This window comes from Pseudonocardia parietis (genome assembly GCF_017876315.1).
GTDB lineage: Bacteria > Actinomycetota > Actinomycetes > Mycobacteriales > Pseudonocardiaceae > Pseudonocardia > Pseudonocardia parietis.
Map to the genome: position 1 here is coordinate 171597 of NZ_JAGINU010000004.1, position 57671 is coordinate 229267.

Consider the following 57671-nt stretch of genomic DNA (forward strand, 5'->3'; position numbering starts at 1 on the left):
CTTCGCGGCCAACCCCGCCCCGATCACCGCGGCGGTGTCCGCACGACGGGCCAGCACCAGCACCGGCAGCAGCACGTGCGTGGCCGAGCAACCGGTGCATCGTGACCGCCGCGGGACCAGAGCCACCGCACCATCCGGGCCGCGGACCGCCCGGGCCCGCGCTCGGCCCCACCCGGTCAGCACGCCCGCGCATCCCGGACACGCCAACCCGCCCGAACGCAGGCGTTCCTCGACCCCGTCCGCGTCGATCTCTACCGTGAGCATCGCGCCTCCGAGCGCAACCACACGGCCCTCCCGCACGCTTCCGGCCAAGGACACCCGCGGGAGGGCCGTGGCCTATCCCCGACCCGAAGATCGTCACGGTGGCGGCGCCGACGAACCCGGTCAACACGACTCGCCCGCCACCATCCAGATCTGCACGCTCAACAGCGCCGACACCGAGCTACGTCGTCATCCTCAGTGGCGGCTGACACGTAGTAGGCATAGCGCCTATCCCAAGCCGCGTCTTCACCCGTATCAGCGGCCCGGCCGCCGTCACGACATGGTTCGAACCGCGTCCCGACACCGGCGTCATCTCCCGGCGCAGGGGTGAGTGAGTCCATGCTGATCCATCCGCGGTTCATCGTGCCTGTGGCTGTGCACGCGCACGTGACCGACCTGGCAGAGGTCGCCGGATGAGGCACGCACCCACTGACGTCCACCGGAGTCAGCGATGTAGAGGGCGGGCGAACTCTCGAGCGGCGCAGCGGTGACGATCTCGGTGTCGCCAGGCCACAGGGTTCGTCTGATCCGGACCGGGGTCGTCACGTGGAGTGACAGACGTGAGCGTAGCCAGATACTTCGCCAGGAACGCCCGGCCTGGATGTCGACGTCGCCGGCAAGCACGCTCGCGCGGACGGGCTCGGTGCTGTGGTTCCTCAAATGCAGCAGCGCCGTACCGTCCTCGTTGGGTGGTGCGGCCTGGAGGCCGATGCGTGCTGCCTGCGCTCGCCCACGGTCGACCGATCGCCGGTGGGCACGCAGGGCGTACATCAGCACACCTACAGCACCCGCAACACCCGCTGCCTGTGCACGGTCAGTGACGAACTTGAGCATGGTGGACCCCATTCGGCGGATCGTAGATGCTTGCACTGCGCAACTCGACCGGATGAGACCTGGAACTCCGTGAACGTTCAGCCAACTCGCCCCGAAAGGCGGCCACGTGCTCTTCGGCGGCGTCCGCCAGGAGTGCCTACTTCAGAGGAAACCAGGAGCGCTCATTGGCAGGCTATCCGCCCGCAGACACTCGAGGCGCCCCCTCCGGTAGCGAAAATGATGTGGAAGGTCGAGCGTCTGGTGAGCGCCGTTTCGGCACGATCTCGGCGACGATGATCCGTTCGGGGAATGAATCGACTACGCTGTGCAACTGTGCCGGCTTTGGGAGCGCGCGTGACCCTGATCGACCAGGCCCGACCCAAGCCGGGACTGGTGGGGGTGGTGGTTCGGCCGGACGCTGAGGATCTGGTCTACGCGCACGAGGTGTACACCGCGCATGGCGTCGGGCCGGAATTTGGCCAGGTGCTCGTGTGCTGGCGCCCGAACGAGCCCAGGCGAGGTACCTGGCACTGGCCTGACGATCTCCGCGTGTTATGCACGTCTGCAGGTAACTGGGCCAGAACCGAGTCGGGGAGATTGCAGGCCTCCCGTCGACCTCACGCCTGCCGCATCGATGATCAAGTGCGCTGAAGGGCTCCCAGCGCGCACAGGCCGACATTTGACAGGCCTACAATCTGAGCAGTCTCTCAATAGTGATCCCCAGCGGGAGGGTCGGTAATCCCGGGAAACGCTCGGAATGTAAGCAGCCGGTTACCGTGATCGTCTTCGGGGCCGCAAGGAGAACGAGCATAGTGTGAGCTATATCACACAAATGCTATGACCAGGCACAACCTTCGATCAACGGCTCCCTGACGGCCTAACTCGCTCACTCAGGGTTGCCAATTTGGCTCTTCGCTGTGCAACGATCGACGCTGTGCGGTACTCCTCACGGACTACAAGCGCTACTGCAAACGGCGTGCTGGCCTGGCGCGGTTGCGTCCGGGGTCAGGTCTGATCGCGGACCGTGGTGGCCCGGCTGCACGCGCGGGAGCACCCTTGACATCCATTCGAATCTTCCCTGGAGTCGACGCAACAGCCGTCAACACGAGAGAGTTCGACGGATGTAGTCAGAGAAACGAGGTTCCGATGCTTGAAGCAGTCGAGCAGCTGGGAGCTTGCGGTGCCTGAGACAGCGTGTGGTGAGCCTGAGTCGAAGGACCAGTATGTCGTGGTTGTATCCGACTTGCTCTCTGGTGAGCGCGACGCCTACGGGCCGCACGACCGAATGTCTGCTGATCACGCGGCTCGCTCTCTTGTGGAGAACTTGAGAGTCATCGGCGAGGCTGATCAGGTCACGATCGATGTGGCGCCTCTGATGACAGCAACTTTCGAGAAGCCCCCTCCGTGCGGAGGTGTCAGGATCGATGGTTCTCGGGTGGCGGATCAAAACTGATCCGGTCGGATTCGGTCAACGTTTCAGCCTGCACGGATCGTCCGGGGTCTCAGTCGCCGGAGCATTGTCTCGACACGCCTCTATGGGCGGTGATGTGTGGTCTGCTGACGCGGCCCGCCCGTTCAGAGAACAATTATTTCTGTACGCACGCCGGCAGAGGCTCCATCTGCACGCCGACAGGGATCGCGGACTGATGTGGTCGTCAGTTCCGTCGGTTGGCACGCACTAGGTCCGGCGGGGCGGTGGTAGTGCCGTGAGAACTCCGCGAGAGGACGGAAAGTATGGCTCAACTCACCGATACGTCATTGTCGGCGGCATCGGGGCCAAGCGGAGACGAATTTTCCGCCCGTGTGTCGCCGCCGGGTGGACCGGACGCCGTGGCGCAGGGCTGTAAATGCTCGATCCTGGCCAATGCCGACTACCGAGCCGGGGCGGCGGAGCAACCCCTGATCGACCCGATCTGTGCGGTTCATGCTGTCGCGGAGCGTGACGGGAACGACCCTGTGATGACGCCGACGCTCGGACCGCAACCTGTGTTGCAGAACGGCACCACACTCGACCCGCCTGTCACGAGACCGTCCCCCTGCCCGCGCAATCCCTCGGTCGCCGTCACCGGCGTTGGCTGAGGCGACAACCACGACGTCTCGAGCAGGGGCCAGTCACCGGGAGGACAGGCCGACTCTGCCAGTTAGTGAGCGGCAGACGGTAGGCGCCGCCATCGACCGACCGACCGACCGCGTCCGAGGAGGCGACCGCCGGCGCAATCGGCGCCTAGATTGACCCGCGAAGGCTCACGCGGTGGCTATCCCCATCCACCCCTTTCACGGACGCGACCGCGGGCTCGCGACCAGAAACGGGAGGACTGGCCAGGCTCAACCGGTCGTCCTTGTGGTGGCCCGGTGGATGAGCGAAGGAGCTGCTCCACCTTACTGAGCTGGCCGGGGCGGGGAGGGTCGGGGGACGCGCCCCGCCCCGGCTGCCGGCCTCTGATGAGGGCGATCGTCCCGGCCGGTCGCCACGTTCAGGACCGACGATCGGGCGGCGCGATCGTCGGGGAAAGTGGGGTTATCTCGCCCGCGGCGCGTGCGGTGAACGGGATGCAGCTGACCAGCCCTGCGGCTGCCCCGCCTCCAGCGTCGCCAGATCGGGATCGGCCCGCGGATCGGATCAGGTGCGCCCTTCCTGCTGGATCGGGAGCAGTTTGATGGTCGGCGCGGGTAGCCGGCCGCCCAGGATCTGCTGCCGCGAACCCCACTCGAGGGACCGCGGTCGGGAGACCTACGGGGTCACGCCGGTTCAGGGCCGTTGTCGCCCGGTGATCTCGTCTGCACCCCACGTGCTACGCCGCCGGCCGTGACCGTGTCGAGTCGCCGGGTCCGTACGGCCGCCGTACGGGCTCGGCGTGCCTCCATGTGGTGGGGAGGCGGCGACCATCGGTGATGTTGTCCGTCCCGTTCGCGTGAACTGTCCTTCTCTGTTTGCCGGTCGGTAACCGCGTTGCCCGGGTGGGGGCATGACGGCCGGAGAGCCTTCGTCTCGTCCGTGCTGAGCGCGCACACCGCGCGCGGCGGACCGGAGGTATTTCATGAGGTCGATTCATCATCGTGGCGTCGTCGCTCTGATCGGCGTCGCGCTGCTGGGGCTGACGGCCTGCGGGCAGAGTGCCGCCGACGGCGCGGGCGCCGGTGACACGCTCGTGTTCGCTGCCGTGCCGTCGGAGGAGTCGACGAGCCTGCAGCAGAGCTTCGAGCCGATCATCTCCATGCTGGAGCAGGAGACCGGGACGACGATCGAGTTCCAGAACGCCACGGACTACGCGGCCGTGGTGGAGGGCATGCGTGCCGGGCAGATCGACATGGCGATGTATGGGCCCTTCTCCTACGTGCTTGCCAAGGAGCAGGATCCGGACATCTCCGCGGTCGCCGCCGTGATCGACGAGCAGGGCGGCGAGCCCGGCTACGTGTCCTATGGGATCACCCGCCCGGACACCGGCATCACCGACCTGGCCGGGTTCGCAGGCCGCACCGTGTGCTTCGTTGATCCGAACTCGACCTCGGGCTACCTGTACCCCACGGCTGGGCTGATGGAGGCCGGTGTCGACGTGCGGAACGGCTTGAACCCGGTCTTCGCGGGTGGGCACGACGCGTCCGCGCTCGCGGTCGCCGGCGGCCAGTGCGACGCGGGGTTCGCCTTCGACGCGATCGTCGATTCCCAGCTCATCGGGTCCGGGCAGCTGCAGCCCGGGCAGTTGCAGACCGTGTGGCGCTCCGAGACGATCGCCGGCTCGCCGATCGCGCTGGCCTCCGGCATGGCGCCCGAGCTGCGCGACCGGATCGGTCGGGCGCTGGTCGAGCGGGGCAACGTCGACCGGCTCACCGCCGACGGGTTCTGCGCGTCGGCCGAGGACTGCGAGGTCGGCGAGGCGGGCAGCTGGGGCTATGCACCGGTGGACGACACGCTCTACGACGGTGTCCGGCGGGTCTGCGACGTGACCCGTGCCGAGTCCTGCACGAGCCTGGGCTGAGCGGCCCCGTGTTCAACCAACGGAGCTTCACCGCACCGATGTACGAGAAGGACGATCCCGTGCTGGAGATCAGCGGCCTCACCAAGCGCTTCGCCCCCGACGTCCATGCCCTCGACGACGTCTCGTTGACCGTCCGGCCGGGGGAGAACGTCGCTGTGCTCGGGCTGTCGGGATCGGGCAAGTCCACGCTGCTGCGGCACGTGAACGGCCTGCACCGGCCCACATCTGGCACGGTCCGGGTGCTGGGTACCGATGTCGGCACGGCGAGTTCGGACGAGCTGCGCAGGTTGCGGTCCCGCGTCGGGTTCGTGTTCCAGCAGTTCCACCTGGTCGGCAGTGTCTCGGTGCTGGAGAACGTGTGCACCGGGGCGCTCGGAGGGCTGCGCGGGCCGCGGCTCGGGCTGATCAGCTATCCGCGGCGGGTACGGCGGGCGGCGCTGGAGCAGCTCGACCGGGTCGGTCTGGCCGATCAGCGCTTCCAGCGTGCGGACACGCTCTCCGGCGGTCAGCAGCAGCGGGTCGCGGTGGCCCGGGCCCTGCTGCAACGCCCCCGGATCCTGCTCGCCGACGAGCCGGTCGCCTCGCTCGATCCCGAGTCGTCGGCGCAGGTCATGGCGCTCATCGCGGACGTGAGTCGGGAGGACGGGCTGACCGTGGTGTGCAGCCTGCATCAGGTCGAGGTCGCGCTGTCGTTCGGCGAGCGCATCGTCGGCCTGCGCTCGGGCCAGATCGTGCTGGACCAGCCCGCCGCCGCGACGGATCGCTGCGCGGCGATGGCGGTCTACGGCGGGATGGCTGAGGCGGCAGCGGTTCCGGTGGCGGCGGCGCGGTGACGGTCACCGAGCTGCGCCCGGACCCCGGCCCGGGGCCGACGGTGCCGCGCCCGAGCGGGCCCGGGGCCGCGGTGGTCCTGGTCCTGCTGGGCCTGCTCGCTGCGGCGGTGTGGGCGACCGCGGAGCTGCGGCTCAACGTGGCCACGCTCGTGGACAGCGTCGGCAACGCCGCCGATTTCCTGTCCCGCACTGTCCCGCTCGACTTCCCGCCGCTCGGCGAGGTGCTGGCGCTCAGTGCACAGACCCTGGCCATCGTCGTCTGCGCGACCCTGCTCGCGGTGCTGGTGAGCCTGCCGGTGGCGGTGCTGGCCGCGGCCAACACGACACCGGGACGGTCTGTGCGCTACGGCGCGCGCGCCGTGGTCGTGGTGGCCCGGGCCGTTCCGGATGTGGTGCTGGCCATCGTGTTCTTCCGGCTGTTCGGGCTCGGCGGGCTGGCCGGTGTGCTGGCGATGGGCCTGCACTCGGTGGGCATGGTCGGCAAGCTCTACGCCGACGCGATCGAGCAGATCGACGAGGGGCCGCGCACGGCGGTCCGGTCCACGGGGGCGCGACGCTGGCAGGAGCTGGTGTCCGGGGTGCTGCCCCAGGTTCTACCGGCCCTGGTCGCGACAGCGCTGCACCGCTTCGACATCAACCTGCGGATCTCGGTGCTGCTGGGCTTCGTCGGCGTCGGCGGCCTCGGCTTCGAGATCGCCACGGCGCTGCGCCGGCTGGACTACCAGCGCGGTATGGCCCTGGCGTTGATCGTGCTGGTCCTCTGTATCGGCGCGGAGTTGCTGTCCGGGGCGGTCCGCAGGGCCTTGCTCGGAGCCGGTGACGACGGCGCCCGGGCCCCGGGTCCGCTCGGCCGCCGGCTGGGCCGGGTCCGGGCCGAGCTGCGCCGCGAGCCCGGCGCCGGGACCGGGACCCGGCCGCGGATCCTCGCGCCGGATACGACGATCCCGCCCTGGTCCCCGCGCCGGCTGCGCGGCGCCGGGTACGCACTGCTGACCGGGGTGGTCGTGCTGGCGTCGCTGTGGGGCGCGGACCTCGCGCCGTGGCAGGCCTTTGCCGGATTGGCCGGGGCGGTGGACACGCTCGGCCTGTTCTGGCCACCGAGCGTCGGCGGCATCCTCCCCGAGCTGCTCGCCGAGCTGGTGGTCACCGTGCAGATCGCGCTCGCGGCGACGCTGATCGGCGCTGTCCTGGCACTGCCGGTCGGGTGCCTCGCCGCCCGCAACGTCGCGCCGGCCCGCTGGGTGTCGACCGCGTTCCGGTCCGTGGTCGTCCTGGTCCGTGGGTTGCCGGAGCTGGTCCTCGCGATCGTGTTCGTTGTGATCACCGGGCTCGGGCCGGTCGCGGGTGCCCTCGCGCTCTCGATCGGGGCGGTCGGGCTGCTCGGCAAGCTCGTGGCCGACTCGCTGGAGGAGACCGACGTGCGGGTACAGCAGGCGGTGCGCGCGGCCGGCGCGAGCAGGCTGCAGGTGTTCACCGCGGTCACGCTGCCGCAGGCGGCCCCGGCGTTCGTGGCGCATCTGCTCTACCAGCTCGACGTCAACATCCGTTCGGCGACGCTGCTCGGTGTCGTCGGCGCCGGCGGGATCGGCTTCTATCTGCTCAACGCCTCCCGGGTACTGGAGTACGGGGTGGTGACCACCGTGATGATGATGATCTTTGCCGTGGTGATGCTGGTCGAGCTGCTCGCGGTGTGGCTGCGCCGGCGGGTCGCTTGAGGCGTGTGCGCAGGGACCGCACAACCGGCTCGGTCGTTCATCGTCGTTTCCCTGCCGGTTACCTCTGGTGCGGTTGTCCGGACATGGCCGGTCGGCAGGGTCGTAGCCGTGACAGCGGGCAAGTACCTCAAGATCGCGGACGTGCTGGCGGCCGAGCTCGACGGGGTCGCTCCTGGGATGCGGGTGGTGGGGGAGTACGCCATCGGTCGCCGGTTCTCGGTGGGCCGTGCGGCGGCCCGCGCCGCGCTGCAGGAGCTCGAACGCCGGTTGATCGTGCGCCGCATCCAGGGTGTGGGCACGTTCGTGAATCGGCGGTTGGACTACACGGTCTCGCGTGATCGACGGCCGTCCTGGCACGAGACCGTCCTGGCCGCTGGCGGGGTGCCGCGCACGGTGATCCGCGACATCGACGTTGTTGCGCTGCCCGCGGGGCCGGCGGCGCTGCTCGGGCGGGCGGTGGGCAGCCCGTGCCACCACCTGGTGCGGCACTCCTACGCCGATGAGCTGCTCGCCGCGCGGGTGCACGAGTGGGTGCCGGTGGACGTCGTGGCGGATCTGGAGCCCGCCATCCGGGCCGGTGAGTCGCTGGATCTGGTGTTGCGCCAGGTCGCTCCGGCTGACCCGGAGCGGGTGTGGTGCCGGGTGAGCCTGGAGATCCCGCCCGCGGAGGTCTGTGCGGGGCTGCTGGTCGAGGCGAGCCGCCCGGTGTGGTTGATCGAGAGCTTGAGCCACGACCGACTGACCGGTCGGCCGTTGATGTGCAGCACGTCGTGGATGCGCGCCGACGCGGTCCGCGTGGTGGTCGAGATGGGCTCGGCCACCGCTAGTTCCCCGGAGGAGACCGATGTATCGCAGTCGTGAGGACAGGGCCGGGCTGCTTGCCCTGGCCACCTGCGAGGAGCTGGTCGGGTTGGCCGATGCCTGCCTGGCCGACGCGCCACCCCCACACCTGGTCCGCGGCCCGGAGATCGGCTGCATCGCCACCGAGGTGGTCGAGCCGGTGGCCGGTGACCGCTTCCTGCTCGGCGACGTGCTGGCCTGCCGGGCGGAGGTCGAGTTCGCCGGGGCACGGGGGTGGGCTGTGCGCCTCGGCGACGACCGGGCCGCTGTGCTCGCGGCCGCGATCTGCGACGCCGCCGCGCAAGCAGGCCACGACGCCGACGTCGCCGCGCTGTGCGAGCGGGTCGCGGCCCGCGAGGCCGCGGCCGAGGCCGCCGAGTGGGCCCGGCTCGCGCCCACGATCGTCGAGTTCGAGGAGTTGACGTGACCGCACCCCGCATGCTCGCCCCACAACCCCCGGAGACCGCGCAGCCGGTGTTCCGGGCCGTGCTCGATGCCCTGGCCCGCCCCGGCATCCTCACGCGGCTGCCCGCCGGCGGCGCGGTTCCCCCTGCCCTGCTGCCGGTGCTGGGGTTGGCTGATCTGGACACCCCGGTCGCGATCCTGTCCGACGAGGACTGGAGCGATCCGGTCGGCACCGCGACCGGCGCCCCGATCACCGGGCCCGCGCAGGCCCGGTTCGTGGCGGCGCTGCGGTCACCGGCGGCCGACGAGGTGGCCGGGTTCCCGGTCGGGAGCGCCGCGAGCCCGGAGGCCGGGGCGCTGGTGAGCCTGGCTGTACCGGAGCTGACCGGCGGCCCGCAGCGCACGCTGCGCGGTCCCGGCATCCCGCAGTGCCGCGCGGTCGCGCCGCGCGGTGTCGGCCCGCAGGTGTGGGCGGCCCGCGCGGGCGCGGCGTTCCCGGCGGGGTTCGACCTGCTGCTGGTGGACCCGGACGGGCGGGTCCTCGGCATTCCGCGCAGCACCCGGATCGAGGAGGACTGATGGGGTACTCGGGAGCCCGCGGCGGGCTGGAGGCCATCCTCGCCGCCGAACGACTGGTCCGCGAGGAGCGTGATCACGCACCGCAGGACCGAGTGTCGAGCGCGCAGATCATCGCGCGGTTCCGGCTCGCCGTCGACCGGATCCAGGGCGAGGCCGGTCTGTATGACGAGGCGACCGCGGCCGACGCCTTCCGGCAGGCCGAGGGCGACACTCTCGAGGCTGCGCACCTGGTTCGGGCACACCGCTCGACGTTGCCGCGCCTGGCGCGCAGCGTGGCGGTCGACCCGGACGAGATGGTGGTCCTGCGCCGCATCGTTCCCGCGCACCGGACCCCCGACGGCCCCCAGCTGCTGGGACGCACGACCGACTACACCGGCCGCATGCTGCGACGCGAGGACTCCGACGACCCGGATCCACCGCAGCCGGCGCCCGCCCCGGTCGCGGACCGGACCGCCGAGCAACGCCACCCGGCACGCTTCTCGGCCTTCCTGCGTTCGCTGGACCTGCTCGTCGAGCACGAGCGCGACGACGCCGAGCCGTTCGATGTGACCCGGCGCCCGGCGCGTCCGCCCGCCCCGCGCTCGGCGGTGCTCGCCTCGATGGCGCGCGCCGAGACCGGTGCGCTGGTCGGCATCTGGTACCGGTCGATCCTCGGCCCGGACGGCGACATCCACGAGGTCACCCTCGGCGAGGTGCGGCACGGCAGGCTTCCGCTGCGGGTGTCGCACCCCCACACCGGGCGTCCGGTGCGGATCGGCTCCTTCCGGGCGAGCGAGGCCGAGGCGATCGAGGACCTCGACGGGGCGGACGAGGACCGCACCCGCTTCGACATCGGCTACGGGCTGGTCTTCGGCCACAACGAACGCAAGGCGATCGCGATGGCGAACCTCGACATCGCCTGCCGCCGGTTCGGCCGCTCCGGCCCGCTGGAACAGCTGCTGCTGCTGACCACCGACGGGCTCGACTCGGCGGGCTTCCTCGAACACCTCAAGCTGCCGCACTACGTCACGTTCCGCTCGATGGTCGAGCGCAAGCGGGCGGTCCGCGCCTCGGGCGCGACCGTGCGTGACACCGAACCCGCAGGGAGGGACTGCCAGTGACCGCCACGACGACGACCAGGTCCGACAGCAGTACCGCCGAGCTCCTCGGCGGGATCGACGCCCTCGCCTCACCGGCCGGGATCATCGACGAGGGCGCCAAGCGCGAGATCCGCCGCGCGGCGCTGACCGCGATCTGCGTGCCCGGCTACCAGGTCCCGTTCGGCTCCCGGGAGATGCCGGTGGCCCGCGGCTGGGGCTCGGGCGGGCTGCAGGTGACGCTCGCGGTGATCGGCGTGCACGACACGGTCAAGGTGATCGACCAGGGCGATGACGACGGGGTCAACGCGACCAACCTGCGACGGCTGATCGGCGAGGGCACCGGGTGTGACGGCACCGCCGACACGCGGGAGGCGACCGTGGTCCAGAGCCGGCACCGGGTGCCCGAGCAGCCGATGGGCTCCGAGCAGCTGCTCGTGCTGCAGGTCCCGGTTCCCGAGCCGTTGCGCGGCGTGCAGCGCTCGGTCGTCGAGTGCGCGCGGATGCACGCCGAGGCCGACTACGCGGCGATGTGGGTGAGCCTCTATGAGGACGTCGTCCGCAACGGCGTGATCACGAAATCGACGGGCTACCCGGTTTTGGTCGACGGCCGCTACGTCCTCGCGACCACCCCGATCCCGCGCTGGGACGTCCCGCGGCTGCACCGCAGCGCGCACCCGATCCTGTTCGGAGCGGGGCGGGAGAAGCGCATCTATGCGATCCCGCCGGACACCGATGTCGCACCGCTGACCTTCGACGACATCGCGTTCGAGGTGGAGGGTGCTGTCGGGGCTCGCTGTGTGCGGTGCGGCTCGGACGACACGTTCCTGGTCGAGGCCGGTCGGGACCGCTTCGCGTGCAGTGACATCGAGTGGTGCTCGCGGGTGAGCGACGGCGATGCCGATACCGGCGCGCACCGGTCCGCGGCACCGCTGCACCTGCTGGCACAGCCCGCACGGCGACCCGGCACGGCGACGGCGACAGCGACAGCGACAGCGACAGCGACGATGCCCGCCCCCGAGCCCCGGGTGCTGCCGGACGGCGCCGACTGGACCCTGCTCGCCGAGGCCATCGGCAAGGTGCACGGCCCCGGTGGCGACGCGGCGGTGGCGGGCACCGGGCCGGAGCACGGCACCGCGCTGAGCCCGGCCACCGGTGCGGTCGTCGCGGCGTGGGACGTCGGCTTCGACGTCGCGCCGGGAGAGGCGGTCGGCCTGATCGGCGAGTCCGGCTCCGGGAAGTCGACCGTGCTGCGGTGCATCGTCGGCGACGAGGACGCGACCTCCGGACGACTGTTCCTGGCCGGTGTCGACGGTGGCCGCACCGACGTGCTGACCCTCGACGCCCCGACCCGCCGCCGGCTGCGGATCTCGACGCTGGGCATCGTCCACCAGGACCCGGCCACCGGACTCGCCATGGGCGTGTCGGCCGGGGGCAACATCGCCGAACGACTCACCGCGGCGGGGTGGCGCAGCTACGGCGCGATCCGGGCGCGGGCGGCGCAGCTGCTCGACCGCGTCGAGGTGCCGCTGTCGCGGATGGACGACCCGGTCCGCACCTTCTCCGGCGGGATGCGGCAGCGGGTGCAGATCGCCGCGGCGCTGGCCACCGACCCTGCCGTGCTTTTGCTGGACGAGCCCACCACCGGGCTGGACGCCTCGGTCGCCGCGGGCGTGCTCGACCTGCTGCGCGGCTTGCTGGCCGAACGCGACACCGCCGCGGTCGTGGTCAGCCACGACTTCGGCGTCGTCGAGACCCTGACCGACCGGACTCTGGTCATGCACCTGGGTCGGGTCGTCGAGCGGGGCCTGACCGACCAGCTGTTCCGCGACCCCCACCACCCTTACACCCAGCGGCTCGTCGCCGCGGCCCGGAGGTGACCGTGCGACCCGTACTCGAGATCCGCGACCTGACCAAGACGTTCACCCTGCACGCCGTCGGCCGGACGGTCACCTCCCTGCGGGGCGTCGACCTCGACGTGGCCGCGGGCGAACACGTCGCGCTGGCCGGGTCCAGCGGCGCGGGCAAATCCAGCCTGCTGCGCTGCGTGCACCGCAGCTACCTGCCCGACTCGGGCACCGTGGTCCTGCACACCGGTGACGGTCCGGTCGAGCTGACCACCCTTGATGACCGCGGCCTGGTCCGGCTGCGGGCGCGTGAGCTCGGCTATGTCTCCCAGTTCCTCGCCGCGCCACCGCGCACGGGGCCCTGGGCGCTCGTCGCGGCCGCGGCCCGGCGCCGCGGCCTGGACGCGGCCGATGCGGCCGACGCCGCGGCGTCGGCGTTGCGCCGCCTGGCCCTCGACGAGGCGTTGTGGGACGTCGACTGTGGTGTGTTGTCCGGTGGTGAGCGCCAGCGGGTGAACCTCGCCGCGGCCACGGTCGCACCCCCGAGGCTGCTGCTGCTCGACGAACCGGTGTCGGCGCTGGATCCGGTCAACCGGGAGCTCGCGCTGGACCTGGTCGCGTCGCTGTCCGGGCGCGGCGTCGCGGTCCTCGCGGTGTTCCACGACGCCGACGCGATGCGCCGGCTCGCCACCCGGGTGGTCGAGTTCGGTGGCGGCCGCGTGGTGCGCCAGGGTGCACCCGCCGAGGTCCTGGCGGGGGCGGCGTGAGTGCCGCGGCACCGGCCCGGACGGCCTGGCCCCTCGACCGGCCGCGCACCGATTACGTGCTGGGCCACGTGCGGGCGGTACTGCCCGACCGCGTCATCGACGATGCGTGGGTCGCCGTGCGCGACGGACGCATCGCCGAGGTCGGGTCGCAGCCGGGCGGGTGCGTGGCCGACGTCGACGGCGGTGGGCTCTATTGCCTGCCCGGCCTGGTGGATGTGCATTCCGACGGTCTGGAGCGCGAGCGGCTGCCCCGGCCCGGCGCCGAGCTGCCCTGGCCGTTCGCGATGCGGTCGTTCGAGGGCAAGCTGTGGGCTGCCGGGGTCACCACCGTCTTCCACGGGGCGTCGTTCGAGCAGGGCGCCTCGCCGGTCTCACCGCGCGCGATCGCGAGCACCCGGGAGCTGTGCCGGCAGGTGGAGGGCCGGGGGAGCGCTCCGGTCGACCACCGGATCCTGCACCGGCTCGATGTGCGGTGTCGCGACGGTCTGGCGGCGCTGCGGGAACGGCTCGCCGGGTTCACCGGCCCGGCACTGGTGTCGCACGAGGACCACACCCCGGGCCAGGGGCAGTACGCCGACCGGACCTACTACGAGCGCTACGTGTCCGGCACCCGCGGCCTGACCGACGCCGAGGCCCGGCTGCACGTCGACGACATGATCGCCCGGCGGGACACGATGCTGGACGTGCGTGCCGAAGCGTTCGACTTCCTCTCCGGTCGTGCCCGGACCGGGGCGGTGCGGCTGTTCGGTCATGATCCGGCCTCACCCGCCGAGATCGCGGCCCTGGCCGAGCGCGGCGGGGTGGTGGCGGAGTTCCCGACGACCGTGGCGGCGGCGCGCGCGGCCCGCGCATCCGCGATGCCGGTCGTGATGGGTGCGCCCAACGCGCTGCGCGGGACATCGCACGCCGGTAACGCCTCCGCCCGGGAGCTTGTCGGTCGCGGGCTGGTGACTGCCCTCGCCTCGGACTACCTGCCCTCCGGACTGCTCGCGGCCGCGTTCCTGCTCGCTTCCGAGGCATTGGTGGACCTGCCGGCCGCGGTACGGCTGGTGACCGCGGGTGGCGCGCAGGCCGCGGGTCTGGACGACCGCGGCATGCTCGCGCCGGGGCTGCGCGCCGACCTCGTGCTCGCCGAGGCGGGGCGGCCGTGGCCGACGGTGTGCGCGGTCATGCGGGCCGAGTCCCCACCGGCGCGGCGCGGCGCATCACCACTCGAGCCGACGCCGGGGCCGCGTTCGTGATCACGTGCTTGGCCTGGTCGTCGGCGCGACATCGTTGCGGAGTTAGCGGGCGGCAGCCAAGGCGGCGCTCAACAGCTCGGGCACCTCGTGCAGAGGGAGATGAGCTGTGCGGGACGGCGAGTGTGTGGCCGTCCCGCACAGCCGGCCCTCAGTCGGCGAGCTTGGTGATGGCCTGGGCCCACAGGAAGTACTTGTTGGTGCCCAGGTCGCGGACGGTCTTGATGTTGAAGGCGTCCTTGAGGTGCTGGGCGTCGCCCTCGGAGACGCTGTGGAGGGCGTCGACGGGGGCGTCGGCCAGCTCAGCGATGCTCTTGTCCCCGTAGGCCTTGTCGACCTTGCTCGCGATGTCGCCCACGTTGTCTCCTTCGAGTCGGTGCGGCCGATCCGGCCGCGTCGGTTGCGTGACGACCAACCCTGGCAGTGACGGGGCCTGGTGGCTGGCGGGACGCGCGGGGTGTCGGGTAAACGCAGTTGATCGTTTCGGCGAAGGGCTGGCCACGCACGACAGCCGTGGCCCCTCCAGGCTGTGGGCACCCCTACGGTTGCGGCCATGAACGCTCCCGAACCGGCTGGCTACAACGCGGACTTCCTCGGGGTGCCTGCGCCGATGCCCACCGCGCCCGGTGTGACGACTGTGGCGCTGGCCTACACCCACTTCTCCACGCTGCACCGCCCGGACCGTCGCCTCGCCGCGGCCACCGCGGTCGCGATCGACGGTGCGAGCCTGCGTGAGGTGGAGCGTTCTGATGACTGGCGGCTCGACGACCGGCTCCCGGCCGAGCAGCAGGCCGGCGAGGACATCTACGCCGACAACGACCTGGACCGCGGCCATTTGGTTCGGCGCCGGGATCCGGTGTGGGGCGAGCAGGCCGAAGCCGAGCGGGCGAATAGCGACACGTTCTTCTACACCAACGCCGCACCGCAGGCGTCGTCGTTCAACCAGGACCGCGAGCTCTGGCTCGGGCTCGAGGACTACCTGCTCGACAACGCCGGGGACCACGACCGCAAGCTCGTCGTGTTCACGGGCCCGGTCCTCGCCGACGATGACCCGCCCTACCGCGGCTTGGCGGTTCCCCGGCAGTTCTGGAAGATCGGCGGCTTCACCGTCGGTGGCGCATTGGGCACCACTGGCTATCTGCTCGATCAGACCCCGCAGCTCGGTGCCCTGCAACAGGAGGGCGAGCCGCCGCCGCTGGGGGAGTTTCGGACGTTCCAGGTCCCGGTCGCCCGGATCGGCGAGCTGACTGCCCTCGACCTCGGCCCGCTGGTTGCGGCCGACCGCATGCCCGTCCCCGCACCCGCGCCGGCTGCGCTCGTCGACCGCGCCGTGCGCCTGACGGCCTACGCCGACATCCGAGGTCTGTAGCGGCCCCCGGCGGCGCACCACGCGAAGTGAGAGTGGCGGCTCGGCGCCTCGGCCAGGGGTCGGAGCTCACCGTGGTCCGGGCGCGTCCGTGCGGGCAGGGGCACGGCGAGGACACGGCGCCGCTGCAGCTCCTCACGAGCAGGGGGCCGCCGGCGACCCTCGCACGCCGCGCGCCACACTTGTTCGGTGCTCTATGTGGGAGCCCGGGAAATCGCGGGTTCGGACGATCATGAAGGTTACGTTGCGGGCCGCTACCGCAACGGCACCTACAGCGACATCTGGACCGATGTCCGCCACGGCGTTGAAGGAACCTTCACCGCCTACGTACCGGCGTGCGAATGCGGATGGCTCGGAGCTGCCCATCAACCCGACGGCCGCGGGCTGGTAGCTGCACGCACGGAGTGGTTCCACCTCCACTTCCTGCCGTTCGCCACGACCGTCGGTGTCACGCACGTGCGCTTCGAGGACGTCCTCCAGCCGTAGGCGCAGGGATCGCGCGTCGACCGTCGCTTGCTGAACGCGCCACCGGTAATGGACACGCCGCACGGCCCGACGATCAACCAGCGCACGAACGGTGGCCATTCTCGAGGGGGGTACTCCACGCCGACGAGAGTGACCTGTACCGCTGCTCCGACATCCGCTGGGTCAGCCAGCAGCTGAGGGCGAGCGGGGCGACATGGTCCGGGTAGGCGACGGCCTCGAGGGCATACCGACGGCCTACCTGCTACCGGGCGAGTTGACCGGGCCGGCCCCGCTGCTCTCCGGTGGTCACTGGCCAGCACCGGGTGGCCCCTCCCGGCTATGCGGTGCGACGGCGAAACCGCTGCTGAACGCCCTGCTTGCTGGTCCCGTACAGCTGCCCGATATCGACCCACCGAACACCTTCCGCCCGGGCCTGTGCCACGAGTTCGGCTTCCAGCTGCTCGGCCACCTGCCGCAGCCGGCGACCTGCCGACACCCGAGCGGTCACCGTGTCCGCGGACTCAACCGCCTCCAGAGCAGCTCTGATCTGCGCACAGCTCGTCGCCCCACCCATGTTGTCAACGCCTCCTTGACCGCGATCCTGGTCAAGGTTACGTTGACCAAGGTGTAGCTCAGATTACGACCAGCCGAACCGGGGGTGATCATCCATGGCGAAGAAGAAGGACAAGAAGAAGGACAAGAAGGGCAAGAAGAAGAAGTGACCTAGCGGCTCGACACCCGAGCCCTGACGGCGCCGCGCCACCTGTGATCACAGCAGTGGGCGCGGCGCCGTCGCACCAAGCCCTGGTGTCGCAACCGGGCGCTCTGTCGCAACCTCAGGCGCTCGACGGTGAGCTCGATCCCGCCCTCCGCGCCGGAGCTTGTACCCGGTCGCCGGATCGAACTCGACCGAGAGCGAGGACGGTCGGTCAGAACGATCGCGGCGACCATGACGATCGGCCGAGCTCACGTGACTCACCGTGACAACGGGGGAGGGTTCGACCCTCGTTCTCCCCGTCGACACGCGCTGCTCGTCGATGCCGCGACCGATCGCACGTACGCTCGGGCGCGCCTCGCCCCGGAGGGCAGGTATGCGTCGCGTCCCTCCGGGGAGAGGTCCACTGCGGCTTTCAGCGAGTGCCGGGCCCGATGGCCGCTCATCGGTGGGCGCGCACCACATCCACCTCGTCGCCGAGCCAGCCGCTGGCGTCATCGGCGTGTTCGCCGCCGGCACTGCTGGGGGCACACCCCGAGGTTCGGTTCCCTGCGCTCGTGGCCGCCGCTGACGGTGCCGCAGCCGCAGGCCAACACGATCACGCAGAGCGGTACCGCGCACGATTGACGATCACTGAGATTCCGCATCTGATGATCACCCCGACAATTCGGTGCGCCGGCCCGGGGTAGTGGGTCTGGTTCGGCGACGGTCCGTCCGGGACGCTCCACCTGTCTTCCGGGCCGGCCGCAGCGCTGCGTGGTGCAACGGGGCTCCGCCTTCAGGCGGTTGTCGCCACGGCTGCCGAGGGACATGCTGGCCGGGTCCGGATGAACGCCGCAGTAGCAATGAGCACTGCGGGAGCACTGGATGAACGCTGAACAAGCTTCGGGTCGACACGCAGAGTGGGGTGTACGTCGTGGCGGGCAAGCAGCGGGCGGCAGAGGTTCACGCCGATGACCGGGAGACGCGTGCTGAACCCGCCGGCGCCACCGGTGGTGCGGACGAGGCTGCGGCACCGACCGAGGCCTGGGACGTTTCGGAGACCGGCACCGCCACGTCGACCGGAGAGGGACAGGCGGGCCCGTCCGCGGCGAGGCGGCTTGAGGGTCACCGCTGGGCGACCGTGGACCTGCCGTTCGTGACCGCGGAGTTCCGGGCACCGCAGATGCCGAGCCGGGGGGATCTCGACGCGGCTGCGCATGGGGCCTGGTCGATGCTGCCGTCGGGCAAGTCGATGTTGTTCCTCGGTGGGTTGGCCGCGACCGCCGTGGCCGGGGTGATCGAGTGGCCGGTGGCGGTGGCGATCGGTGTCGGGTCGGCCCTGGCCGGCCGGTCCACCGGAAGCTCGGGCTCATCCCAGGAGGCCACCACAGCGGCAGGGACTTCCGACACCGGCACCGGCACTGCCGCCTCCGGTCCCGCCTGACCCGGCCGACGCCTTGCGCGTATCTGTAGGCGTCGGTCTGGCGACGACGAGGCTCACGTGTGGCAACGTCTGATCGGGCTGGCCGGTGACACGGTCGGCACCGCGGTCGGTGCCGTGGCCGGAGTCGTCGAGTTCGTCTCCAGTGCGACCGCGGGTTCGGTGACGACGGCGCCGGGTCGGGTTCACGTCCCGATCGACGGCGTGCACCACGACGCGGACGCGGCGTCGCGGGCCGAAGAGCTGCTCGTCGCCCACGAGGCGGTGGTGCGGGCCGAGGTCAACGCCGCCCTGGGCGATGTCCTGATCGAGTTCGTTCCCGAGCTGATCACGATGGGCGAGGTGACCGAGCTCGTCCGGGCGGCCGAGCAGGCATGCGGGCTCGCGGCGGCCGCACCGCTGGCACGCCCGGAGCATCCCGGCGCGCCGGGTGGGGTGATGCAGGAGGCGGTCCTGCTCGGGCTTAACGTGGTGGGCCTGGCCTACACCGCGGTGGGGCGGGCGCTGCCGTTGGGACCGGCCGCGTTGGGGCTGTCGGTGCTCGCTCACGTCGATGCGGCCCCGGCGTTGCGCTCGCTGTTCACCCAGGTCGTGGGCGAGCCTGTGGCGGCCCCGCTGCTGGCTGGTGCGGCGGTGGTCGCCAACACCACGGGGCGCCGGCCGGTCGGGCTGCTCGTCGACGCCTGCCACCGGTATGCGCTGTACCAGGAAGCCCGGGCTCACCGCGTCACGTGGACGGCGTGGGAGGGCGAGCTCGCCCACCGGCCCGGGGCGTACCGCGCCGCGCCCGCGCCGGCATGTCCGCGGCCGGTTCCGCTCCCACCCGGGCCGGTGCAGAAGGTCGCGCACACGGCCACGGGGACCGCCCTCGCCGGCGCCGCACTCCTCACCGCGCTCGGGGTGCATCCGCTGGCCAACGCGGTGCTGGCCGCTGGCTTACCGAAGGCGGCACGGACCGGACAGGACGCCTACGCCGCCGGGCTCGGCCGCGGCGTCGCCGCGCGAGGAAGTCTGGTGCTCGATCGGTCGGCGCTGCGCCGCCTCGACCGGCTGGACACGGTGGTGCTCGATGCCGATGTGCTCCGTACCGGGCGACACGGGGTGGAGGAGGTCGTGCCGTTGGAGGGCGACTCCGGCCCGGCTGCGTCCGCGCTGGTCGAACGGGCACATGATCTGGTCGACAGGCGCCGGCCCGACCGGGCGCGGCGGCGGCAGGGATGGTCGGTCGAGCCGGTGGGCCGTGCGGCAACCGGGTGGATCGCCGAGTTGGCCGCGGAACTGGCGCATCGGGCGTCCACCGTGCTGTTGCTGCGGCGTGGGGACGACCCGGTCGCGCTCGTCGGTGTGTCCGAGATCCTCGATCCGTTCACCGAAGCCGTTGTGGCCGCAGCCGGACAGGTCGGGGTGGTGCTGGTGGGCGGGTCCGAGGACCTGGTGCCGCGCACCGACGCCGACGGCGCGGTCCCCGGCGGGGACGACCTCGCCGAGTCGGTGCGCGAGCTCCAGGCGACCGGCCACGTGGTCGCGGTGCTGAGCGAGCACCACGACGTCGCGCTCGCCGCCGCCGACCTCGGCATCGGCCTCGTCCCGCCCGGGGGCACCCCGGCCTGGACGGCGGACACGTTGATCCGCACCCTGAGCGAGGCCTGTCTGCTGCTGGAGGCGATCGAGCCAGCGCGCCGGGTCGGTCGCCGTGCCGCACAGCTCGCTGCCGCTGGGTCGGGGCTCGGTGTGCTGCTCGCCCTGCTCGGGCCTGCGGTCGGCGCCCCTGCGCGCGCCTCGGTCGCGGTGCACACCGCCGCGCTGTGCGCCTACGGCATCGGCACCTGGTCGGCGATCACGGTCGCCCGCCGGCCCGCACCGGTCGCGACCGACCGGATGCCCTGGCACGCCATGTCGTCGCGGGCGGTGCTCACCCAGCTCGACAGCGCCCGCAGCGGTCTGGCCGAACCGGAGGCCCGGCGCCGGCGAACGCCACCCCGGCACGACGACCACGACGAGATCGGACTTGTCCGGGCCTCGGCCGAGGAACTCGCCAACCCGATCACCACCGCGCTCACCGCCGGCGCCGGGGTGTCGGCGGCGACCGGCTCGGTACTTGATCCCTTGTCGATCGTGTTCGTGCTCGCGGTGAACGCCCTGATCGGCGGCGTGCAGCGGGTCAGCGCCCAGTCCGCGTTGCGCACTCTGCATCGGAGCAGCGCCACCCGGGTGCGTGTGCGGCGCGGCGAGCACGAGGTGGAACACACCGCCGACGAGCTCGTCGGCGGCGATGTGATCCGGCTGCAGGCCGGCGACGCCGTACCGGCGGACAGCCGGGTGCTGGCCGGTCACGGCCTGGAGATCGACGAGTCGTCGCTGACCGGCGAGTCGGTGCCGGCCTCGAAGTCGGCGCACGCCACGAGCGCACGCACCCTCGGCGACCGCCGCTCGATGCTCTACGAGGGCACCACCGTGGCCACCGGGCGCGCCGAGGCGGTGGTTGTCGCGACCGGGGAGCACACCGAAGCGGGCCGGACCCTGCGCGAGAGCGCCGGTCAGGCCCCGCCGACCGGTGTCGAGAGCAGGCTGCGCGAGCTGACCGCCCGGATCCTGCCCGTCTCGGTCGGGGCCGGCGTCGCCCTCGTCGCGATCGACCTGCTGCGAGGGCGCCCGGCCGGGGTCGCGCTGACGCGGGCGGTGAGCCTGGCCGTGGCCGCTGTCCCGGAAGGTCTGCCGTTCGTTGCGACGGTGGCTGAGCTCGCGGCCGCCCGCCGGCTCTCGGCCCGCGGAGCACTGGTCCGTAACCCGTCGACGATCGAAGCCCTCGGCCGGGTGAGCGTGCTGTGTTTCGACAAGACCGGCACCCTCACCGAGGGCCGGATCAGCCTGCGCCAGGTATCCGACGGGACCCGCAGCGCCACGGTCGACGAGCCACTCACCACCGATCTGCAGGGCATCGTCTCCACCGCGGTGCGGGCCAGCCCGTTCCGCGCGGACCGGCGGCACATCACTCATCAGACCGACCGTGCCGTCCTGCGGGGCGCCCGCGAGCTCGACATCAGCGCGGAGAACGGCCACGCGTTCGTCGAGGCGCTCGACGAGCTGCCGTTCGAATCTCACCGCGGCTACCACGCCACCTTGTGGCGGGGCCGCAGCGGCAACCGGATCAGCGTCAAGGGCGCCCCTGAAGTCATCCTGCCGCTGTGCACGACCCGCCGCACCGCGGATACGAGTTCACCCCTCGACGGTGACCGGGCCGCGATCGACGCCGAGGTCCACCGACTGGCCCGCCACGGCCACCGCGTGCTCGCCGTCGCGCAACGGCCCACGACCGGCAGCAGGCTCGGCGAGGCCGACGTCGCCGAGCTGGAGTTCCGTGGGCTGGTCGGGCTGGTCGACCCGGTCCGCCCGACCGCCGCGCAGGCGGTCGCCACCCTGCGCGCCGCCGGGGTCGCCATCGTGATGATCACCGGCGACCACCCCAGCACCGCCGAGTCGATCGCCGCCGAGCTCGACGTCCTCGACGGACGCACCGTCATGACCGGCGCCGAGATGGACGAGCTGACCGACGCCCAGCTCACCGACGCGCTCCCCCGTACCGCGGTCTTCGCCCGCGTCACCCCCGCGCAGAAGGCCCGCATCGTCGGCTTGCACCAGCAGAGCGGCCATCCCGTGGCCGTTACCGGTGACGGCACCAACGACGCCCCGGCGATTCGGCTGGCCGACGTGGGCATCGCGCTGGGAGCCCGTGCCACCCCGGCCGCTCGCGAGGCGGCGGATCTCGTGGTCACCGACGACCGCATCGAGACCATCACCGATGCCATCGTGGAGGGGCGCGGGATGTGGGCGTCGGTCCGCGATGCCCTGTCCATCCTGCTCGGCGGTAACCTCGGCGAGATCGCCTACACCCTGGGCACCGGGCTGTTCGGCCGCGACGCGACCCTCAACGCGCGGCAACTGCTCTTGATCAATCTGCTCACCGATGTGCTACCGGCGATGGCCGTCGCCGTCCGCCCGCCACCGGACTCCACCCCGGCCGAGCTGCTCGCCCACGGCCCGGAGGCTTCGCTGGGCGCCTCCCTGGACCGCGACATCCAGGTCCGCGCCGCCATCACCGCCACCGCCGCGGCAGCGGCCTGGATGGCGTCGCGCCCGCTGAGCACCTCCGCCCAGGCCAACACCAGCGGCCTGGTCGCGCTCGTCGGCAGCCAGCTCGCCCAGACCCTCGTCGTGCGGGGGCGCACCCCGCTGGTCGCCGCCGCCGTCGGCGGTTCGATCGTCCTGCTCGTCGTCGCCGTCCAGGTCCCCGGAGTCAGCGGGATCGTCGGTTCCACGCCGCTGCTTCCGCATCAGTGGGGCATCGCGCTCACCGCGGCAGCCGCCGCCGGAGGTGCCCAGCTCGTCGCCCAGCGCCGGCTCGGCGCCACCGGATGACCACTGACCAACGCTCGTCACTTTCTGGCAACCGGATGTGCAGCCGCCCGGCCCGTATCGCTCACCGGCGTCGGTGACGCTGTGTGTCGTCGATCGGAAGGTGGGCATGATGAACGAGTTCTTCGGTGCGGTACTGGTCGCGGTGGCGGCGGCCCTGCTGGAACGCCTGGCCGTCCACCTCATGCACTCCCTGCGGGGTGCGATGCGTCCCGCCATCGCCTGACCCGGGGCGAAGGCCACCGGCGCGCCCTGGCCTCCGACGCGGGCACAGCAAGGGGTGTGTCCGCGTTGTCGGGGACCCGCTCCTCGTCGGACGGTGGTTCCTGGCAGTGGTCGCCGCACCCTGAGCTTCGACGCGTCGAGAACGAGCTCACGCCACCGTGCGTGCTGCCGCCACGAAGGCCATCAGCTCGTCGAGCTTGTCGGTTCGCGCTGCCGTCGCCCGGTCGAGGACGTGGATCAGGCTGTCGTAGGCGTCGGTGTGGTCGTAGCGGGCGGTGTCGGCGATCTTCAGTGCCCACCGCCAGTAGCCGCGCATCGTGTCCGCGAGTGGCATCCGGAAGGTCGCGATCACGTCCCGGATCGGTTCGACGACGGCGTCCCCGTGGTGGCGCAGGTACCGGCTGACGACGTCGGCCATGAATGTGAAGTGGCGTGCCTCGTCCCGCGAGAGCCGGGTCAGGACATCGGTGAGCACCGGCTCGTCGATGGCAGCCCGGAGCTGCTGGTAGTAGATCTGGGTGGCCTTCTCCTGCACCAGTGCATAGGCGAAGAACTGCACCGGGTGCTCGTAGGGCAGCTCGAACCGTTGCGCCCCGACCTCGGCGAGGGATCCCCGTAGCGTGTCGCGGTCGGTAATGCCGGATGCCGCCTGGTAGCGGGCCAGTGCGCGGGCGTGGGTGTCCTCCTCCGAGGCCCAGCGCACGGTGAAGTGGTACAGCTCGCGGTTGTGGGCGAACACCTCCGGTTCCACGGTGTCATCGACTGGGAAATGCCGGTGATAGATGTCGAAGTAGCCGGGTAGGTGGTCCTCGATGACGGTCACGAACTCGACGGCCGAGCGCTGTCCTTCGGTGAGCCGGTCGGCGTCGGCGGCGTCCCAGGCGAAGGTGGTCTCCGCGTCCCAACGTCGCCCCGGGGTCGTCGCTGCGAGGTAGGTGTCCACGGCGGGTGCGAGCTGGGCGGCGGTCAGGAGTCGGTTCACCGCGCGTTCCGCAGCACGAGTGCGTAGTGCTTGGTGGTGTAGCCCCACCCGGCGTTGGACACGTCCAGGTAGTGCGTCAGCCGGGACGTGATCCCCGGTTCGATCGCGTCGAGCCGTGCAGCTGCGGCGCCTACGTTCTGCGCCCACTGTTCGATGGTGCGGTGGTAGTGCCTGGTCAGATCGAGGCTGGTCTCCACGGAGAAGCCGGCGTCTTCGGCGGCGGCGACCAGCTCGGAGAGGGGGCGCAGCTCGCCGTTGCCGAAGATGGTCTCCCGCACGAAGTCGGTTCCGTCTACCTGGTTGAACCGGGCGCGGATCGCCGCGTTACGAAAACAGGATTCCGAGACGTACATCCGGCCGCCGCGGCGCAGCAGGCTTCGGGCTTTGGCGAGCGCCGCGGGCAGGTCGGGCATGTGTATCACCGAGCCCAGCGCGGTGACGGCGTCGAGGTCGTGTGGCAGGTCCTGCGCGGTCTCGAAGGGGCTGGTGATCATCCGGACGCGGTTGGCCAGGCCGCGTCGGCGCGCCCGCTGCTCGACGAACTCCTGCTGGCGTGGGGCCGGGCTGATCCCGGTGACGGTGCAGCCTCGAACGTCGGCGAGGTGTAGGACCAGCGCACCCCATCCCGATCCGATGTCCAGCACCCGTGAGCGGTCGTCGGCGTGGATCATGTCGGCGACGAGGTTCATCTTCTGACGCTGGGCGAGGTCGAGGGTCTCCTCGCCGGTGGCGTACCAGCCGGAGCTGTACTTGCGGGTCTCGCCCAAGAACAGCCCGAACACCCGCGGGTCGAGGTCGTAGTGCTGGTTGGTCGGATGCTCGAGGACGGTCACAGCTTCAGCGCCTTCTGCAGCACACCGGCGATCTCGGCGATCGTGCTGACGCCGAAGACGTCCTCGTCTTCGAGCTGCACGTCGTACTCGCGCTCGATGCGCGCAATCAGCCGCAGCACTTTGATGGAGTCCGCACCCTCGACCTCACGAAGGTCGGTGTCGGTGCCCAGCTGCGGCGCCGGGACGGCGAGGACCTCGGCGACGATCCGGCGAACGGCCTGGGTGATCTGGTCGATGGTCGGCAGGGAGGTGGTCATGACGCGCTCCTGGGCAGAGGGTGGTAGGTGGCGGTGGCGCTCGCGACGAGGTCGTCGTGGGCGTCGGTCACGTCGGCCACGGCGCCGATCAGGTCAGGGGTGCGGGAGATCAGGGCGGCGGTGACCCGGTAGGGGAGTCCGGTATGGACGGTGTCGACGTAGCGCATGCGCAGGCTCGTGGTGACCGCCGGGCGGTCGGCGCGCAGCACGATCAGGTTGCCCATGGTCTCGTCGCAGATCAGTGCGACGATGCCGCCGTGCACCACGTCGGGGTAGGACTCGTAGTGGTGGCCGAGGGCGAAGTCGGTCCGCAGGCCGGGGCCCTCGGCGGTGAAGGTCAACCCGAGTCCGTGCGGGTTACCCGGCGCGCACCCGAAGCAGTGGTGGTCTGCGCGCGTGCTCCAGGGCAGGGCGATCTGCGCGACGGTGGTCATGCCAACGCCTCGGCCAGTGCGCGGCGGACCTTCCCGTTGCTCGACAGGTCGCGGTCGGTGAGCGAGCCGATGGTCTTGCGGATCTTGTCCTGCAGTTCGTCGAGCTCGCCGGTGCCCGCCAGCTGGTCGAGGAACAGCTGGAAGCCCGTGTCGATGGTCTCGTGGCCCTCGAGGGCGTCGAGGCCGGACTTGAACACGCTGACGGGGTGGGTGATCGTGTCGTTGCAGGTGTAGAAGTACAGCGTCTCCAACACGCTCGCGAGCTCGTCGGGGTGCTGCTCGAGGCGCTGCGCGGCAAAATGCCGGAACTCGCGGGCGTGTGCGGCCTCGTCTCGGCTGGCGCGCAGCAGCAGGTCGGCGAGTACCGGCTCGGCCACCCAGTTCGCGACGGCGCGGTAGACGTGGTTGACCGTCAGTTCGGAGATGATGTTGGTAGCCAGGGTCGCCGACGGTGTGGAGCCAGGTTCGTAGGGCGCGCGCATCGCGGCGACGGCACGGGAGTCCACGTCCTGGCCCACGGCCTGTAGCCAGGAGGTGAAGGCGTAGTGGTGTTGGACTTCCTGGTAGCCCCAGATCACGGCGAAGGCGGAGAAGTCGTAGTCGTCGGCGAACTCGTTGAGAAAGCCGTGTACGGCGGCGATGACGTTGGATTCGCCCATGACCGCGCTCTTGACCAGCGTGACGTGCTCGGGCTTGACCAGGGATCGGTCGATGGCGGTCAGGTCGAGCTGGGCCAGCTTCCAGTGACCACGGTCGTAGTGGCGGAAGATGTCCAGGCTGTGCATGGCGTCCATGCCGGGGATCGTGTTGGTCATGTCGATCACCTCTCGAGGAGCGCGGCTGTGGCCAGTCGGCGCAGCTTGCCGCTGGTGGTGCGGGGCAGGGAGTCGGGTGCGGTGAGGTGGACCGTCAGCGCCGACAGGTCCAGCGCGCGGCGTATGCGCGCGGAGATTGCGTGGCGCAGGGCCTCGTGCTCCGCCTCGGGCGCGGCCGTTTCGACGACGATCGCGATGTGCTCGCAGGGTTCGAGGACGGCGAGGGCAACGCACCGCCCGCGGCGGACGCCGTCGATCGCGGCGGCCTCGGCCTCGACGTCTGCGGGGTAGATGTTGACCCCGCGGACTGTGATCATCTCCTTGGTGCGGCCGACGAAGAACAGCTCGCCGGCCCGCAGGTAGCCCAGGTCGCCGGTGCGTAGCCAGCCGTCCTCGGTGAATGGGCGGGAGCCGTCGAGGTAGCCGCTGGTCACGGCCGCGCCGCGGAGCTCGATCTCGCCGACGGTCCCCTCCGGCGCGCCACCGGCGATCCGAATCGCCATGCCGGGTACGGGCCGGCCCAATCCCACGATCTCCTTCGCTGTGCCGGAGGCTCGGGGCGCGACCACCGTCGCGCCGGCGAGGGCTTCTCGGTCGATGCAGTCGATGATGGGCGCGCGCCCGAGCGGCGGCAGGGTCGCGACGAGCGTGGCTTCGGCCATGCCGTAGCCGGGGGTCATGGCCTCGGCGCGGAAGCCCGCGTGTTCGAACCGCGTGGCGAACGCCGCGATCGACTCCGGGCGGATGATTTCCGCGCCGTTGAAGCAGACCCGCCAGGCGGCGAGGTCGAGGTCCTGTTGCGGGGTGTCGAGGAGCGCGTCGAACGCGAAGTTCGGCATGGTCGAGATGGTCGAGCGGGTGGCGGCGAACTCGGCCAGCCACCGGCCGGGGTCCTTCACGAACGCGGTGGGGTTCCACAGGTTGATCGGGATGCCGGTGAAGATCCCGGTCAGGGTGCCGAACAGGCCCATGTCGTGGAACAGCGGCAGCCAGGACGCGTGCGCGTCCCCCGGGCCGATGGCGATGGCCTCGGTGATCGACTCTGCGCAGGCCAGGATGTTGGTGTGGGTGAGCACCACGCCCTTTGGTGCTGCGGTGCTGCCGGAGGTGAACTGGAGCACGGCGGGGGTGGCCGGGTCGACGGTGCGTGGGGGCAGCTCGGGTCCGGGCGTGGTGAGCGTGGTGGAGTCGTGGAGCGTGCCCGCACCGAACTGCGCTGCGCGGGCGCCGAGCATCCGGGTGACGCTGTTCGACACGACGAGGTGCGACATGGCTGCCGCGGCGACGATCCGGGCGGTCCGGGCGCCGTACTCGGCGAGATCACGCAGGCCTGCGGGCAGGGGTAGCGGGCAGACGGCCGCGCCGAGGCGGGAGGCGGCGAAGACGGTCTGCAGGAACTCGGGGCCGTTGGGCGCGAGGATCCCGATCGCGTCCCCGGGGGCGGCGTGCAGGCGCGCGGCCATCCGTTTCGAGGAGGCGACGAGCTCGGCGTAGGTCAGCACTGATCTGTCGGAGTGGAAGCGGATGACCTGGTCCGGGCTGTCGGCGGCGACGGCGTCGAGCCGCTCGTGCAGGGTCGGTTCGCTGCGGGGTGCGACGCGACCGAGGGCGGGCTCTGCGCTCATGTCGCCATCCATGTTCGCTGCTCGTGGTGGATTGCCCGGTCGGCGCCGGGGCGCAGCACCCGAGCCAGCAGTGACGGGGCGAGCAACGCGGACGCGGGGTCGGCCAGGTTCGCGACGCGGATCAGGGCCCGCGCGACCACGGGATCGCAGTGCCCGACCCGCTGGACCCGGGTCACGTAGGAGTCGAGTATCCGGGCGGGCAGCGGGCGGGTACCCGGCACCTCGGGCAGGGCGAGGTCGGCGCGCGTCGCGATCTGCCAGGCCGCGCGGCACAGCCGGCCGATCGCGCGGTGCAGGTCGCGGGCCCGGTGCCCGTCCCAGCTGCGCAGGGCGGTGGCCTGCTGCGCGGCGAGCGTCATGCCCTGGGCGTAGAGCGGGTTGAGGCTGCACACGGCGTCCCCGATCACCGCGAGTCCTTCCGGCAGGCAGCGTTGCAGGTCGTAGCGGCGGTGCCGGGAGCCACGGAACCGGTAGGGGACCGGGTCGTCGAGGGGCTCGGCGTGCGCCACGAGGTCACCTATTGGCCCGGTGGGTAGGGAGGCGGCGAACGCTCGGAACCCGGCGTCGTCGACCGGCGGGTGATCACTAAGCAGCCCGGCCAGGGTGACCAGCCAGCGGTCGCCTTCGACGGCCATCGCCCCGCCACCGCGCGAGCGCGGCACGGTCGAGACCAGCGCGTTGCGGTCGCCGCCGAGATCGCCGGGGTGTCTGCGGTAGAGCCGGGTCGCGTAGCCGAGGTCGACATCGACTCGGTGCTCGCGCGGGCGGCCCAGTCCCACTTCGGTCAGCCAATCCGGCAGCCGGGAGGCCCGACCGGAGGCGTCCACGACGAGGTCGGCGGGCAGGACCGTGCCGTCGGCGAGCCCGACGGCCCGGACGTGGCCGGCGTCGAGTTCCAGGCTCACCGCCGTCGCGCACACAATCTCGGCGAGGGTCCGGTGGCGCAGCACGTCCTCGATCAGCGGCCGGGAGGCGAGCACCGATCGCAGACCGGTGTCGGTCGGATGCAGTCGCCTGCCGTGCATGTACCAGCGGGTGTCTACGAGGGGTTCGGCGGTGAGCGCGCCGGCGGCGACGAGGTCGTCGGTGAAGCCGGGATGCAACTCTTCCACGATCCGGCGGCCTCGGTCGAGCAGCCCGTGCAGGTGCCGGCCCTGCGGGACGCCGCGGCGGGCGCCGGAGCCGGTGTCGCGCTCGACGACGGTCACCGGCCCGCGCTCGGCGAGCACGCGCGCAGCCAGCAGCCCGGCTACACCGCCGCCGATCACGATCGAGCGCATCTAGAGCCCCAGGATCTCGGGGACGGTCGCCAGCGTTCGTAGCCGGTCGAGCGGGTCGGCGACCAGCTTGCGCGTGGCGAGGTTGAGCAGCCCGGAGACGCTGCGGACCTCGGCGGCCACCGTGCCGTCCTCGAGCCGGGTCAGCGGCTGGGTGATTCGTGCGGTCTTGCCGTGGCCCCACTCGAACTCGCAGCCGACGGTGACCTGGTCGTCATAGCGCAGCTCGCGGCGGTAGGAGATCGTCGTCTCCAGCATGATCGGCATGACTCCGTCGGTGAGCAGGGTCTGCGCGGACAGCCCAGCGGCTCGCAGGCTCTCCCACCGGGCGTGCTCGGCGTAGTCGAGGTAGACGGTGTGCCGGACGTGGCCGAGGGCGTCGATCTCGTAGCCGCGCACGGTCAGCTCAGTGAGGTGCGTGGTGGGGGCGCTCATGAGCCTCAGCGCACCAATTCCTCGAGGCGTGGTCAACGCGTCGACGGTGCCAGAATCGTGCCATCAGTAATGCTGATCGAGGTTGGATGAACGGCGGCATCTTGTCGTCTCCCGGCTACTTCGCCGACAGTTCCGAGACGATGTTCCCGGGTGGGCTTGAAGGATGACGACCGAACTGTTCCCGCCCGTGTTCGACGCCTTCGCCCCCGAACACCGACCTGACCCCTACTCTCGCTACGCGCTCGTGCGGGAGGCGACGCCGTTTCTCGACAGCGGTTTCGGGGTGGAGTTTGTGACCCGCCACTCCGAGTGCACCCAGATCCTGTCCGAGACGTTGTGGAGCCACCAGGACGAGGCCGAGCTCTTCCATCCCGAGGCGGCCAAGGTCGACCTGCCGACCTCGTTCTTGTGGATGGACCCGCCGGACCACACTCGATTGCGCCGGCTGGTGAGCAAGGCGTTCACTCCCACGAGCGTGACAGATCTGCGCCCGCGGATCACTGCGCTGGTGACCGAGCTGCTCGACGCGGCACTGCAGGGCGGCACGATCGAGGCCATCGAGGCGATCGCCTACCCGCTGCCGCTCATTGTCATCTGCGAGCTGCTCGGGGTGGAGGACACCGAGCTGGTGCACCGGGTCGGCCCGCATCTTGCCCGCGGCTTCGATCCGGACTTCGTGCTCTCCCCCCAGGAGTGCATCGCGCGCGACCAGGCGTCGCGCGAGATCCTGCAGCACTTTCGTGAGCTGATCGCCGAGCGTCGGGAGCGGCCGAAGAACGACCTGGTCAGTGGACTGATCCAGGTCTATGACTCCGGGGATGTGCTCACCGAGGACGAGATGCTCGCGACGTGTGTGACGATGCTCATCGCGGGTCACGAGACCACGGTGAACATGGTCGGTAACGGCCTGCTCGCCTTCGTCCGCAATCCCGACCAGCTCGCCCTGCTCCGGGAGGACCCGTCGCTGGCCGGCCCCGCGGTCGACGAAATCCTGCGGTTCGACTCTCCGGTGCACATGACGACGCGGACCGCCAAGCGGGACCTGGTGGTGGGCGGACGGACTTTCGCCGAGGGGCACAACGTCTGTGTGCTCGTCGGCTCGGCGAATCGTGACCCGCGCGCGTTCGACAACCCTGATGCCTTCGATGTCACCCGCTACGCGGGTTCGGCCGCCACCGCGCGACATCTCGGTTTCGCGTTGGGCATTCACTACTGCATGGGCGCGGCCCTGGCCCGGTTGGAGGGCGAGATCCTGTTCGCCATGCTCGCCCGCCGGGTGCAGACTCTCGAGCTTGCCGGCGACCCGGTCTATCGACCGAACCTGCTCATCCGTGGCCTCAAGGAATTGCCGATGCGGATGGCGTGAACGCGCCGGGGAGGGCGGCCGCGACCGCCCTCCCCCGTGTCATTTCAATCCGGATCTGACGAATCCGTCCACGATTCTGCGCTGCAGGAGGAGATAGAGCATCAGAACAGGTAGGCAGGCCAGTCCGGCGGTCGCCATCAGCGGGCCCCAGTCGTTGCCCTCGGTGCCCATGAAGCTGCGCAGTCCGAGCTGGAGGACGGCGTTGCTGCGTTGCAGGACGAGGGCGGGCCAGAAGTACTCGTTCCAGGCGTTGACGAACAGCAGCACGCCGAGGGCGGCCAGCGCGGGGCCGAGGTTGGGCACGACGACGGTCCAGAGCGTCGACCAGGCGTTGCGGCCGTCCATCCGGGCGGCCTCGAGTAGCTCGTGGGGGACCGATCGGACGTGGGAGCGGAGCATGATCACCGCGAGGGCGGAGCACAGGTTCGGGATGATCACCCCGGCGATGGTGTTGAGCGCGCTCAGCTGGTTGAGCAGGACGTAGTTGGGCAGCATCGTGACCTGGAACGGCACCAACCAGGTGGCGACGAAGACCAGGTAGAGGGCGTTCTGGAAGCGGAAGCGCCAGGCCGCGAAGGCGTAGCCGGCCAGTAGCCCGGTGAGAAGTTGGCCCAGGGCGATCATTGCGGCCATCACGAAGGTGTTGACCAGCAGGCGCGGCATGTCGACTGCGCCCCAGGCCTGGGCGTAGTTCGCCCCGGACAGCGGCCAGGGGAAGGGGTTGAGGGAGTAGACGTCCTCGGGTGCGCGAAGTGAGGTGGCGTAGAGCCAGTAGATCGGCACGATGCAGGCCAGGCCGAGCAGGGCGAGCACCGTGTGGCCGAGGACGGCGCGGAGCCGGGATTCCCGCAGGACGGTCGGCGCGTGCGAGGGGGCGTGCGCGGGGGTGGGGACCTCGGTGAGCAGTTCAGGAGTCATGGAAGGTCAGCCGTTCGGTGAGGCGGACCAGGAGCAGGGCGATCAGTCCGAACCCGAGGAAGAAGATCATGCCTGCGGCGGCGCCGAGTCCGGCGTCGAAGGACCCGAAGGCGTAGTCCCAGAGCAGGTAGTAGACGTTGGTGGTGGCGCCGGAGGGTCCACCGTGGGTGAGGGTGTTGACCAGGGGGAAACTCCACTGGGCGGCGAGCAGCAAGGTCATGAGCAGCAGGAAGGACAGGGTCGGGGACAGCAGCGGCAGGGTGATCCAGCGGGTGGTCTGCCAGCGGGTGGCGCCGTCGAGTGACGCGGCGGCGGAGTACTCGGAGTCGATGCCGGCCAGTCCGGCGGCGACGACGAGGGTGGCGAAGCCGAGGACGTGCCAGCCGGTGATCACGATGATGGCGATCTGGGCGGGTCCGGGTTCCTGTAGCCAGTTGGTGGTGGTGCCGAGGAGTTGGTTGACCAGCCCGCCGCGCGGGTCGAGCATCCACTGCCACACTGCGGCCCCCGCGACCGGCGCGACGAGCATTGGTGCGAAGACCAGCGCCTGGTAGACCGTCGCGGCCCTGCCGTGTACCTGCCGGGCGAGCAGGCCGACGATGGTGGGGACGACGAGGGTGAACGGCAGCAGCCCCAGGATGAGTACGGCGGTGCGACCGAGCGCGTCCGGGAAGTCCGGCAGGTCGAAGAGCCGCTCGTAGTTGGCGAAGCCGACGAACTCGGCCGGGCTGGTGGGCAGCAGGTTCCAGGAGAAGAACGACAGCTGCACGGTGGTGACCAGCGGCCGGTAGATCCAGATGACGAGCAGCGCGAGGCCGGGGAGCAGGAACAGGTACGGCGGCACCGCTCGGGCGATCCGTTTCGCCGGCGGGACCCGGACCGCGGCCGGCGCGTCGAGCCGTGGTGGGGCCGCGACCTCGACGAACCGGGCGGGCCCGTTCCCGCCGGGCCCGCCGGGGGCGGTCTCGAGCACCGTTGTCACGACGGGATCCGTTCGGTCATCCACGCGATTCGCTCGGCGGCATCGACGTCGTAGACCGACGCGCCGCCGAGTGGCACCGCGGTGGCGACCGCGGTGTCGGCGAACAGGTCGACCCGGCTGATCGCCGCCCCGGAGACACCGCGTAGCCGCCCGGCCGGCGCGACGGCGTCGACCTGGTAGATCAGCGCGGGCGCCACCCACACCGGGATCCCGGCGAGGGCTCCGGCGCCGGCGTGGTGGGCGTGCCCGCAGACGATCATCCGGACGTCGGATCCGGCCAGCACTCCGGCGAGCTTCTCGGGCTCGCGCAACCGCAGCAGGTCCACCGAGCTCACCGGGGAGCGCAGCGGCGGATGGTGCAGCACGAGCACGGTTCCCTCCGGTGCCGGGGTGGTGAGCTCGGCGCCGAGCCACTCCAGTTGCGCGGGCTCGATGCGGCCGTGGTGGTGGCCGGGGATGGTGCTGTCCAGGGCGATGATCCGGGCGCCGCCCACCCACACGACGCGATCGGGTGTGCCGAACGCGTCGGTGAAGGGGCCGAGGGCGTCGTGGTTGCCCATCAGCGGAACGATCGGGACACCGGCGAGGCCCGCAATGTCGCCGTCCAGCAGCGCACTCAGGGTGGCGTAGGCGTCCGGTTCGCCGGCGCCGGCCAGGTCACCGGGCAGCAGCAGGGCGTCGGGGCGTGTTCCGGCACCGATGCGGGTCAGTGCGCGGCGCAGTGTGTCGGCCGATGCCGGATCGGCGCCCAGGTGGGTGTCCGAGACGATGGCCAGGTAGGCCCGCGCACCGGATACCGCTGTGCGCGGTGTCACGGTGTCCCGGTGGGGATGAGCGCCTGTCCGCGCTGCTGCGCCTCGGTCAGGGTGGCCTGCGGGTCGGCGCCCTGGAGGACGACCTGCTCGACGGCGTCCATCATCCCGTCGCGGATCTGCAGGTAGTCGGTGCCGGGGAAGGAGATCCACGGCTCCATGCGGTGGAGCTGCTCGATGTTCGTGCCGGTCGTCGGGTTGGCGGCGGCCCAGTCCTTGAGCGTGGAGTCCATCAGGCCGGTGCGCAGCGGCAGGTAGCCGATGTTCTGCGCGATCTGGGTGAAGGCCTCGTCGCTGGTCAGAAAGGTGATCAGTTCCCACGCCGCACGCTGCTCGGCGGGGTCGTCCGAGAGCACATACAGTGCGGCGCCGGAGTTCGTCGGGACCGCCGGGGTGTCACCGAAGGACGGTGTGGGTGCACCGTGCAGTTCCCAGCCTGCGCCCTTGGCGCCCTTGCCGAAGGTGCCCTGCAGGGAGGACGACTCGAGGATCATGGCGAGCTCGCCGCGGGCGAAGGTCTCGACGGCCTGCTGCTGGCTGAACTTCGGGCTGGCCCCGCTCTCGACCATGTCGGCGAGCATGGACACGGCCTGCACGGAGGCCGGTTCGGCGTACTGCAGGGTGGTGCGGTCTTCGGAGAGCACCCGGCCGCCGTTGGAGCGGATGATGCTCTGCAGGCACCAGTCCTTGGCTTGTGTGGTCACGCAGTCGGCGTAGGCGCCCTCCTTGCCGGTGGTGGCCTTGATCTGTGTTGCGGCCTCGGCGACCTCGGTCCAGGTGGCGGGCGGTCGTGCCGGGTCGAGTCCGGCGGCGGTGAACAGCGAGGCGTTGTAGTAGAGCACCGGTGTGGACAGCACGAACGGCATCCCGTAGGTCTTGGCGTTGTGCTCCCCCAGGGACGCGGCGGCGGGGGCGTAGGGATTCGGTCCGCCGAGTGCCTGGCTGAGTGCCTCGGCGCCGACGAGGTCGTCGAGGGGTTTGGCGCCGACCTGGTCGACGACGAAGCCCATGTCGGAGAACCCGATCTGGGCCACGTCGGGGGCATTGCCGGTCGCGGCCTGGGTCTGCACGCTCGACACGGCGTCCGCGGCCGGGTTCGAGCTGGTGCCCTGCGGTTTCTGCGCGGTCACGGTGATGTTCGGGTGCTCGGCGTGGAACCGTGCGAGCAGGCCGTTGAAGGTGTCGGTCCAGGGCCCGGCCTGGCCGAAGTTGTAGGACTCGAAGGTGATCGACACCTGCTGGTCGGGGGCCAGCTCGGGGGCACGTTCGACGGTGTCGGCGGCGGTGCCGACCGAGCCGCCGACACCACAGCCTGCGAGCAGTGTGGCCGCGGCGACCGCGGTCGCGATCAGACGGGGGGTACGCACGGGTTCCTCCTGTAGCGGGGTGTCAGACCGCGACGGTGGCGCGGTCGGGATCGGGGGTGCGCACCAGGCGACGGCCACTGGTGGCGGAGAACAGGTGGACGCGGTCGGGCTCGCAGGTGAGCGTGATGTGGTCGCCGACGGCCAGGCAGAGTGGGCGGGGCCCGCGAACCGCGACCCGGCCCGCGCCGATCTCGACGTGGGCGACCTCCTCGCCGCCGAGGTTCTCGACGTGGCGGACCGTGCCGCGCAGCTGCGTGTCACCGGCGCCGACCCGCAGGTGCTCGGGCCGGACCCCGACGAGGACATCGCGGCCGCCGGAGTCGCCTAGGACCCCGAGCGGGATGTCGATGCCGTCGCCCTGGGCGCGCAGCTCGCCATCGGCGCTGCGCAGCTGCGCTGCGAGCAATCCGATCGCGGGGGAGCCGATGAACCCGGCGACGAAGGTCGAGGCCGGGGCGTCGTAGACCTGCTCGGGTGTGCCGACCTGTTCGAGGCGCCCACCGTTGAGCACCGCGATCCGGGTCGCCATGGTCATTGCTTCGATCTGGTCGTGGGTGACGTAGACGAACGTGGAACCCAGCCGCCGGTGCAGGTCGCTCAACTCGCCGCGGGTCGCGGTACGCAGTGTGGCGTCGAGGTTGGACAGTGGTTCGTCGAGCAGGAACGCGCCCGGGTCGCGCACCAGCGCCCGACCGAGCGCGACGCGCTGGCGTTGGCCGCCCGACAGCGCCCGCGGGCGGCGGTCGAGCAACTGCTCGAGCCCGAGCACGGCGGCGACCTCGGCGATCTTCGCGTCGGCGTCCTTGCGGCGGCGGGTGCGCAGCGGGAAGCCGATGTTCTTCGCGACGGTCAGGTGCGGGTAGAGCGCGTAGCTCTGAAAGACCATCGCCAGGTTCCGCTCGCGGGGGGCAGCGGCGGTGATGTCACGGTCGTCGAGCAGGATGCGGCCGCCGCTCGGGGCGGTCAGCCCGGCGATCATGCGCAGGAGAGTGGACTTCCCGCAGCCGGACGGGCCGAGCAGAACCAGGAATTCGCCGTCGGCCACGTCGAGCGAGATCCCGTCGACCGCAGCCACGTCGCCGAAGCGGCGGGTCAGGCCCTCGATCTGGATACGGCTCACCGGAGTCTCCTTCTGGGGTCGGGTCGGCGTGCTCGGGTCGGGTGTGCTCGGGTCGCAGTGGCCGGATCGCCGCGGCGGTTGCGCGGATGTCAGCAGTACGGGATGGCCCGGGGGTGAACGGTGGGCGTCGGCTGGGCGGTGCGGGCGCTTCCGCGGCCGGCCCGTGACCGTCGGCAGCGGCCCTGAGCAGCGACGATCGGGGATCGTGGCGGATCGATCGGAACTACAGGTCGACCACGAGCCGGGCCCCGCGAGCACGGGAGACGCAGATCATCATCACCTCGCCCGCCTCGCGGTCGACGGCGTCGAGCAGGGAGTCGCGATGCTCGGGCTCGCCGTCCAGTACTGCTGTCTCGCAGGTACCGCAGGTACCTGCGAGACAGGACTGCAGCACGTCGATCCCCGCCGCCTCGGCGGCGGCGAGCAGGCTGGCCCCTGCGGGCACCTGCACGGTGACCCCGCTGCGGGCCAGCACCGCCTCGAACGGCCGCTGCGGGAGGTCGAGTTCGACCGGAGTGAAGCGCTCGACATGAGCGGTCGGGCAGGCGGCGAGCAGGGCATCGAGCATCGGGGCGGGCCCACACCCGTAGATCGCGGCCCCCGGGGCGTCGGCGACGGCGGCGCGCAGGTCGAGTAGGCCGCCCGCCTGGACCGTCACCCGCGGGTCGGGCTCCACGCGTTCGAGGTAGGCCATTGACGCCCGGGATCGACCGCCGTAGAGCAGCCGCCACGGGGCTCCGGCCGCGTCGGCGGCGGCAATCATCGGCAGGATGGGGGTGATGCCGATCCCGCCTGCGACGAACAGGTAGCGCGCAGCGGGCGCCAGCGGGAAGTGGTTGCGGGGTTCGCTGATCTCTATTCGGTCGCCCACGCCGAGGTGGTCGTGGACGAACGCCGAGCCGCCGCGGCCTGCGGGCTCGCGCAGCACGGCGATCCGGTAGACGGAGTCGTCGCGACTCCGGCCGCACAGCGAGTACTGCCGCACGAGCCCGGGGGCCAGGTGCAGCTCGACGTGTGCGCCGGGGGTCCAAGTGGGTAGGTCGGGGCTGGACAGCTCGAGCTCCACGACGTCGTCGGCGACCGTCCGGCGGGAGGAGATCTCACACAGCACGGGGCGCGACGCTAGGCCCGCCCGAGGCCGGTGAACCTGGCGAATGGGAACGCCGATCGTGTGATCGGTTCGGCATGACCGGCTTATGGGGCGCTGAGCTGGGCAAGCACCCGAGGGGCACACCGGCGGTCACGCAACGTTCGTCTGCTCGTCGTCCGGCGCCGACCGGGGCGGCCTAGCGTGCGCTTCGCACCGTCGGGAGGAGACTCATGGAGATCCGGTATCTACGTTCCTTCCTGGCGATCGCCGAGGAGCTGCATTTCGGGCGCGCGGCCCAGCGCCTGCACGTCGCGCAGCCGTCGGTGTCCCAGCAGCTGCAGCGCCTCGAACGTGATGTCGGGGTGGAGCTGGTGCAGCGCAGTTCGCACGAGGTGCGGCTGACCCCGGCGGGCGCGGCGTTCCGCGACGAAGCCCGCAAGCTCCTCGAGCAGCTGGATCGGGCGATCGCCGCGGCCCGGGCAGTGGCATCCGGGCGGGCGGGCACGCTCAATATCGGCTTCAACTTCCCCGCGGGCCAGGATGTGTTGCCCGCGGCGTTGGCGGCGTTGAACTCCGAGCATCCGCGGGTGCAGACCCAGCTGTGGGAACGCCGGACCGGCCCGCAGCTCGACGGCGTGCTCTCCGGGGAGCTGGATGTCGCGTTCGTCTACGGCCGCCCGGTCAGCCCGCACCTGTCGTCGACCGAGCTGATGACTGTGCCGATCGTGGCGGTGGTGGGGGAGCGGCATCCCTGGGCCGGTCGCGAGTCGATGCCGATGCGCATGCTCGACCGCCAGCCGTGCTTGCTGTTTCGCCGTGAACAGAGCCCCGCCATGTACGACGCGATCATGGGCGCCGCCGACCGGGCGGATATCAAGCTGACCGTCACCGCCGAGGTCGACGACCCGGTCGCGACCGGTGTGCTGGTCGCCGCACGGCAGGTGATCGGATTCTCCTCGGCCTCACGGGCGGCCCGTGCGCCTGCCCAGGGTCTGGTCGCGGTGCAGCTGACCGCGCCGGCCCCGACCCTGGGCGTGCATGTGGTGTGGCGGTCGGCCGACCGCACGCCTCTGGTGGAGGCGATGCTCGGCGCTCTGAAGACCGCGGGCCCGTTCACGTTCACCTGGCCGCGCACACCTTCGCAGCGGTGATCGAGCCCCAGCAGCGGCGATAGGCGCGGCGCATCGGCCGTTCGGCAGTCGCTGCTTGCCGGGGTCACCCCGGTCGGTCACGGTGGCGGCGACGGCCGATGATCGGTCGCCGCTACGAGATCTGCGCAGTGGGGGAGGTGCCCGTGCGACTCACGGTGCTCGGATGCCGGTCGGGGATGCCGGCCGAGGGACAGGCCAGCTCCGGCTACCTGGTGGAGTCCGACGAGCGGACTCGGATGCTGGTGGACTGCGGTCCCGGTGTCGCCACCGCCCTGTCCACCGACGATCCGGTCTTGGACGCGGTCGTGATCAGCCACCTGCACTCCGACCACTGCTACGACCTGCTGCCGCTGGGGAAGGCACTGCTCTACCGGCGCCTGCGCGAGGCCATCGGCGACCGCGCGGGTGACCCCGTCTCCGCCGCCCGACATCTCGACCTGAGCGGACCGCGCCTGCCACTGTATGTGCCGCACGGCGGGCGCGCGGTGCTCGACCGACTCGCCTCACTGTTCCCGGTCACCACGATGCCGCTGCTGGACCGGGTCTTCGACCTGGCCTTCGACGTGGTCGAGTACGCGGCGGACGACGAGATCGAGATCGGCGATGCCCGGGTCTCGCTGCACCCGCTGCGCCACGTCGCCGCCAACTGCGGGATCCGCGTCGACACCGCGCGCTCGTCGCTGGCCTACACCGGCGACACCGGGGTCACGCCCGGGCTGCTCCCGCTCGCCGACGGGGTCGATCTGCTGCTCGCCGAGGCCACTCTGGCCGAGACCGACACCGGGCCCCACGGCCACCTGTCCGGTGCCGACGCCGGGCGGGCCGCGGCCGAGGCCGGAGTCGGCGAGCTCGTGCTCACTCATTTCATCTCCTCCGACCCTGCCTGGCTGGCGGCCCGCCGCGACGACGCGGCCACCGCCTTCCCGGGCCCGATCCGCATCGCCGAGCCGGGCCTGCGCGTCGACACCTGTCCGGCACCGGCGCCGGTCACCCGCGGCTGACGCCCAGGCCTCTGTAGTTGGGAGGCCACCCGTGACCACCGTTTTCAACCCGCCGCTTGTCCAGCTGCCCCGGGCCGGCGGCATCGCCGCCGAGGTCCTGCACGGGCTCGACGCCACAGGCGAGCGGCCCGTTCTCTGTTCGATGCGCGACCGAATCTGGCACGATCTGTCGGCCCGCGAGGTCGCCGCGCTCGTCCGCGCGGTGGCCGCGGGTCTGCAGGTCGATGGGCTCGTGACCGGCGAGCGGGTCGCACTGTTCGGCGCCAACACGCCGGAGTGGGTCGTGCTCGACCTCGCTGTGCTGCTTGCCGGTGCGGTCACCGTGCCGATCTACCCGACCGCTTCGCGGGTCCAGGTCGAGCACGTACTCGCCGACTCCGGCGCGACGCGGGTGTTCGCCCAGACTCCGGCGCAGGTGACACTGTCCGGCGGCGAGCCGTTCGACCAGGCACTGACTCGGCTCGCCGCGGCGGGGGCGAACGGACCCACGCCCGATCCGGGCGCGATCGCCGCCGAGGACATCGCCACCATCGTCTACACCAGCGGCACCACCGGGGCGCCCAAGGGCTGCGTGCTGACCCACCGCAATCTGTTCGCCGCGGCCGGGAACGTGGTCGCCTACCTGCCTGAGCTGTTCGCCACCGACGACGCGTCCACGCTGCTGTTCCTCCCGCTCTCGCATGTGTTCGGGCGGGTCAGCGCGTTGGGCTGTCTCTGGGCAGGAGTGCGGACGGGGCTGCTCGCCTCGGCCGCCGAGCTGACCAGCGAGCTGGCGCGGTTCCGGCCGTCCTTCCTGGTCCTGGTGCCCTATGCGTTGGAGAAGCTGCGCAAGGGGGCGCGGGTGGGCGGCCTGACCCCGCAGCTCGAAGCCGAGGCCGTCGCGGCCGGTGCCCGGTGGTCCGGGCCGGTCGCGGACGCGCTGCGGGCCACCCTCGGCGGCCGACTCGACCACGTGATCTGCGGTGGCGCCTCGCTCGACCCGACCACCGCCGCGTTCACTGCCGCGCTCGGGGTGCAGGTGCTCGGCGCCTACGGGCTGACCGAGACCACGACGGTGGTCAGCATGAGCGCGCCGGGCGCGGTCAGGCCCGGCCGGGTCGGTCGTGCGCTGCCCGGCGGCGAGATCATGATCGCCGAGGACGGCGAGATCCTGGTCCGCGGGGAGCAGGTCTCGCCCGGTTACTGGCCGCTTGCCGGCTCGGCACAGTCCGGCGGGCCCGGGCCCTGGCTGCGCACCGGCGACCTCGGCGGCCTCGACCGAGAGGGGTTCCTCACGATCACCGGCCGCCGCAAGGAGACCATCGTGACCAGCGGCGGCAAGAACGTCGCACCGGAACCACTCGAGGACCGCATCCGGTTGCACTCCGGGATCGCACATGCCGTCGTCGTGGGGGAGGGCCGACCGTACGTGACGGCCCTGATCTTCCTCGACCCCGACGCCGACCCCGACGCCGACGCTGACGTCCGGGGCGCGGTCGACGATGCCAACACCCTGGTCTCGCGTGCGGAGTCCATCCGCCGTTTCACGGTCGTGGACGGCACGTTGTCCGCGGCCGATGGCACCTTGACCCCGAGTCTCAAGCTGCGCCGCGCCGTGATCGCCGAGCGCTACGCGGCCGAGATCGAGTCTCTCTATACGTGACCGGCCGCGTCCACCGCGCGGAACGGCGCGGTGGACGCGGATGAGCTCCTGCGGCTGCTGTTCAGCATGTGGGGCCGCGCGCCCGCGCGCTCGCCCCGTCCTGAGCAGGAGGCTGCGACGAGCTGCTAGGCCGCTGCGTCGCCCATCCATGCCACGTAGTCGAGGTCGACGCGGGCGATCAGGACGTCGGCGTCGTCGTGCAGGACCGCGACGCCGCTGAGTTCGAAACGCTCCGCGTTGCTGCGGGCCAGGACGGCATCGGTGGCGGTCTTGTCGATCGTGGCGCGGGCGCGGAGGTGACCCTTACCCGGCTTGAGGAACGCGATCTTCGACGAGCGCAGCACGAACCCTTGCAGCTGCAGGATCCGCGGGGCCATGGCCCCGGAGAACGCGGCGGCGCCCGCGACCTCTGCGGCGAGGAACAGCGCGCCCGCGTGCACGGTGCCGAAGTGGTTCTCCAACTCGCCACGGACCGGCAGCTCGGCCTGTCCGTGCTCGGCGCTCAGCCCGGTCACCCGCACACCGACGTGGTTGTTGAACGGGACCATGGTGTCGACGACCTTGCGCAGCTGCTCGAGGTCGATGGTGGCGGCGCCGGTCTCGGTGAGCCGCGCTGACTCGGCGGCGACGACTGCGGCCAGTGGATTGGTCGTGAATGCCATGCCGACCATTACCACCGATGCGAGTGACCGTCGGGTGAACAACGCAGTCCTGAATGGCGACGAATACACGGGATCCGAACGGCGAATTGCCTGGTTGATCGGGGTCGTGCATGACGCGATAGTGTGCCCGCATCGTTCGCGAGGACGCGTTGACTTCTATTCTGCGCGCCCGTAGACACATTTCTCGTACCGCCTGAGAGCCTGTGCCGTTCCTGCCCCGTCGACGGCGACGGTGACCTACCTGCACCGGGATCGGCCGTCACCTTCGGGGAGCTGACGAAGAGCTATGAACGAGCCCTACGACGCGATCGTGGTCGGCGCACGCTGCGCCGGCTCACCGGTTGCCATGTTGCTGGCCCGGCGCGGACACCGGGTGCTGGTCGTCGACCGGACCGCGTTGCCCGCTGACACCGTCTCGACCCACTACCTGCAGCAGTACGGCCTGGCCCGGCTGCAGGCATGGGGTTTGCTCGATGAGGTGCGCGCCACCGGCGCCCCTCCGATCACGTCCATGACGATCTCCTACGACGATGCGGTGATCTGCGGGTTCGCCGACCCGATCGACGGGATCACTGCGACGCTCGCGCCGCGGCGTACCGCGCTTGATCCGGTGCTGCTGCGCGCGGCCGAGGCCGCGGGCGCCGAGGTCCGCCTCGGCGTCGCGTTGCGGGATCTGATCGTCGAGGACGGCGTCGTGCGCGGCGTCCGGCTGCAAAGCGCGGACGGCGAGCTGGTCGAGGAGCGCGCCCGGGTGGTCATCGGCGCCGACGGGGCCAGGTCCCGGGTCGCCGAGGCCGTCGGTGCGGGGACCTACGACGTCGTCGAGCCATCCTGCTTCATCTACTACAGCTACTGGACCGGTGTCCCGGACACCGGCTTCCACAGCCGGATCGGGCTGAACCAGCAGCAGGTCGGGCTCTGGCCCACCAACGACGACCGCACCATGGTCGCTGTGATGCGCACCCGTGACCGGTATCCGGAGTTCCGCCGGGACGTGGAGCGCAACTTCCACGAGGTGTGCGAGCAGGTCGTCCCGGATCTCGCCGAGCAGGTCCGCGCCGGCGAGCAGGTCGAGCGCTTCATCGGCATCCGCTACCCGGACAACTACTATCGCGTCTCCGCCGGACCGGGCTGGGCGCTGGTCGGGGACGCCGGCTACCACAAGGACCCGTTCACGGGCAAGGGCATGTCCGACGCCTTCACCCACGCCGAGCTGCTCGCCGAGAAGATCGCGCAGGGGTTGGCCGGGCGCCCCATGGGCGATGCGTTGACCGAGTACACGATGACCCGCGACGCCGAGACCCAGGGCGCCTACCGGTTCACCACGATGATCTCCGACCTCGCTCTCACGCCGGAGTTGCAGGGCCTGTTCCGCGCGGTCAGCGGTAACGATCCGGCCACCCGCCAGTTCCTGTCCATGGTCGGCGGCGGGATCAGCGGCGAGGACTTCTTTGCCCCCGCCAACATCGGCACGATCATGGCGGCCGCCTGATGAGCGGCTACCGGATGGTCGTGATCGGTGACAGCTTCGCCGAGGGTCGCGGCGACCCCGATCCCGCGGGCGGGTTCGTCGGCTGGGTGCCCCGGGTCGCGCACCGGCTCGCGATCCCCGCTGCGGACGTTCTCAACCTCGGTGCGTACGGCGCCACCACGCAGGACGTCGTGGATCAACAGCTGGATAAGATCGCCGATGTGGATACCCCGCTGTTGGGGATCGCGGTCGGCGGTAACGACCTGGTCCGCGCCTACGACCCCGACGGGTTCCGGCGCAACCTGAGGACCGTCTTCGACGCCGTTGCCGCTGCGGGGCGGCGGGTCTTCACCCATGACTATCCCGACATCCCCGGTAAGCTGCCCGGTCTTGCCGAGGAGCAGCGCAGCGCCCTGCAGGTCCGTTTCGCCGAGGCCAATGCGTTCCTGGCCGGGCTCTGCGCCGAGCGCGGCGTCCTGCGGTACGAGCTGTCCACCGCGGCGCTCTGCGCGGACCCGGACATGTGGTACCCGGACGGTATCCACCCGTCCGCGCTGGGACACCGCACCATCGCCGACGAGATCGCCGCACTGCTCGCCTGAGCCTATTTGCCTACATTCCCGGTTCACCTCGAGTGAATCGGCGACGACGGCTGCCGAGAATTCACGCTGAAAAGAGGACTCGTGTCCGACTCCCCGGCCCGGATCGGCCGCCGCACGGCGGACGAACCCATTGCGATCATCGGTATGGCGGGGCTGTTCCCGATGGCCCGCAACTACCGCGACTACTGGCAGAACATTCTCGACGGCCTCGACTGCACCTGCGAGGTCCCCGAGACCCACTGGCGCCCCGAGGACTACTTCGACCCGACGCCGTCGACCGACCCGTCGCACCCGGACACGACCTACTGCACCCGCGGCGGGTTTGTGCCCGAGACCCGGTTCTCTCCCGGTGAGTTCGGTATGCCGCCGAACCAGCTCGAGGTGACCACCACCGTCCAGCTGCTGAGCCTGGTCGTGGCCCGCGACCTGCTCCGCGACGCCGGCGCGGTGACCGGCTCCGGCAACGCGGGCTGGTACGACCCGGCTCGTACCGGTGTCACGCTCGGCGTGACCGGCCCGATGCCACTGACCCACCCGATGGCCGCGCGGCTGGAGACCCCGGTACTCAAGGAGGTCGTGCGCAGTTGCGGCCTGTCGGACGCCGACGCCGAGGCCATCGCGCAGAAGTACCTGTTGGCGTTCCCGCCGTGGGAGGAGAACACCTTCCCGGGCCTGCTCGGCAACGTCACCGCGGGCCGCATCGCCAACCGGTTCGACCTGGGCGGCATGAACTGCGCGGTCGACGCCGCCTGCGCGAGCTCGCTGTCTGCGCTGCGCATGGCTGCCGCCGAGCTCGCCGAGGGCCGCGCCGACCTGATGATCACCGGCGGCTGCGACACCGAGAACACCGTCTTCGGCTACATGTGCTTCTCCCGTACCCAGGCCTTGTCGAAGAGCGGGCGCATCAAGCCCTTCGACGACAGTGCCGACGGCACGCTGGTCGGTGAGGGCATCGGGATGCTCGCCCTGAAGCGACTCGCCGACGCCGAGCGCGATGGCGACCGGGTCTACGCGGTCGTGCAGGGTATCGGCTCCTCCTCCGACGGGCGGTTCGGCAGCATCTACGCGCCGCGGGCCTCCGGCCAGGAGCTTGCGCTGCGCCGCGCCTACACCGACGCCGGGGTCTCCCCGGCCTCGGTCGAGCTGTTCGAGGGGCACGCGACCGGCACTGCGGTGGGTGACCGCACCGAGCTCACCGCGCTCGGCACCGTGCTCGGCGAGGCCACCGACGAGATCGGCTACGCCGCGATCGGCAGTGTGAAGTCACAGATCGGACACACGAAGGGCGCCGCGGGCACCGCGAGCCTGATGAAGCTCGCGCTTGCGTTGCGGCACAAGGTGTTGCCGCCCACGATCAACATCGAGACGCCGAACACCGCTCTCGACGGGCACGCGCTCTACCCGAACACCACGACGCGCCCCTGGATCCGCGACCCGCGTCGACCGGTCCGCCGCGCCGCCGCGTCGGCGATGGGCTTCGGCGGGACCAACTTCCACGTGGTGCTGGAGGAGGCTGATCCCGAGCGTCCGCGTACCGCGCACCGCGGGCCCCGCGCGCACGTCTGGCACGCACCCAACCGGCACGCGCTGGTGGCCGCGCTGGACTCTGCGCCCGCCGACGGCGCGATTCCCGCCGGTGATGCCCGGATCGGGTTCGTCTCCCGTACCGACGCCGAGGCCGACGAGTTGCGAGAGCTGGCCGTAGCACTGCTGAGCTCTATGGATGAGGAGCACTGGTCGCACCCGAAGGGCATCTGGTTCCGCTCCACGGCGCTGCCCGAGCTCAAGGTCGCCGCGTTGTTCGCCGGCCAGGGCAGCCAGTACGTCGAGATGGGTCGCCAGGCCGCAATCGACCTCCCGCCCGTGGGCGCCGCCTTCGACGCGGCCAACGCCGGGTTCGCCGATGCAGGCTCGGACACCCTCGCCGCTGCTGTGTTCCCGCCGCCGACGGTCGCGGAGGGCCCTGCGACGCCCGAGGAGTCGCTGCGGCGCACCGACTACGCCCAGCCCGCGATCGGTGCTCTGACGGCCGGCCAGTACGCGGTGCTACGCGACTTCGGCCTGGCGCCCGCGGGCTTCCTGGGACACAGCTACGGCGAGCTCGCCGCGTTGTGGGCCGCCGGGTCGCTGTCTGAGGCCGACTTCCACGCCCTGTCGCGCGCCCGCGGACGCGCGATGGCGCCGCCCGCCGACGTCGAGGGCTATGACCCGGGAACGATGGCGGCCGTCTCGGCCTCCCGTGAGGTCGTCGAGGATGTCCTGGCGGGCATCGACGGCGTGGTCGTGTGCAACCACAACGCCCCCGCACAGGTGGTCATCGGCGGCTGCGGCGCGGCCGTGTCCGCCGCGGTCGCCGAGTTCTCGCTTCGTGGGCTCGTGGCGAAGGAGCTGCCGGTCGCCGCCGCCTTCCACACCTCGCATGTCGACCACGCGGTCGAGGCGTTTCGCGCGGCGGTCTCGGCGGTCGAGGTCGGCGCGCCGGGCGCCCTGGTGGTGGCGAACAGCCCGGATGCCTCCTACGGCGCCGATGTGGAGGCCAACCGGTCGGTGCTGGCTGAGCAGCTGCGCAGGCCGGTCGAGTTCGTCCGTGGACTCGAGCGCCTGGCCGCCGAGGGTGCAACGGTCTTCGTGGAGTTCGGACCGAAGTCGGTCCTGACAGGACTGGTCGAGCGCACACTGGGTGAGCGAGCGATCGCGATCGCCACCGACGCCGGCCCAACAGGCGACTCGGCGGCCGCGCTGCTCGGTGCAGCCGTCCAGCTGGTCGTGCTCGGCGCCCCGCTGACCGGCCTCGACCGCTTCGCCGCGGAGCCGTTCGCCGACGTCGAACCCACCGGTATGACGGTCACGCTGACCGGTACGACTCACCGGCCCGGCTCCCGGACCGCCGCCTACCAGGATGCCCTGAGCAACGGCTATCGGGTCGAGCTCGCGGCTGCTGCCGCTCCCGGCGCTCTCGGCCCCCCGGTTCCCGAGTCCGAGGCGTCGGGTGCGGTCGCTGCAGGCGGGAATTGCGCACCTGGTGCGGGGAGCCCCTTCGGCGCCCCCGCACCGAGCGCTGCGGCGATCACCGACGCGGCGGTCGCCCTGTCCGGCGCGCCCTCGCCCCGGCCGCCGGCCGAAGGGCCCGCCGTGCCCACCACCCCGTCTGGCGATCCCTTGGCCGACCACATCGACCTGCACGCCCGCTACCTCGACAGCCAGCTCCGCATCGCCGAAGGCCTGGTCGAGGTTCTGCGCACTCAGGGCGACCAGGCAGACCCCCAGGTGCACGCCGGCGTCCGGGCGATCGCCGACTCCGCGGTGGCGATCAGCCGCGGCCACACCCACGCCAATGAGGTGTTGTCCCGCATGAGCGGACTCACCGGAGCCGCCCGTGGCCTGGCGGCCGGGGACCCCGAGGTGGACCGGCACGGTAGTGCGGTCGGCGGCCAGATCTTCGCCGCCGGGGCCCCGGCCTTCCCCGTGCCCCTCGCCCCAGCTGACCCGCCGATGGCAGCACCGGCCACACCCGTCTCGGCCGCTGCTTCGGCCACGGTCTCCTTTACTTCCCCCGCTCCCACCGACGGCATCGCCACCGACGGCACCGCCACCGATGGTGGGCGCGATTGCGCCTCCGCTGGTCCGGGCCCCGACGCGGTCCGCTCGGCCCTGCTCGCGGTCGTGTCGGAGAAGACCGGCTACCCGGTCGACATGATCGAGCCCGGCATGGACCTGGAGGCCGACCTGGGGATCGACTCGATCAAGCGGGTGCAGATCCTGGGCGCGGTCGCCGAGCAGATCCCGAGCCTGCCGGCGGTAGGCCCGGAGCAACTCGCGGAGGCGCGGTCGGTGAACGACATCGTCGGCATCCTCGCCGCCACGCCGGCCGCTGCATCGGCGAGCACCCTCGCCGGGCCTGCCGGTCCCGACGCCGACTCAGTCCGCTCGGCCCTGCTGGCGGTGGTGTCGGAGAAGACCGGCTACCCGGTGGAGATGGTCGAGCCGGGCATGGACCTGGAGGCCGACCTGGGGATCGACTCGATCAAGCGGGTGCAGATCCTGGGCGCGGTCGCCGAGCGGATCCCGAGCCTGCCGGCGGTGGGCCCGGAACAGCTCGCGGAGCTGCGGTCGGTGAACGACATCGTCGGCATCCTCACCGTCCCCGTCCCCGTCCCCGTCCCCGTTCCCGCCTCGGCCGGGGGCGAGAGCGTCACACCGTCGGGAGTGGACCCCGACTCGGTCCGCTCGGCCCTGCTGGCGGTGGTGTCGGAGAAGACGGGTTACCCGGTGGAGATGGTCGAGCCGGGCATGGACCTGGAGGCCGACCTGGGGATCGACTCGATCAAGCGGGTGCAGATCCTGGGTGCGGTGGCCGAGCGGGTTCCCGGCGTTGCCCCGGTCGGGCCCGAGCAGCTCGCGGAGCTGCGCTCGGTCGACGACATCGTCGGCGTCCTCGCCGGTGGCCCGGCCGTCGGCCAGGATGTCGGCCCGGCCGCGGTCGTCGAGCCCGAGCGTGTGGTCGATACCCGCCCGCATCGCTTTACCATTGATCTCGCTGCGCTCCCGCCGGTCGATCGGCGCACGAGTCCGTTCGCGGCGGCCCCGGTGGCCTGGCTCGTCGAACGCGGCACGAGCGCACCGGCTGCGCTGGTGAACGGGCTGCAGAACCGCGGCTGGAGCGTCACCAGCGAGCGCCCCGAGCAGTTGGACGCGGTGCTGCTCCTGGCAGGCCCGCATACCGACGCCGAGCAGTTGCTGACCGATGCCGTCGGCACGGCCGCAGCCGCCGTCGAGGCGCTGCGTCGCACCGCGCAGAGTTCCCGCGCGGCCTTCCTCACCGTCACGCGCATCGACGGCGGCCTGGGCCACCGCGGCACCGCCGACCTGGGGCTGGCCTTGCAGGGCGGACTTAGCGGTCTGACCAAGACTCTCGCCCGCGAGGCGCCGACGGTGTTCGCCCGGGCCCTCGACGTTGCACCCGGGCTCGACGACGCCGCGCTCGCCGGTGTCGTGCTCGCCGAGCTGCACGACTCGGATCTGGTTGCCGAGGTCGGGGTCGACGCCGACCTGGCCCGGTGGACGCCGGTCCGCACCGACCGTGGTCTGGCCGGTGTCGAGCCGAGGATGCCGGGTCTGACCGCCGATGACGTCGTTCTGGTCACCGGTGGTGCCCGCGGTGTCACCGCCGCCTGCGTGATCGCCCTCGCCGAGCGCGTCTCTGCGGAGTTCCTCCTGCTGGGCCGCACTACCGGAGTCGACGAGCCCGAGCCGGCCTGGGCCGGCGGAGTACCGGACGACGGGCTCAAGGCGGCCTTGATCGCCGAGTTGCGCAACGGCTCCGGCGGTGTCGGACCCAAGGAGGTCGAACGCGAGGTCGCCACGCTGAGGGCGCGCCGGGAGATCAGCTCCACTCTGGGCGCGGTCCGCGCCGCGGGCGCCCGGGTGCGTTACCTGGCCGCCGATGTCGCTGACGCCGACGCGGTTCGTGCCGTGCTCGGTGCGGACGCCGCTCGGGTCACCACGCTGGTACATGGCGCCGGCGCGCTGGCCGACGCCGCACTCGCGGACAAGACGGCGGAAGCCGTCGGACGGGTGCTTGGGCCGAAGATCGCTGGCCTGCGCGGGGCTCTCGAGGCGGTACAGACCTCCCCGCGGGTCGTGGTGTTCGGCTCGGTCGCCGGGGTGCTGGGCAACCCGGGGCAGGCCGACTACGCCGCGGCCAACGAGGCGCTCGACCGCGCCGCCGCGACGCTGGACGGCACCGCGATCCACTGGGGCGCGTGGGACGGCGGCATGGTCACCCCGCAGCTCAAGGAGCTCTTCGCCGCGCGCGGGGTCGCCCTGCTCGACCCTGCGACCGGCACGGCCGCGTTCGTCGAGGAGATCGGCAATGGGGAACGGTCGGTGCTCGTCGCCCCCGGCGGCGCGCTCGCCCCGGTTTTCCCGGAGCCGGTCGGTGAGGTCACCCTCCGTCGTGACACCCATCTGCTGACCCGCGACGCCGTCGTCGCCGATCACCGCATCGGCGCTCACCCGGTGTTGCCGCTCTCGGCGGCCATCGGCTGGATGGCCCGCTCGGCCGAACGGGCCCACCGCGATGTGATGGTTGTCGGGCTCCGCGATGTCGGCGTGCACCACGGGATCGTGCTCGACGGCACCGAGCCCGGAGAGCTTGAGCTGACTCTCGACCGCGGCACCGTGGAGGGCGCCACCGTGAGCGTGCGCGCGTGGATCGGGTCGAGCAGGCCGCACTTCAGCGCGACCCTGCTGCTCGCCGCCGCCCCGCTCAGTGCGCCGACGGCGCAGACCTGGGCGCCCATCGACGGCGCCGACGGCCTGCAGGTCTACCGCGACGCCGACCTGTTCCATGGCCCGCTGCTGCAGGGCTTGCGCCGGGTGATCGTGCGGGAACCGACCCGCCTGGTCGCCGAGTGCGAGCTGGCCGACTACCCGTTGGCCGGCGGTGGCTGGGCCGCGGAGTTGCACAGCCCGGTCCTCGGCGACGTCGTCCTGCAGGTCGCGTCCGTGCTGGGGGTCTGGCACCAGCAGGCGGGTTGTCTGCCGCTCTCGGTCGGCGCCGTCGATCTCTACGCCCCGATCCCCGACGGCGCGCCGTTCCGGGTGATCGTCGACGACCTGCGCCCGACTACCGGCGGTGTCACCGTGAACGCCACTGTGACCGACCCCAGCGGCCGGGTCCTGCAGCGTTGGACGGACGTCGGCGCGGTCAGCACCCCGGACATGGCCGCCAAGTTCGCCGAGGCGGTCCAGGTCTGGAACGAGGAGACGCGATGAGCTTCGATCAGATCACCTTCGACGGCGACCCTTTCGACGCCCTCGCCGCAGGCCATGATCCGCAGCCGGACAGCGTGACGGTCACCGCCGCACCCCGCGCCACGTCCGGTGCCGCCGCTGACGCGGCGCCCGGGGCGGCCGACCCGGCGTCCTCCGGGGAGGACCTCGCAGCCCGGGTGGTCGGCGCACTGCGCGCCGAACTGGTCACGGCGCACCGCTCCGCGATCGAGGTGCAGGCGGCCTGGCAGACGACGGCGCTGACCGCGCTACAGGCCGGGCGGCCGGTACCGGCCGCCCGGGTGCTGCCGGCCCGGGCCGGCAGCGCGCCGATCGAGCCCACGGGGCACCGGGCCGCGGCCCTGACCCTCGCCTCGCCGCGCCTGTCCCTGCTTCCCGCTGGGTATCGGCCCGAAGGTGGGCTGGAGCCCCTCGCCCCGGCGCTGGTATCCACGCTGGACACCGCTGCGCTGGACGTGCTACGGCGCGGCGACCTGGCCGCTGTGTTCGGCCCGCGCCACGAGCGTGGCGAGCCGGGACCGACCCTGAGCGGTGGGCCGCTGCAGGCCGTCACCGAGGTGCGGGCCGGTGGCCCGGTCGGCGTCGCCGTGCTCCGCGGCGTCGCCACCGCCCCGGCGGACGCCACTGAGCTGCGGGCCCTGGCCACCCAGGTCGGGCAGGTAATTGCCGGTTGGCTCGGACTCGCGACGGTGGTGCCGGGCGCCCGGTTCGTCGCCGAGGGCGGCACCGTCACCGCCGAGACCGCGCCCTCGGGCGAGGTCGAGGTGCGCGCCGAGGTGAGCGCCGCCGATCTTCTTCCACGCCCCTGGGTGCGGGTCGACGTCGAGTGCCCCGCGGGCCTGGTCACCGGCCTCGACGTCGCGGTCCGCGAGAAGCCTGGCACCCCGCTGGGCACCCGCCGCGGCGGCAATCCGCCCGCGCTTCCGGTGCGCCGCGGCGTCACCGGGCGTCTTGCCGCCGTCGACGAGCTCGCGTTGGCCACCGCCTCGGCCGGGGACCTGCAGATGGCCCTCGGCCCGGAGTTCGCCCGCTACGCCGAGGTCCGGGCGACCCGCCCGCCCGCGGGTGGGCTGCGGCTGGTCGGACGGGTCATGGAGGTCCACGGCACCCGCGGCGATCTCCTCCAGGGCACCGGCGAGACGGAGTACGACTCCGCCGCCGACGCCTGGTACTACGGCGCCGCGCCCAGCCCGACCGTGCCGAACGTCATCCTGATGGAGACCTCGCTGCAGTCGGCCCTGCTGCTGGGCTATCACCTCGGCGCCACGCTCACCGACCCCGAGGAGGACTACAGCCTGCGCAACCTGGACGGCAGCGCCACCCTGCACCGCGAAGTCGATCTGCGCGGCCGCACGATCGTCCAGCGCTCGCAGCTGCTGTCCACGACCGTCCTGTCCGGCGCGGTACTGCAGAGTCTGGCCTACGAGCTCTGGCTCGACGGCGAGGACCGCGACCGGATGGCTCCGTTCTACTCCGGGCGCTCGCTGTTCGGGTTTTTCAACGCCACCGCGCTGGCCAACCAGACCGGCCTGGACAACGGCACCTATGTCCCCACCTGGCTCGAGCAGCACCCGACCCTGGCCCGGACCGTCGCGGGTGGACGGACCGGTGCGCGCGATGAGCTGGACCTGGTGCGGGATCTGGAGGTCGTCGACGGCGGCGGCCGCCACGGCCAGGGATATCTGCGGGCGTCGCGGATCGTGCACGACTCCGACTGGTTCTTCGCCCGACACTTCCACCTCGACCCCGTCATGCCCGGCTCGCTGGGTGTCGAGGCGGTGATCCAGGCGATGCAGGAATGGCTGGTGGACACCGGCGCGATCGACGAGCTGGCCGAGCCGGAGTTCGTGGTTCCCGCCGGAGTGGAGTTGTCCTGGCGCTATCGCGGCCAGATTCTCGCCGCGGACGGCGAGATGACCCTCGAAGTACATGTCAAGCAGGTCCAGCGGCGTCCCGGGCGGGTCCGCGTCGTCGCCGACGCCTCGGTCTGGAAGCCGGGCCTGCGGATCTACGAGCTGACCGACGTCGCCGCCGAGGCGCGCGAGAAGGGAGCACCCGCGTGGTGACCCACACCCTGCCCGGGCCCCATCTCGACGCGCTGTCGCGCGGCGAGGGGCCGGCCCGGACCCCGGACGAGCTCTACCAGGTCCTCGCCGATCTGGACCGACCCGTGTTCGTCGTCCGCGACGAGCGTGGCGTCGCCGCGACCAACTACCCCGACGGAGCCCACCGCCCCGGGGTGCAGGTGCTCGCGGCGACCGGCCCGCTGCCGCCCGCCCGGCTGGGTGCCGCCGCGTTCCACCGCACCCACGGTGTGCGGCTGGCCTACCACGCCGGCGCCATGGCGCACGGCATCGCGTCGGCTGAGATGGTGACCGCCCTGGCCCGCGCCGGGGTCCTGGCCAGCTTCGGCGCGGCGGGGCTGGTCGCGGAAAAGGTCGATGCCGGCCTCACCGCGATCACCCGGGACGCACCCGGGCGCCCGTTCGCGTGCAACCTCATCCATAGCCCGAGCGAGCTCGCCATGGAGCGCTCGACGGTGGATCTCTGCCTGCGGCACGGGGTCAGCACGGTCGAGGCTTCGGCGTTCCTGGCGCTGACCCCGGAGATCGTCCGTTACCGTGCGCTCGGGTTGTCCCGTGCCGCCGACGGCTCCCTCCGGATCGGGCACCATGTGATCGCCAAGGTGTCGCGCACCGAGATCGCCGAGCTGTTTCTGGCGCCGGCACCCGAGCCGATCCTGCGGCGGCTGGTGGAGGAGGGTCGGATCACCGGTGAGCAGGCCGCGCTCGCCGCGGCCGTGCCGCTGGCCGATGACATCACCGCCGAGGCGGATTCCGGCGGGCACACCGACCGCCGGCCGCTGCCGGTGCTGTTGGGCGAGCTGCTGCGGCTGCGCGACCGGCTCGACACGCGGGTCCGGATCGGCGCCGCGGGCGGGATCGGGACCCCGCAGGCGGTGGCGGCGGCGTTCGCCCAGGGCGCCGACTACGTCGTCACCGGCTCGGTCAACCAAGCCTGCGTGGAGTCGGGTCAGTCCACGGCGGCCAAGGAACTGCTCGGTCAGGCTGAGGTGACCGACTGCGAGATGGCGCCCGCGAGCGACATGTTTGAGCTCGGTGTGGACGTGCAGGTGCTGCGCCGTGGCACGATGTTCGGCTCCCGCGCCCGTCGCCTCTATGACCTCTACCGCCGCCACGACGGCCTCGACGACCTGCCGGCCGAGGAGCGGGAGTCGCTGGAGCGCACCGTGTTCCGTCGCCCGCTCGAGGACGTGTGGGCCGAGACGGTGGACTACTTCACCCGCCGCGACCCCGACCAGATCGCCCGCGCCGCCGAGAACCCCAAGCGCCGCATGGCTTTGGTGTTCCGGTGGTACCTGGGGCTGTCGTCGAACTGGGCCGCCGGTGGCGTCGAGGACCGCAAGGCCGACTACCAGATCTGGTGCGGCGCCGCGATGGGTGCTGCCAACAGCTGGCTGGCCGGTACTCCGCTCGAACCCGTCGGCGCTCGCACGGTCGCGGGCATCGCCGAGAACCTCATGCGTGGCGCGGCCTTCCACAGCCGGGTCACCACCCTGCGCCAGGCGGGCGTCAGTCTGCCCGCTCGGTGCGCCGCCCACCGACCGGAGGTCGTTGCGTGACCGAGACCCTGCCTGCCCCGCCGCTGCCCCACCCCGATGTATCGCGCCCTGCCGACTGGGTGCTGTGCTCGGGCTGTAGCGAGATGGTCTACGCCAAGCGTCTGCGCCGCACCCTCGGCGTCTGCCCCGAATGCGCCTACCACCACCCGCTCACCGCGCCGCAGCGCCTGAGCTGGCTGCTCGACGAGGGCTCCGTTCGGGCTCTGCCGACGGGCCGCCACGAGACCGACCACCTCGGGTTTGTCGATTCCCGGCCCTACCCTGATCGCCTGCGCGACGCCCGCCGCCGCACCGGGCTGGATGAGGCCGTGGTGTGTGCGCGCGGCCGGATCGACGGTCATCCGGTCGTCGTGGCGGCCATGGACTTCCGGTTCCTCGGTGGCTCGCTCGGCGCCGCGGTCGGTGAGGCGATCACCCGCGTCTGCGAGGTCGCGGAGGCCGAGCGGATCCCGGTGCTGCTGGTCAGCGCGTCGGGTGGGGCGCGGATGCAGGAGGGCATCGTGGCCCTGATGCAGATGGCCAAGACGAGCCAGGCACTGCGCCGGCTCGACGAGGCCGGCATCCTCACGATCTCGCTGATCACCGACCCGACCTACGGTGGCGTCGCCGCGAGCTTTGCCACCCTGTGCGATGTCATCGTGGCCGAGCCGGGAGCCCGGCTCGGGTTCGCGGGTCCCCGGGTGATTGCCCAGACCATCGGTGAGACCTTGCCCGAGGGCTTCCAGACCGCCGAGTACCTGCTCGAGCATGGGATCATCGACCTGATCAGCCCGCGGGCCGAGTTGCGCGGGGTTCTGGCGAAGCTGCTGGCCGTCGGGGCCGGGAACGCGGCGGTCGCCGGTGAGCCCGCGCAGGTGTTGGTCCGCGACGTCGCCGAGCTGCCCGAGCGCCACCCCTGGGAGGCCGTGCGCGCCGCGCGCCGCTTCGGACGCCCCACCACTTTGGACTACGCACATCTTCTGCTGGAGGACTTCACCGAGCTGCACGGTGACCGGATGGCCGCCGACTGCGCGGCCATGGTCTGTGGGCTCGGCACACTGGCCGGGATGCCGATCGTGCTCGTCGGCACGCAGAAGGGCCGCACCCCCGCCGAGCTGCCCCAGCGCAACTACGCCATGTCCACCCCGGCCGGCTACCGCAAGGCGGCCCGGGCGATGCGCCTGGCCGCGAAGCTGGGCCTGCCGGTCGTCAGCCTGGTCGACACCTCGGGCGCCTACCCCGGCGTCGCGGCCGAGGAACAGGGCCAGGCTGTGGCCATCGCGGAGAACCTGCGACTGCTCTCCGGCCTACCGGTGCCGGTGGTCGCGGTGGTGACCGGGGAGGGCGGCAGCGGGGGCGCCCTCGCTCTGGCCGTCGCGGACGAGGTACTGATGTGTGCGAACGCGGTGTACTCGGTGATCACGCCCGAGGGCTGCGCCTCCATCCTCTGGAAAGACGCCGGGGCCGCCCCGCGAGCCGCGGAGGCCTTGCGGGTCGACGCCCGCTCGTTGCTCGGGCTCGGCGTCGTCGACGGTGTGGTGCCCGAGGCCGAGCACGGCGATCACCTCACCGCTGCGGAGAACCTCGGCTCCGCGCTCGTCACCAGCCTGCTGCCGCTGTCGCGTATGGATGCCGCCACACGAACCGCCCGGCGCCACGAGCGGTTCCGCCGCTTCGGCGCCCCGCAAAGTTCCGACACCACCGAGGCCACTGAGCGGATCGGGGCGACGGTGTGAGCGAGCTCGAACAGATCCTCACCACTTTGCATCGCGCCGCCGCGGCCATGGTCGCGGACCCGCGGCCGCCGGCGCGGATTCGTCTCGGTGCCCACGGGGTCGATTTGGAGTGGGAGCTGGTCCCGGCCGGTGCCGTGGAGGCCGCGGGCACGGGGGCCGGCCGGACCTTCGCCGTCGCTGCGGACGCGTCGGCCGGTGCGCTTCTGACATCGAGCCCTGCGGGTGGCCCCGCGCTCACCGGCGCGGGCAGCGCCACCTCCGGTGCCCCGGTGGCAGGTGGGATTGGGCCGGTGGGCCCCGTGGGGGCAGCGAGTGCGGTGGGCGACACCGCCGCCGTCACCGTCGAGCACACCCTCATCACCGCGCCGACGGTCGGGGTGTTCTACCGGGCTCCCGAACCCGGCGCGGTCGCCTTTGTGGACACCGGAGACCTCATCACGTCCGGTCAGCAGGTCGGCATCGTCGAGGCGATGAAGCTGATGATTCCCGTGCACGCCGATCGCGGCGGCCGGGTCGTCGAGGTTCGGTGCGCCGACGCCACCGCGGTCGAGTTCGGAGCACCGTTGTTCGCTGTGGCGGTGGACTAGTGCACACCGTCTTGATCGCGAACCGTGGCGAGATCGCCCTGCGGGTGCTGCGGACCTGCCGGGAGATGGGTCTGCGCACGGTCGCGGTGTACTCCCAGGTCGACGACGGTTCGGCCGTGGTCGGCGAGGCCGATGAGACCGTGCGGATCGGGCCCGGACCCGCCCGGCGCAGCTACAACCACATCCCTGCGGTGATTGAGGCCGCCCGGATGACCGGCGCCGACGCCATCCATCCCGGCTACGGCTTCCTGTCGGAGAATCCCGACTTCGCCGAGGTCTGCGCGGCCGAGGGCATCACGTTCGTCGGGCCCCCGCCGGAGGTCATGGAACGCCTGGGTGACAAGGCTTCCGCCCGTGCGGCGATGGTCGCTGCCGGGTTCCCGCTGCTTCCGGGCAGCACCGACGCGATCGACGACCCGGACGCCGCGAAGTCGTTCGCCGACGAGATCGGTTACCCGATCATCATCAAGGCTGTCGCCGGAGGTGGCGGCCGCGGGATGGCCGTTGTGCGGGATCCGCGGGAGTTCACCGAGACCTATCGCCGCACCCGGGCGGGTGCGGCGGCGGTGTTCGGCGACGGGCGGGTCTACGTGGAGCGCTACCTCGACTCCGCCCGCCACGTCGAGATTCAGGTGCTGTGCGACACCCACGGCAACGGGGTCCACCTGGGCGCGCGGGACTGCTCGGTGCAGCGCCGCCACCAGAAGCTCGTCGAGGAGACCCCGGCGCCCGGGCTGTCCGACGATGCGCAGCGGGAGATCGGTGAGTCGGCGGTGCGCGCGGTGCTCTCGGTCGGATACGTCGGCGCCGGCACCGTCGAGATGCTCGTCGACACCGCGTGTGCGCACTACTTCATGGAGGTCAACTGCCGGCTGCAGGTCGAGCATCCGGTGACCGAGATGGTGACCGGCATCGACCTGGTCGCCGAACAGCTTCGCGTCGCGATGGGGGAGCCGCTGCGGTTCACCCAGGACGGGATCCGGTTTCACGGGGTGGCCGTCGAGTGCCGGATCAACGCCGAGGACCCCGTCAAGGACTTCGCTCCCACCCCGGGGCTGTTGGAGTCGGTGGAACTGCCCGGTGGCCCGTTCGTGCGGGTGGACACCCACGTCGCGGCGGGCAGTCGGATCC

Annotated in this window: 45 protein-coding genes (2 of these 45 cut by a window edge); 27 read left to right on the top strand and 18 right to left on the bottom strand. The window is 71.6% G+C overall.

Annotated features, from left to right (window positions below; translation table 11 throughout):
* Positions 1–264: the beginning of a hypothetical protein gene (locus JOF36_RS36980; RefSeq protein ID WP_210036886.1), read on the bottom strand. Its footprint begins 327 nt before the window's first position; 264 of the gene's 591 nt are visible here — the first part of the coding sequence; the start codon lies at positions 262–264; its stop codon lies beyond the left edge, outside the window.
* A 306-nt stretch (positions 265–570) separates the two neighbouring features.
* Complete coding sequence (locus JOF36_RS36985; protein WP_210036887.1) at positions 571–1107, bottom strand: hypothetical protein; 537 nt, start codon at positions 1105–1107, stop codon at positions 571–573.
* A 1701-nt stretch (positions 1108–2808) separates the two neighbouring features.
* On the opposite strand from JOF36_RS36985, the gene JOF36_RS36990 reads away from it, so the two are divergent.
* From JOF36_RS36990 to JOF36_RS37040, 11 genes are all read left to right on the top strand, one after another.
* The gene (locus JOF36_RS36990) at positions 2809–3153 is read left to right on the top strand and encodes a hypothetical protein (protein ID WP_210036888.1); all 345 of its coding nucleotides are present in this window, start codon (positions 2809–2811) and stop codon (positions 3151–3153) included.
* 959 nt (positions 3154–4112) lie between these two features.
* Positions 4113–5051, top strand: a complete 939-nt coding sequence (locus tag JOF36_RS36995; protein ID WP_210036889.1) for a phosphate/phosphite/phosphonate ABC transporter substrate-binding protein — start codon at positions 4113–4115, stop codon at positions 5049–5051.
* 8 nt (positions 5052–5059) lie between these two features.
* Positions 5060–5884 carry a phosphonate ABC transporter ATP-binding protein gene (gene phnC, locus JOF36_RS37000; RefSeq protein ID WP_307862811.1) on the top strand — a complete coding sequence of 275 codons (825 nt, stop codon included), beginning with the start codon at positions 5060–5062 and terminating at the stop codon, positions 5882–5884.
* The gene (gene phnE, locus JOF36_RS37005) at positions 5881–7599 is read left to right on the top strand and encodes a phosphonate ABC transporter, permease protein PhnE (RefSeq protein WP_210036890.1); all 1719 of its coding nucleotides are present in this window, start codon (positions 5881–5883) and stop codon (positions 7597–7599) included. The genes phnC and phnE overlap by 4 nt, the downstream gene beginning before the upstream one ends.
* A gap of 108 nt (positions 7600–7707) precedes the next feature.
* Positions 7708–8460 carry a GntR family transcriptional regulator gene (locus JOF36_RS37010; protein ID WP_307862812.1) on the top strand — a complete coding sequence of 251 codons (753 nt, stop codon included), beginning with the start codon at positions 7708–7710 and terminating at the stop codon, positions 8458–8460.
* The gene (locus JOF36_RS37015; RefSeq protein ID WP_210036891.1) at positions 8444–8866 is read left to right on the top strand and encodes a phosphonate C-P lyase system protein PhnG; all 423 of its coding nucleotides are present in this window, start codon (positions 8444–8446) and stop codon (positions 8864–8866) included. The genes JOF36_RS37010 and JOF36_RS37015 overlap by 17 nt, the downstream gene beginning before the upstream one ends.
* Positions 8863–9423, top strand: a complete 561-nt coding sequence (phnH, locus tag JOF36_RS37020) for a phosphonate C-P lyase system protein PhnH (protein ID WP_210036892.1) — start codon at positions 8863–8865, stop codon at positions 9421–9423. Before JOF36_RS37015 ends, phnH begins: the two co-directional genes overlap by 4 nt.
* Positions 9423–10523 carry a carbon-phosphorus lyase complex subunit PhnI gene (locus JOF36_RS37025; protein ID WP_210036893.1) on the top strand — a complete coding sequence of 367 codons (1101 nt, stop codon included), beginning with the start codon at positions 9423–9425 and terminating at the stop codon, positions 10521–10523. The genes phnH and JOF36_RS37025 overlap by 1 nt, the downstream gene beginning before the upstream one ends.
* Positions 10520–12379 (top strand): alpha-D-ribose 1-methylphosphonate 5-phosphate C-P-lyase PhnJ, encoded by a 1860-nt coding sequence (locus tag JOF36_RS37030; RefSeq protein ID WP_210036894.1) that lies wholly within the window; start codon positions 10520–10522, stop codon positions 12377–12379. Before JOF36_RS37025 ends, JOF36_RS37030 begins: the two co-directional genes overlap by 4 nt.
* A gap of 2 nt (positions 12380–12381) precedes the next feature.
* Positions 12382–13113 (top strand): ATP-binding cassette domain-containing protein, encoded by a 732-nt coding sequence (locus JOF36_RS37035; RefSeq protein ID WP_210036895.1) that lies wholly within the window; start codon positions 12382–12384, stop codon positions 13111–13113.
* Positions 13110–14354, top strand: a complete 1245-nt coding sequence (locus JOF36_RS37040; protein ID WP_210036896.1) for an alpha-D-ribose 1-methylphosphonate 5-triphosphate diphosphatase — start codon at positions 13110–13112, stop codon at positions 14352–14354. Before JOF36_RS37035 ends, JOF36_RS37040 begins: the two co-directional genes overlap by 4 nt.
* A 148-nt stretch (positions 14355–14502) precedes the next feature.
* Here JOF36_RS37040 and JOF36_RS37045 read toward each other — a convergent pair whose 3' ends face one another.
* A complete protein-coding gene (locus JOF36_RS37045; RefSeq protein ID WP_210036897.1) occupies positions 14503–14709 on the bottom strand; it encodes a hypothetical protein in 207 nt (68 codons plus the stop codon).
* Between the two features lie 195 nt (positions 14710–14904).
* On the opposite strand from JOF36_RS37045, the gene JOF36_RS37050 reads away from it, so the two are divergent.
* The 4 genes from JOF36_RS37050 to JOF36_RS41265 all read left to right on the top strand — a co-directional run bounded on the left by JOF36_RS37050 (position 14905) and on the right by JOF36_RS41265 (position 22736).
* Positions 14905–15720: a DNA/RNA non-specific endonuclease gene (locus tag JOF36_RS37050; protein WP_210036898.1), complete on the top strand. Its 816-nt coding sequence runs from the start codon at positions 14905–14907 to the stop codon at positions 15718–15720.
* A 186-nt stretch (positions 15721–15906) separates the two neighbouring features.
* Positions 15907–16203, top strand: coding sequence for a hypothetical protein (locus tag JOF36_RS37055; RefSeq protein ID WP_210036899.1), 297 nt, complete (start codon positions 15907–15909; stop codon positions 16201–16203).
* A 1610-nt stretch (positions 16204–17813) separates the two neighbouring features.
* Complete coding sequence (locus JOF36_RS39825; protein ID WP_245353242.1) at positions 17814–18323, top strand: hypothetical protein; 510 nt, start codon at positions 17814–17816, stop codon at positions 18321–18323.
* 57 nt (positions 18324–18380) lie between these two features.
* Positions 18381–22736 (top strand): cation-translocating P-type ATPase, encoded by a 4356-nt coding sequence (locus tag JOF36_RS41265; RefSeq protein WP_210036900.1) that lies wholly within the window; start codon positions 18381–18383, stop codon positions 22734–22736.
* A gap of 370 nt (positions 22737–23106) precedes the next feature.
* Here the strand turns inward: JOF36_RS41265 and JOF36_RS37070 are convergent, their stop codons facing one another.
* Genes JOF36_RS37070 through JOF36_RS37105 form a run of 8 tightly spaced genes read right to left on the bottom strand, consistent with a single transcriptional unit; the run spans position 23107 to position 29616 of the window.
* On the bottom strand, positions 23107–23940 hold the full coding sequence (locus JOF36_RS37070) for an acyl-ACP desaturase (RefSeq protein ID WP_210036901.1): 834 nt from the start codon (positions 23938–23940) through the stop codon (positions 23107–23109).
* Complete coding sequence (locus JOF36_RS37075; RefSeq protein ID WP_210036902.1) at positions 23937–24773, bottom strand: SAM-dependent methyltransferase; 837 nt, start codon at positions 24771–24773, stop codon at positions 23937–23939. Before JOF36_RS37075 ends, JOF36_RS37070 begins: the two co-directional genes overlap by 4 nt.
* A complete protein-coding gene (locus JOF36_RS37080; protein WP_210036903.1) occupies positions 24770–25030 on the bottom strand; it encodes an acyl carrier protein in 261 nt (86 codons plus the stop codon). The genes JOF36_RS37075 and JOF36_RS37080 overlap by 4 nt, the downstream gene beginning before the upstream one ends.
* Positions 25027–25464, bottom strand: a complete 438-nt coding sequence (locus JOF36_RS37085) for a PaaI family thioesterase (RefSeq protein WP_210036904.1) — start codon at positions 25462–25464, stop codon at positions 25027–25029. The genes JOF36_RS37080 and JOF36_RS37085 overlap by 4 nt, the downstream gene beginning before the upstream one ends.
* Positions 25461–26279, bottom strand: a complete 819-nt coding sequence (locus JOF36_RS37090; RefSeq protein WP_245353244.1) for a ferritin-like domain-containing protein — start codon at positions 26277–26279, stop codon at positions 25461–25463. The genes JOF36_RS37085 and JOF36_RS37090 overlap by 4 nt, the downstream gene beginning before the upstream one ends.
* Positions 26280–26284: 5 nt before the next feature.
* Positions 26285–27904 (bottom strand): AMP-binding protein, encoded by a 1620-nt coding sequence (locus tag JOF36_RS37095; protein WP_210036905.1) that lies wholly within the window; start codon positions 27902–27904, stop codon positions 26285–26287.
* The gene (locus tag JOF36_RS37100; protein WP_210036906.1) at positions 27901–29184 is read right to left on the bottom strand and encodes an FAD-dependent oxidoreductase; all 1284 of its coding nucleotides are present in this window, start codon (positions 29182–29184) and stop codon (positions 27901–27903) included. The genes JOF36_RS37095 and JOF36_RS37100 overlap by 4 nt, the downstream gene beginning before the upstream one ends.
* Positions 29185–29616 carry an acyl-CoA thioesterase gene (locus tag JOF36_RS37105; RefSeq protein WP_210036907.1) on the bottom strand — a complete coding sequence of 144 codons (432 nt, stop codon included), beginning with the start codon at positions 29614–29616 and terminating at the stop codon, positions 29185–29187. It abuts the gene before it with no gap.
* Between the two features lie 163 nt (positions 29617–29779).
* On the opposite strand from JOF36_RS37105, the gene JOF36_RS37110 reads away from it, so the two are divergent.
* Positions 29780–30982 (top strand): cytochrome P450, encoded by a 1203-nt coding sequence (locus tag JOF36_RS37110; RefSeq protein WP_210036908.1) that lies wholly within the window; start codon positions 29780–29782, stop codon positions 30980–30982.
* Positions 30983–31021: 39 nt separating this feature from the next.
* On the opposite strand, the gene JOF36_RS37115 is transcribed toward JOF36_RS37110, so the two are convergent.
* The 6 genes from JOF36_RS37115 to JOF36_RS37140 all read right to left on the bottom strand — a co-directional run bounded on the left by JOF36_RS37115 (position 31022) and on the right by JOF36_RS37140 (position 37292).
* Entirely contained in the window at positions 31022–31900 is an 879-nt protein-coding gene (locus JOF36_RS37115; protein ID WP_210036909.1) for a carbohydrate ABC transporter permease, read from the bottom strand.
* Positions 31890–32882, bottom strand: a complete 993-nt coding sequence (locus JOF36_RS41270; protein WP_307862813.1) for a carbohydrate ABC transporter permease — start codon at positions 32880–32882, stop codon at positions 31890–31892. The genes JOF36_RS37115 and JOF36_RS41270 overlap by 11 nt, the downstream gene beginning before the upstream one ends.
* A complete protein-coding gene (locus JOF36_RS37125; RefSeq protein ID WP_307862814.1) occupies positions 32879–33697 on the bottom strand; it encodes a metallophosphoesterase family protein in 819 nt (272 codons plus the stop codon). Before JOF36_RS37125 ends, JOF36_RS41270 begins: the two co-directional genes overlap by 4 nt.
* A complete protein-coding gene (locus JOF36_RS37130; RefSeq protein ID WP_210036910.1) occupies positions 33694–35061 on the bottom strand; it encodes an ABC transporter substrate-binding protein in 1368 nt (455 codons plus the stop codon). The genes JOF36_RS37125 and JOF36_RS37130 overlap by 4 nt, the downstream gene beginning before the upstream one ends.
* Positions 35062–35083: 22 nt before the next feature.
* Positions 35084–36181 carry an ABC transporter ATP-binding protein gene (locus tag JOF36_RS37135; protein WP_210036911.1) on the bottom strand — a complete coding sequence of 366 codons (1098 nt, stop codon included), beginning with the start codon at positions 36179–36181 and terminating at the stop codon, positions 35084–35086.
* 223 nt (positions 36182–36404) lie between these two features.
* Positions 36405–37292: a PDR/VanB family oxidoreductase gene (locus JOF36_RS37140; protein ID WP_210036912.1), complete on the bottom strand. Its 888-nt coding sequence runs from the start codon at positions 37290–37292 to the stop codon at positions 36405–36407.
* A gap of 209 nt (positions 37293–37501) precedes the next feature.
* On the opposite strand from JOF36_RS37140, the gene JOF36_RS37145 reads away from it, so the two are divergent.
* The 3 genes from JOF36_RS37145 (at position 37502) to JOF36_RS37155 (ending at position 41065) form a co-directional block, all read left to right on the top strand.
* Positions 37502–38422, top strand: a complete 921-nt coding sequence (locus JOF36_RS37145) for a LysR family transcriptional regulator (protein ID WP_210036913.1) — start codon at positions 37502–37504, stop codon at positions 38420–38422.
* A 143-nt stretch (positions 38423–38565) separates the two neighbouring features.
* Positions 38566–39423 (top strand): MBL fold metallo-hydrolase, encoded by an 858-nt coding sequence (locus tag JOF36_RS37150; RefSeq protein WP_210036914.1) that lies wholly within the window; start codon positions 38566–38568, stop codon positions 39421–39423.
* Positions 39424–39454: 31 nt separating this feature from the next.
* Complete coding sequence (locus JOF36_RS37155) at positions 39455–41065, top strand: AMP-dependent synthetase/ligase (protein ID WP_210036915.1); 1611 nt, start codon at positions 39455–39457, stop codon at positions 41063–41065.
* 125 nt (positions 41066–41190) lie between these two features.
* Here JOF36_RS37155 and JOF36_RS37160 read toward each other — a convergent pair whose 3' ends face one another.
* Positions 41191–41727, bottom strand: a complete 537-nt coding sequence (locus JOF36_RS37160) for a DUF4442 domain-containing protein (protein WP_210036916.1) — start codon at positions 41725–41727, stop codon at positions 41191–41193.
* 286 nt (positions 41728–42013) lie between these two features.
* On the opposite strand from JOF36_RS37160, the gene JOF36_RS37165 reads away from it, so the two are divergent.
* The 8 genes from JOF36_RS37165 to JOF36_RS37200 form a co-directional block, all read left to right on the top strand.
* Positions 42014–43219: an FAD-dependent oxidoreductase gene (locus JOF36_RS37165; protein ID WP_210036917.1), complete on the top strand. Its 1206-nt coding sequence runs from the start codon at positions 42014–42016 to the stop codon at positions 43217–43219.
* Positions 43219–43800, top strand: coding sequence for an SGNH/GDSL hydrolase family protein (locus JOF36_RS37170; protein ID WP_210036918.1), 582 nt, complete (start codon positions 43219–43221; stop codon positions 43798–43800). Before JOF36_RS37165 ends, JOF36_RS37170 begins: the two co-directional genes overlap by 1 nt.
* An 81-nt stretch (positions 43801–43881) precedes the next feature.
* Entirely contained in the window at positions 43882–50577 is a 6696-nt protein-coding gene (locus JOF36_RS37175) for a type I polyketide synthase (RefSeq protein ID WP_210036919.1), read from the top strand.
* Positions 50574–52661: a hotdog family protein gene (locus JOF36_RS37180; protein ID WP_210036920.1), complete on the top strand. Its 2088-nt coding sequence runs from the start codon at positions 50574–50576 to the stop codon at positions 52659–52661. The genes JOF36_RS37175 and JOF36_RS37180 overlap by 4 nt, the downstream gene beginning before the upstream one ends.
* Positions 52655–54238: a PfaD family polyunsaturated fatty acid/polyketide biosynthesis protein gene (locus tag JOF36_RS37185; RefSeq protein WP_307862815.1), complete on the top strand. Its 1584-nt coding sequence runs from the start codon at positions 52655–52657 to the stop codon at positions 54236–54238. The genes JOF36_RS37180 and JOF36_RS37185 overlap by 7 nt, the downstream gene beginning before the upstream one ends.
* The gene (accD, locus tag JOF36_RS37190; protein WP_307862816.1) at positions 54235–55953 is read left to right on the top strand and encodes an acetyl-CoA carboxylase, carboxyltransferase subunit beta; all 1719 of its coding nucleotides are present in this window, start codon (positions 54235–54237) and stop codon (positions 55951–55953) included. The genes JOF36_RS37185 and accD overlap by 4 nt, the downstream gene beginning before the upstream one ends.
* Positions 55950–56540 carry an acetyl-CoA carboxylase biotin carboxyl carrier protein gene (locus JOF36_RS37195; protein ID WP_307862817.1) on the top strand — a complete coding sequence of 197 codons (591 nt, stop codon included), beginning with the start codon at positions 55950–55952 and terminating at the stop codon, positions 56538–56540. Before accD ends, JOF36_RS37195 begins: the two co-directional genes overlap by 4 nt.
* Positions 56540–57671: the 5' portion of an acetyl-CoA carboxylase biotin carboxylase subunit gene (locus JOF36_RS37200; protein ID WP_210036921.1), read on the top strand. The gene runs 236 nt beyond the window's last position; only the first 1132 of its 1368 coding nucleotides appear in the window; the start codon lies at positions 56540–56542; its stop codon lies off the right edge, out of view. Before JOF36_RS37195 ends, JOF36_RS37200 begins: the two co-directional genes overlap by 1 nt.

Bases quoted from the DNA above. Each gene is read 5' to 3' on its own strand.
- JOF36_RS36985 (WP_210036887.1), bottom strand. From the start codon at position 1,107: ATGGGGTCCACCATGCTCAAGTTCGTCACTGACCGTGCACAGGCAGCG.
- JOF36_RS36990 (WP_210036888.1), top strand. From the start codon at position 2,809: ATGGCTCAACTCACCGATACGTCATTGTCGGCGGCATCGGGGCCAAGC.
- JOF36_RS36995 (WP_210036889.1), top strand. From the start codon at position 4,113: ATGAGGTCGATTCATCATCGTGGCGTCGTCGCTCTGATCGGCGTCGCG.
- JOF36_RS37015 (WP_210036891.1), top strand. From the start codon at position 8,444: ATGTATCGCAGTCGTGAGGACAGGGCCGGGCTGCTTGCCCTGGCCACC.
- JOF36_RS37025 (WP_210036893.1), top strand. From the start codon at position 9,423: ATGGGGTACTCGGGAGCCCGCGGCGGGCTGGAGGCCATCCTCGCCGCC.
- JOF36_RS37050 (WP_210036898.1), top strand. From the start codon at position 14,905: ATGAACGCTCCCGAACCGGCTGGCTACAACGCGGACTTCCTCGGGGTG.
- JOF36_RS37080 (WP_210036903.1), bottom strand. From the start codon at position 25,030: ATGACCACCTCCCTGCCGACCATCGACCAGATCACCCAGGCCGTTCGC.
- JOF36_RS37085 (WP_210036904.1), bottom strand. From the start codon at position 25,464: ATGACCACCGTCGCGCAGATCGCCCTGCCCTGGAGCACGCGCGCAGAC.
- JOF36_RS37090 (WP_245353244.1), bottom strand. From the start codon at position 26,279: ATGACCAACACGATCCCCGGCATGGACGCCATGCACAGCCTGGACATC.
- JOF36_RS37095 (WP_210036905.1), bottom strand. From the start codon at position 27,904: ATGAGCGCAGAGCCCGCCCTCGGTCGCGTCGCACCCCGCAGCGAACCG.
- JOF36_RS37100 (WP_210036906.1), bottom strand. From the start codon at position 29,184: ATGCGCTCGATCGTGATCGGCGGCGGTGTAGCCGGGCTGCTGGCTGCG.
- JOF36_RS37105 (WP_210036907.1), bottom strand. From the start codon at position 29,616: ATGAGCGCCCCCACCACGCACCTCACTGAGCTGACCGTGCGCGGCTAC.
- JOF36_RS37110 (WP_210036908.1), top strand. From the start codon at position 29,780: ATGACGACCGAACTGTTCCCGCCCGTGTTCGACGCCTTCGCCCCCGAA.
- JOF36_RS37115 (WP_210036909.1), bottom strand. From the start codon at position 31,900: ATGACTCCTGAACTGCTCACCGAGGTCCCCACCCCCGCGCACGCCCCC.
- JOF36_RS37145 (WP_210036913.1), top strand. From the start codon at position 37,502: ATGGAGATCCGGTATCTACGTTCCTTCCTGGCGATCGCCGAGGAGCTG.
- JOF36_RS37160 (WP_210036916.1), bottom strand. From the start codon at position 41,727: ATGGCATTCACGACCAATCCACTGGCCGCAGTCGTCGCCGCCGAGTCA.
- JOF36_RS37165 (WP_210036917.1), top strand. From the start codon at position 42,014: ATGAACGAGCCCTACGACGCGATCGTGGTCGGCGCACGCTGCGCCGGC.
- JOF36_RS37170 (WP_210036918.1), top strand. From the start codon at position 43,219: ATGAGCGGCTACCGGATGGTCGTGATCGGTGACAGCTTCGCCGAGGGT.
- JOF36_RS37180 (WP_210036920.1), top strand. From the start codon at position 50,574: ATGAGCTTCGATCAGATCACCTTCGACGGCGACCCTTTCGACGCCCTC.